Here is a 56,040-nt window from a genome sequence, read left to right on the forward strand (position 1 = left end):
CCCGCCGCGGCGGGATGGGTGGGGGACGGCAGGTCCGGAGCGGACGCGCCGGCCTCCGCGGGGGTGGCCCAGGGGTCCCATCGCTTCACCGGTGCCGGCGGGGTCGGAGCCTCCGCCCAGGTGGGCTCGTGCGGCCCCTCGTGCTCTCGCGGCACCTGGGGCGCCGACTCGAGCTCGATCTCCTGGGTGCGGTCGAGACGGACTTCGCCGGTCGCGTCGCGTTCGTCGCTCATGGGTGTCGATTGTCCCTGTCGTCGGGGGTGGAGGAGCTCAGACCAGTCCGGCCGCGGGCCGCAGGGACGGCCGACGCTTCGGGGTGGTTCGGGTCACCTGGGCGGGGGCGCGGTGGGCCAAGGCCTCACGCAGCTGGGCCCGGCCGCGGTGGATCCGGGACCGCACCGTGCCGAGCTTGATGTCCAGGACGTCGGCCACCTCTTCGTAGGACAGTCCCTCGATGTCGCAGAGGACGACGGCGGCACGGAACTGAGGCGGCAGGGCATCGAGTGCCTTCTGCACGTCGTCACCCAGGTGGTTCTGCTCGAAGGCCTGCTCAGGGGTCGCGCTGCGGCTGGTCAGGCGCGCAGCCGCCTCGTCGGAGAGCGCGTCGAAACGGATCCGCTGCTTGCGGCGCATCTTGTCGAGAAAGACATTGGTCGTGATCCGGTGCAGCCAGCCCTCGAAGGTGCCGGGGGTGTAGGTGCCCAGCGAACGGAAAACCCGGATGAAGACGTCATGCGTGAGGTCCTCGGCGTCGTGCACATTGCCGGTGAGGCGGTAGGCCAAGCGGTAGACCCGTGGCGTGTGCTCGCGGACGATCTCGTCCCAGCTCGGCGGCGTCCACTCCGGCACGGAGGCGTTGGCGGTGAGTGCCTGCTCCTGCGTGGTGACGGGCGGTGTGGTCGTGGTGCTCATCGTCATTGTCCTTCGTGACACGGTGAACCATTGAGACGCGATTTCAGCCTCGATTGTTCCCAGCGAGGCTGGATGTTGCCTGTGAGAGAAGTGCGAACGTCATCGCGATTCGGCCACGATTCCCCGCGACCACGAAACGACTAGGGTTCAACCCCATGAGCACCCTGAAGCCCGCGAGCTGGACCTACGCCGAGGAGTTCGTCGCCGAGCCGGAGGCTGCGGACGCCGCCCGCCGCCGCGGCATCGAGTTCGGGTCGGCGACCCCGGTCGGCACGGGCGCCGGCGCCCTGCTGCGGGTTCTCGCCGCGTCCGTCGGCGCCAGGCACGTCATGGAGATCGGGTCCGGGGCCGGCACCTCGGGCATCTGGCTGCTCGGCGGCATGCCCGAGGACGGCGTGCTCACGACGATCGACATCGACCCGGAGCACGCCAGCGCCGCCAAGGCCTCGTATGCCGCGGCCGGTGTCGCCCCCCAGCGCACCCGGGTCATCACCGGCCGCGCGGCCGAGGTGCTGCCCCGGATGAGTGATGGCGCCTACGACCTGGTGCTCATCGATGCGGACAAGGGCGCCTACCCCGTGTACGTCGAGCACGCCGTGCGGCTGCTGCGCTCCGGCGGAGTCCTGGCCCTGGACAACATGCTGTGGCACGACAAGGTCGCCGATCCGGCAGCGCGCGACGAGGCCACGACCGTGCTGCGCGACCTGGGGAAGACCCTGCGCGACGACGAGCGACTGATCAGCGCCCTCGTGCCGGTCAGTGACGGACTCTTCGTCGCAGTCAGGCGCTGAGCGAAAGACTCAGACCAGCGGGTCGAGGCCGGGCCCGGCCCCGCGCCGGAAGCCCGCAGGGCCCTCGGCGATCGCGACGACCTCGTAGTCCTCGATGCTCACCGGCGAGGACCCGATCAGGCGACTGCCCGGCGAGTCGGCGGCGCCCTCCTCGAACTGGCGCTTGAACACTGACCGCTCATGCTCGGAGTCGAAGACATAGGTGCCCTCGAACCAATCGCCCTCCTTCATGCGCCAGACCTTGAAGGCCAGGCCGTCGAGGAACATGAAGCGGGCGATCGAGGTGCCGACCACATACTCACGCAGGGAGTCCGCGACATTGTCGGGGGCGTCCTTGAGGGACCAGCGCACGGCCAGGCCGTAGCCGGCGTTCATGGCGTTCATCGAAGTCCTTCCAGCCACCGCAGCAGCAGACGGGTGCCGAAGCCGGTGGCCCCCTTGGCGAGGATGCCGGCGTCGACGTCGGAGCGGCCCGGTCCGGCGATGTCGAGGTGCGCCCATGGCGTGCTCCCCACGAACTCCCGCAGGAAGAGCGCCGCCATGATCGATCCGCCACCGTGTGCCGACGAGAACTGCTTCACGTCGGCGACGTCCGAGTCCAATGCTCGACGGTATGCCGCGGTCAGCGGCATCGGCCACAGCGTCTCACCCACCGTCACCGAGGCGTCGACGAGCGCATCACGCAGGGTGTCGTCGGTGGCGTAGACCGGGGCCATGGCCCGCGCCAGCGCCACGCGGGCCGCCCCCGTGAGAGTGGCGATGTCGACGATGACGTCGGGGCGCAACACCTTGTCGGCATAGGCGAGGGCGTCGGCCAGCACGATGCGGCCCTCGGCGTCGGTGTTGCCGATCTCGACCGTCGTGCCGCCGTAGTGCGTGACGACATCGCTGGGTCGGTATGCCGCGCCGCTCACGGCGTTCTCGGCGAGCGCGAGCAGGCCGGTCACCTTCACGGCGACCCCCGCGTCCCGACACGCAGCGAGGACGGCCAGTACTGCTGCCGAGCCCATCATGTCCGTCTTCATTGCGAGCATGCCCTCGGCCGGTTTGACGTTGAGGCCACCGCTGTCGAAGGTGATCCCCTTGCCGACGAGCACCACGTGTGGCGTGCGACCAGCAGCCCGCGGGGGCTCGTAGTCGAGTTGGACCAGTCGCGGCGGCGTCGCCGAGCCCCCACCGACCGCCAGCAGCCCGCCGAAGCCCTCCTTGGCCAGGTCACGCTCCGTCCAGACCTTGACGGCCAGCCCTTGGCGCTGGCCGAGGGTGCGGGCCTGGGCGGCCATCCACGCCGGGTTCTTGATGTTGCTCGGCGTGATCCCGAGTTGGCGGGCCAGCAGTGCCGCTCTGGGTCGCGTGACGGCCGACGCGACCACGGCCCCCGCCTCGGTCAGCGACGGATCGGCCACGATGGTGACCTGCCGGGCCGCCACCGTCGGACTGGTCGGCCCGTCCCCGGTCCACTTCGGCGAGGTCCAGGCTCCCAGCACGGCACCCTCCACGAGCGCTGCCAGGGCATCGACGTCCGAGACGTCGGTTGCGTCGATGACGACCTCGTCACCTCCTCGGGTGGCGCGACCGATCTCGGCGCCGGCGGCGCGCAGGTCCTCGGGCGCCCCTGACCCCTGGCCCACGAGATGGACCATGCGCGCGGCATACCGGCCCGGCGGCAGGGGCAGGGGGGTGCGTTTGCCGGGCTCTGCTGACGGCTCGTGCGCCGAGGCCACCTCGTGGGCGTCCAGGCCGAGGTCATCGAGCACGTCGAGGCCGGTCGCGGGCTCCCCGGGGCCGACGAGCAGCACCAGATGCGCCCCGCCGCGCGCGGCGGCCAGGGTGTCGACGGGCGACCGGTCGGACACGCTCCACTCGGAGACGTTGGGGGTCAGCAGGTCACAGGCGCGTGGCTTCGCGGGCACCCCTCGACCCTAGTCTCCCGGCGATGTTCGCAGATGCCGCGGTTGTTCCGGCCTCCACCGCGTGGGGCCGCAGGCGCTGGACGTCGGACCTCCGGCGCCGGACGTGCCAAGGCCCCGACCGGCATACCGATCGGGGCCTTGGCGGGTGCGACGGGGTCAGGTCACTGGAGTCCGGCGCAGTTCTCGATCGCGCCGCCGAGCGCCTTGACCTCTTCGGCATTCATCTCGATGACGATGCGACCGCCACCGTCCGCCGGCATGCGCAGCACGAAGCAGCGGCCCTCCTTGACGACCTCGAGAGGACCCTCGCCCGTCCTGGGCTTCATTGCCGCCATGGGATTTCCCTTCGTCAACGATCCCCCCGGGGACAACGGACCGACCTGGACCATACGGGGACCTGTTGCCCCCATTATCCCGTGCCGGTCGCGGTGGGCGAAATCGTCGGCTCACGGAGGGCGAGAACCCCACGGCGTGTAGGTGAGCAGGCTCGAGGACCACCACAGCATGCCGATGGGGAGGAGCAGGACGACGATGCCCACTCGTCGCCGCCAATGAGGCACCACCTGCGAGCCGTTGCTCGTCCGCATCGCGACACTCGCCGCGAGCGCGGCGAGCGGGAAGTCGAGGAGCAGGAAGCGCCACATGCTGGTGATCGGCCGCACCACGGCGAAGAGATAGATCGGATACGCGATCGCCCACGCCCGGACCTCGACGGGAATCCACCGACCGTGCCGGCCGGCGATGAGGCTGATGTAGGTCGCGACGAGTCCCACGATGACGATGACCCCGAGAACCCCCTTGGAGTCCCACGCCCATTGCAACCACAGCGTGAAGGGGCCGGCGCTCGGCTGCATGCCCCAGGCCGCCTGGACCTCGAAGAACGCCGAGGGTATGCCGCTCACCCACCCGGCGACCAGGGGCCACGCCACTCCGGACAGCCCGGTCATGACCAGCATGACGACCGCCGCCACACGTGCTCCCCGAAGGGGGTCGAGCCCGGCCCGCCGATCCTCGCGCCACCTCACCACCAGGTGGACCAGGGCGGCCAGTCCGAGGGCCGGAGCCACGCCCCGGGTGAAACCGAGCGGCACCGAGAGCAGGGCGACGAGTAGGTAGCGCCGCCGCAGCAGGGCCCACAAGGACGCAGCGATGAGGACCATCGCCAAGGCCTCGGTGTAGGGCTTGAGCATGACGGGCGTTGCCGGGTAGAAGGACCACAGACACGCGGCGACGAGGGCGAGTCGAGCACGCTGGGGCTGGGGGTCGGCGTGCGTGCCCTGGTGCAGCGTGGCCCAGATCAGCACGGCAGCCAACGTGCTGAGCACGACATTGAGGACGAGGGCGCCGGCGATGAAAGGGACGCCGATCGCGTCGAGCCCGCGCATGAGCAAGGGGAAGAGCGGATAGAACGCCCACGCGCTGTACGTGAACCGACCGGTCTGAGGATCGAGGGGAAGGGGCACGGGATACCCGTGTCGGGCAATGTGTTCGTACCACTTCGAGTCCCACAAGGGGAGCAGATCGACCGCCGTGGGATCCAGGGTGTCGACTCCCGCGGGGTTCTGGAAGCCCCTCGCGGCGACCTCGAGAACCAGCCAGGCCACGATGCGGGAGACGAGGTGCACCAGGATCACCGTGCGCACCGGATGGGCGAGGGCCACTTGGGCCAGGCGGTGTCGCCCGGCACCGGTCAAGGGGTTGGCCCGCGCCCCTGACGAGACACCCATCAGCGCAGGCCCCTGACGTCCCAGAGGAGGACGTCGTCGACCGCTGTCGGCTCGCCCAGCACACTGGCCACCGACGGCTGCAGGATCGCGCGATCGTCACGCGGGGGGAGGACAACGACATCGACCTGCCACACCGCGAGGTCATCTCGGAAGTGGCTGACCTGCTCCGAAGTCGCCTGTCGTGCCACTTCGTGCTGGACGATTTCGGCCAGCCACTGCGAGAAGCCGCGCCGAGGTGCCCCACGCATCCCGGTGCCGCTGCCACTGCCATCGGGCCCGAGGAAGTAGCCCTCGACGAGCGGGAACCTCCACCCCGCGGTCGCCTGCCAGTCGACGGCCCGCATGTCGATGATGTCCGGAGGTGGCACCGCGAAGACGGACCCATCGTCGACGTACTTCTCCCAACTGCCCGACGTGAAGAACACCGGCACGGGTGGACGCTGGTCCACCCACAACCGGGTCGGCACGACCGGAGCCAGAGCGACGGCGACGGCCGTGACCGTCACCACGAGGTGCAGCTGCGGGTGGAGCGAGCGGCCGGCGACGGCATACGCACGGCGTGGTGTGAGCGCGCGGTCGAGCGCGACGACCAACAGCACGGCGAACCCGGGGACCGCGATGAGGGTGAACCGGGTGGCCAGGAGGGAGTCGAAGAGTGGCAGCCTCGAGACGAGCGGCCACAACGGCGGGAGCGGAACCGACTGGTGGTCAAGGGTGATCTCCGACCCCAGCGAGAGCCACGAGGTGACCAGGACCAGCAGCGCCGCGGCACGCACGACGACCGACCGCCACAGCACTGCGGTCGCGCCGATCGCGAAGAGCCACAACGGGATTCCGAAGAAGGCGTTCTCCTCGGTGCGGTTCATCGACAGGCCGGCAGAGACCCACGGGTCGGACCCCCAGGTGCGCGTCGCCCGGCCCCAGAGGGCGGCCAGGTCGTTGTTGGCGATCGGGTTCCACATCGAGGTGTAGCTCTGCGGCCCTGCGAACTGCCACCACAGCGGGAAGCCGAAGAGGACCACGGTCGTGGCCACACCGACGAGCACCCCGGGCAGCATCCGCACGACGTCGAGACGTCCGTGGAAAGTTCCGACAATGCCGACGATCGCAATGCCGACGGCGGCGAGGAGCAGGACCTCCTCCCCCATCCACAACTGCCAGGTGACGAGCAGCCCCAGGACGATGCCGGCCCGCATGGTCGCCCGGCGGCTTCGGCCCGGTCGTTGGAGGTCGAGCAGGCGGTCGATGATGACCGGCACGAGGAACTGGGCGAGGAAATTGGGATGCCCGTTGCCGTGCGACACCATCGCCGGTGAGAAACCCACCAGGGCCCCACCGACGACAGCGGCCGCGCGGTGGACGTGCAGGCGTCGGACGAAGAGGGCATACCAGCAGGACGCCGTCGCGGCGAAACCGAGCCACTCGACGAGGGCGAAGGTCAGGTGCGGACCGGCGAGCAGCGTCAGCGGCGCGAGGGGGACGGACAGCCCGAGAACGCTGGCGTTGGCGAGCAGGTTGACGCCGGCCGGGAAGTTCTGCAGGTCCGAGATCAGCGGGTTGGAGGCCGTCGCCAAGGCGTGGGCGGCCGCCCCGAAGTACCACTCGAAGGCCTGCTGATCCTGCACTCCCTGCGAAAGGTAGCCGCCCCGAAGATCCCCGAAGAGCCTGCTCAACAGCCAGAAGGCCACCAGGCCGTAGCCGATGACGACGAGCAGGTCGAGTCGTCGCCACGGTGCCGGGGGACGGTATGCCGGGCGCTCGGGCCGCGCCCCCGGCAGCGCCCCGGAGTCAGCCGGGTCTGCCGGGTCTGCCGGGTCTGTCGGGTTTGTCGGTCCTGTCGGGTCCGCCGCCACCAGCGCGCCCGAGGACACCGCGGGAGCTTGGTTCGCCGCTGGCGCGGCGGCGTCCTGCGTCGCGACGGCCGAGAGGACCTCGTCGACCTGGTCCATCCGATAGCCCCGCAGAACGACCTCCAGCGCAGGCGTGCCCGGGCGATCCTCGCCGGCCGCCCAAGCGTCACGCACCGCGTCGAGGTGCCGGTCCACCGCCAGCGGGTCGTAGCCGCGCAGTGCCGTGGCGAAGCGGATGGTGTCGAGGTCCGACGGTTGCGGGTGCTCGGGCAGTCCGGTCGCCGGTGTCGACCCGACCGCGTTCGGGAGCGCATCAAGGCTCACCTGCTGCCGGAGCGCGGCGCGCGACACCACCCCGATGGCGATGACCACGAGGGCCGAGACGACCCAGATCACCGCAGTTCGCCGACCTCCGGGCCGGCGTGAGTCGTGGGCTCCTCGCGCTGTGAGCCACGGTCGGCACGCACGATCGTTCGCACAGCGACATCGACGTCATCCGTCATCGTCACCAGGTCGAGGTCGGCCGGTGAGATGGTGCCGTGTTCCAGGGCGCTCGAGCGCAACCAGTCGAGCAGGCCTCCCCAGTAGTCGGTGCCGACGAGCACGATCGGGAAGGAGGTGACCTTCTTGGTCTGCACCAGGGTGATGGCCTCGAAGAGTTCATCGAGGGTGCCGAAACCTCCGGGCAGGACGATGAAGCCGCAGGCGTACTTGACGAACATGGTCTTGCGGGCAAAGAAGTAGCGGAAGTTGACCCCGAGGTCGACGTATTCGTTGAGGCCCTGCTCGAAGGGCACTTCGATGCCCAACCCGACCGAGGTGCCACCGGCGGCCACTGCCCCCTTGTTCGCGGCCTCCATGGCGCCGGGCCCACCGCCGGTGATCACGGCATACCCTGCCTCGACGAGTGACGCGCCCACTCGCACCCCGAGGGCATAGGTCGGGTGATCAGGCTTGGTGCGTGCGGACCCGAAGACGCTGACCGCCGGCCCGATCTCCGCAAGCGCGCCGAAGCCCTCGACGAACTCGGCCTGAATGCGAAGTACCCGCCACGGGTCGGTGTGCACCCAATCAGCGCCACCGTGACTGTCGAGAAGGCGCTGGTCAGTGGTCGACCCCGGAACCTGACCTCTCCGAAGCGTGACCGGACCCTTGTGATAATCGCGCTCGCGATCCCACGCCGAAGCGCTGCTGCCCCCCTTGGCGCTCACGCGCCCTCCCTGGTCAGCCACCGCGTCATGGCCGCCTCGGCTGCGCGCAACTGCTCCACCGGACACTGCTCGTCATCCATGTGGGCCAGGTTGGGGTCGCCGGGCCCGTAGTTGACGGCAGGGATACCCATGGCCGAAAAGCGCGCCACATCGGTCCAGCCCTGCTTACCCGTGACCTCGACACCGAGGGCGGCGACGAACGCCTGCGCCGCCGGGAGCCCCAGACCGGGAAGTGCGCCCCCCGCGTTGTCGACGATGCGCACGTCGAAGCCGTCGAAGACGGTGCGCACATGAGCGTCCGCCTCGCTGGGTGACAGGTCGGGGGCGTAGCGGTAGTTGACGGTGACGACGCACCGGTCCGGGATGACGTTGCCGGCGATGCCGCCCGAGATGAGGACGGCGTTGAGGGCCTCGATGTAGTCGAGGCCGTCGATGACGGCCGTCCTGGGCTGGTATGACGCGAGGCGGCGCAGGATCTCGCCGGCGTCGTGGATCGCGTTGTGTCCCTTCCACGGTCGCGCACTGTGGCTGGCGATGCCCTTCGTGGTGATCTCGGCGCGCAGGGTGCCCTTGCACCCGCCTTCGACGAGTCCGTCGGTCGGCTCGAGGAGGACCGCGAAGGCGGCGTCGTCGATCAGGTCCGGGCGCTGCTGCTGGACGTGGAGGAGACCGTTGAACTCGCTGTCGATCTCCTCTCCCTCGTAGAAGACGAAGGTGAGGTCGACGATCGGCTCCCGGACCTCCTGCGCGACACGCAACTGGGTGGCGACGCCACCCTTCATGTCGACAGTGCCCCGACCCCACAACACGTCGACGCCGCCGGCATCCATCCGCCGCGTGGGCAGGTTGGCCGGATCGGTGGTCAGGGGAACGGTGTCGATGTGTCCGGCGAGAACGACCCGCTCGGCGCGGCCGAGGTCGGTGCGCGCGACGAGGGTGTTGCCGATCCGGGTGACCGTCAGGTGGTTCAGCTCGGCCAGTGCAGCCTCGATCGCGTCGGCGATCGCCGCTTCACCCTTGCTCACCGATTCGATGTCGCAGAGAGCGGCTGTGAGGGTGACCACGTCGTCGGTGAGGTCAAGAGCTGAGTCGGCGCGCGGCATACGGTCACTCTATGGGGAGGTTCGGGCCACGAAAGGTTCGGGCCGTACCCTTGCCGCCATGACTTCGCGCGCGGCCTGGAGCCATGGACTGGCCACCATCACGACCAGCGGGACCGTGCTCGACACCTGGTTCCCGGAGCCTCACCTGGGTGACATGCCCGAGGGTGCCGTTGCACCGGAGGCGCTGACTGCTCTCGTGGGGTCCGACGACGTGCGTCAGGTGCGGCGCGACGTCGTGCTCGCGCAGATCGACCTCGACTCGCCGCCGACCGACGCCATCGACGCCTACCTGCGCCTGCACCTGCTCTCACACCGTCTGGCCGAGCCCAACTCGATCAACCTCGATGGACTCTTCGGTGTGCTGACCAACGTCGTCTGGACCACCCAAGGACCGTGTGCGGTCGAGGGTTTCGAGCTGACACGGGCCGCCCTGCGCAGTCGGGGACCGGTGCAGGTGCTCAGCGTCGACAAGTTCCCCCGCATGGTGGATTACGTCGTGCCCTCCGGCGTGCGGATCGCCGATGCCGACCGGGTGCGCCTGGGGGCCCACCTCGCGTCGGGGACGACGGTCATGCACGAGGGCTTCGTGAACTACAACGCCGGGACCTTGGGAAGCTCGATGGTCGAGGGCCGTATCAGCCAGGGCGTCGTCGTCGGCAACGGCTCGGACATCGGGGGTGGGGCATCGACGATGGGCACCCTCTCCGGGGGTGGCAGCGAGCGGGTGCGCATCGGCGAACGCTGCCTGCTCGGGGCGGAGTCCGGGCTGGGCATCGCCCTCGGTGACGACTGCGTCGTCGAGGCCGGCCTCTATGTCACCGCCGGGACCAAGGTGACGCTGCCGGACGGGACGGTGACCAAGGCACGCGACCTCTCGGGGCAGTCCAACCTGCTCTTCCTCCGGGACTCGGTGACTGGGGCCGTCCTGGCCCGGCCGCGCGACGGCCACGGGATCGTGCTCAACTCCGCCCTGCACAGCAACGACTGACATCTCGTCGATGACCCGAACCGGAGGAGGAGCGCTCACGCTCTCGGAGGACGATCGTGGTCCCGGCGCACGTCGGATCGGCCGGCTCGTGGCGCTCCTGCTCGTCGTTGCCCTCGGGGTCGGTGGCTGGGTGGGTGTGCGTCGGGCGATCGACTCCTTCACACCGGCGCAGTGTGAGGTGCGGGCGTCCGGTCAGTCCTTCACCTGGGCCCCCGACCAAGCCAGCAACACCGCCGTGATCACGGCCATCGCGATTCGTCGCGGCCTACCGCCGCGCGCGGCGACGATCGCCATCGCGACGGCCATCCAGGAGTCCAAGGTCCGCAACATCACCTATGGCGATCGAGACTCGGTCGGTCTGTTCCAACAGCGCCCGTCGCAGGGGTGGGGCACGGTCGAGCAGATCATGAACCCCGAGTACTCCTCCAACGCCTTCTATGACGCCCTCATCAAGGTCCCGGACTGGCAGAACGCCGATATCGCGCACGCCGCCCAGGAGGTGCAACGCAGCGCCGACGGCACGGCATACGCCCAACACGAGGGCAAGGCCCGCGTCACGGCGTCGGTCCTGGCCGGCTACTCCCCCGCCGGGATCGGTTGCCGCCTCGAGGCGCCGACAACGGCCGGCAGCGCATCCGCCGTCGCCGACCTGATCAGCCAGGACCACGGGCTCACGGCCCGGGTGGAGGGTGACACCGTGGTCCTCGACGCGCAGACCTCCGAGCAGGCCTGGGCCGTCGGCGCCTGGGGTGTGGCCCGCGCGATCGACACCGGGGTCGTGCGGGTGAGCGTCGGTGACCAGCAGTGGTCAAGGTCCCGCTCCAGCAGTGCACTGACCTGGCATTCGGCGGATTCCACGGGGCTGTCGACCCGCGTCGTCATCGCCCTGCGCTGACCGCCCTGGCGTCACCGGAGGCTGCGTCCGGGCCAGACCCACCTTCCGCGTGACGCAGAAGTTGGCAAGCCGACCGGCTATTTCCGTCCCCAAACCCAACGTCCGCGTGACGCAGAAGTTGGGTTTGGGCGGGGGTCAGCGGTCGGACAAGGCGACGTAGTCGCGCTCGGTCTCGCCGATGTAGACCTGCCGCGGGCGGCCGATCTTGGTGGCCGGGTCCTCGATCATCTCGCGCCACTGGGCGATCCAGCCCGGGAGGCGGCCGAGGGCAAAGAGCACGGTGAACATCCGGGTCGGGAAGCCCATCGACTTGTAGATCAGGCCGGTGTAGAAGTCGACATTCGGGTAGAGCTTGCGCTCGACGAAGTAGTCGTCGGCCAACGCGATCTCCTCGAGACGCATGGCGATGTCGAGCAACTCGTCGTTGCCGCCCATCCTGTCGAGGAGTTCGTGGGCGGTCTTCTTGATGATCGCCGCGCGCGGGTCGTAGTTCTTGTAGACCCGGTGACCGAAGCCCATGAGACGGACGCCGTCCTCCTTGTTCTTGACCTTGGCCATGAAGGTGTCGACGTCGTAGTCCGCGCTGTTGATGCGTTCGAGCATCTCCAGGACGGCCTGGTTGGCGCCGCCGTGGAGTGGGCCGAAGAGGGCATTGATCCCCGCGGACACCGAGGCGAAGAGGTTGGCGTGCGAGGAACCGACCAAGCGAACGGTCGAGGTCGAGCAGTTCTGCTCGTGGTCGGCGTGCAGGATGAGGAGCAGGTCGAGCGCCTTGACCATCTCTGGGTCGAGGTCGTAGGTCGTGGCCGGCACCCCGAAGGTCATCCGGAGGAAGTTCTCGGCGAGCGAGAGGTTGTTGTCCGGGTAGAGGAAGGGCTGACCGACCGACTTCTTGTAGGCGTATGCCGCGATCGTCGGGAGCTTGGCCAGCAGCCGGATCGTCGAGATCTCGACCTGCTCCTTGTCGAAGGGGTCGAGGCTGTCCTGGTAGAAGGTGGACAGCGCGGAGACGGCCGACGACAGGACCGGCATCGGGTGGGCATCACGGGGAAATCCCTGGAAGAAGCCCTTGAGGTCCTCGTGCAGCATCGTGTGCTGGCGGATCCGCTCGGTGAATTCAGCGAGTTCGCTCGCGCTCGGCAGGTGCCCGTAGATCAGCAGGTACGAGGTCTCGATGAAGGTCGATTGCTCGGCCAGCTGCTCGATCGGGTAGCCGCGGTAACGCAGGATCCCGGCGTCACCGTCGATGTAGGTGATCGCGCTGGTGCAACTCGCGGTGTTGGTGAAGCCGGCATCGAGGGTGACGTTGCCGGTCTCCTTGAGCAGGGCAGAGATGTCGTAGCCACCGTTGCCCTCGGTGGCAGGGGTGAACTTGAGGTCCAGTTCCTTGCCGGCGGCGATGAGCTTGGCGTTGTCAGTCATGGCGCGGTCCTCCACGGGTCACGTTCAGAACAGGGGGCCGACGCGGTCGGCGGCGGCGCCTCTCGGTCCTGACCCTACCGTCGGCGCGCAGCCATCGTGTCCCCCGGTTCAGCGTGCGGTCGTTCCTTCGCGCTCACCGGTATGCCGCGGTGCGCCCAGACCGCCGCCGACAGGGCCGCGATGCCCACCGTCGAGAAGACCATGGTCTTGTATCCGAAAAGCGGCTGGCGACTGAAGCAGGGGATGACCTCGGAGATGATCCCGAAGAAGGGCAACGCGATTGATGTAGACCTCGGGGTCGCCGAAGAACCAGACGACCGATCGCCCCACACCCGTTGGTGTGAAAATTGTGCGGGATCAGGCCGGTGACGCGGCCAACCGGGTGACCGCCGCTGCGATCCGCTCGTCGGTGCCGGTCAGCGCGACCCGCACGTGCTGTGCCCCGGCCGCGCCGTAGAACGCACCCGGCGCGACGAGAATGCCGAGGTCGGCGAGCCTCCCGACCGTCGTCCACGAGTCCTCCCCCGCGCTCGACCACAGGTAGAGCCCGGCCTGCGAGTCGTCGACCCGCAGGCCCCACGCCTCGACGGCAGGTTTCAACAGGGCCCGGCGCGCGGCATACCGGTCCTTGATGGCGGCGACGTGCGCATCCTCGGAGAGCCCGGCGACCAGCGCCCGCTGCACCGGCCAGGGGACCATGAAGCCCGCGTGCTTGCGCACCTCGAGGATGCTCTTGACGAGCGCGGGATCACCCGCGACGAAGGCGGCGCGATAACCGGCGAGATTCGACTGCTTGGACAGGGAGTAGCAGACGAGGAGCCCCTCGTGCGAGCCATCGGTCACGCGAGGGTCGAGCAACGAGGGGGTCGTCGGCGGTTCGGCCGCCCAGTCCGCGATGGAGCCGTCACGCCGGTCGCGCCAGTCGAGCTCGGCGTAGCACTCGTCCGAGGCGACGATCACACCGTGCTGACGGGCCCACTGGACGACCTTGCGAAGGTGCTCGACCCCCAGCACCTTGCCAGTCGGATTGCCAGGAGTATTGAGCCACAACAGCTTCGGCGTCGTGGAGGGGGTCAGCGGCCCGAGCGCGGTGAGCGCGTCAACCGGCAACGGAGTGGCCCCCGCAAGTCGAGCACCCACGTCATAGGTCGGATAGGCGACCCGCGGGAATCCGACGATGTCGCCCGGCCCGAGGTCGAGCAGGGTCGGCAACCAGGCGACGAGCTCCTTCGAGCCGATCGTCGGGATGACACCGGCCGGATCGAGCCCGGGCACGCCGCGCCGTCGCGCAAACCAGTACGCGACCGCGTCACGCAGGTCGGGGGTCCCGTAGGTCTGCGGATAGCCCGGGGCGTCCGCGGCCTCGCGAAGTGCCTCCTGCAGGACAGCGGGAGTCGAGTCGACCGGCGTACCGATCGACAGGTCCACGATGCCTCCCGGAACGGCACTCGCCCGCTCCCGATACGGAGCGAGCGAGTCCCACGGGAAGTCGGGGAGGGTGCGACGCGGCATACCTGCCGGACTCACTCCTCGTGCTGCTGGGGCGGGAGAGCAGCGATGATCGGGTGGTCCTTGTTGATCATCCCCATCTTCGCGGCGCCACCGGGGCTGCCGAGGTCGTCGAAGAACTCGACATTGGCCTTGTAGTAGTCCGCCCACTGCTCGGGGACGTCGTCCTCGTAGTAGATCGCCTCGACCGGGCAGACCGGCTCACACGCACCGCAGTCGACGCACTCGTCGGGGTGGATGTAGAGGCTGCGCTCGCCCTCATAGATGCAGTCGACGGGACACTCCTCGATGCAGGCCTTGTCCTTGAGGTCCACACACGGCTGAGCGATCACGTACGTCATGGCCCACATACTATGCGCCGCATGAAGGCTGACGTGGGCAAGGTCCACCCCGGCGACCGCGTCGTCGTGCGTCACCGGCTCGGCACTCCCGACGACTTCGGCCACACCCTCACCGATGTCGTGGGTGAGTTCGTCGGTCAGGACGACGGTGAGATCACCGTGGCCACGAGAAAGGGAACCGTGGCCGTGCCTCTCGCCGACGTCGTCGTGGTCAAGGTCGTGCCGCCGCGCCCGGTCCGGCGTGGAGCCGCTCACCGCGCCCTGTCGGTCGACGGCATGCAGGAGGTCATGCTCGGCGCGTGGGGCGCCACGGAGCGTGAGTGGCTGGGCCGCTGGCAGTTGCGCGCGGGCGGCGGCTACACGATGCGGGCCAACTCGGTCGCCGTGCTCGGCTCCCCCGGGTTGCCCCTCGCGAACGCCGTGGACCACGCCCTCGACTGGTATGCCGCGCGCAGCCTCCCGCTCAACGTGACCCTCGCCGGGCCGGTCGACTTCGCGGTCGACGATGACCCGCTCGGGGTGGAGTTGCTGTCCAGAGGGGCCCGGGTCGCCGAGCGCTGCCTCACCATGACCGCCGACAGCGCACGCGTCCTGGCGGCGCTGAAGGTTCCGGTCGGGCGGCAAACGAAACCGACCGCGCAGCCTGGCCTGCTCGGCGAGCCGACAAGCGCGGGAAACACTGGTGCTTTGCCGCCCGCGGGGGACACCGGGGAGATCGAGGTGGTCGAATCGGTCGACGATGAGTGGCTGGCGGCACACCGCGGCTATCGACAGTCCGACCGGGCCACGGCGGGCGCAACCGACGGGGACATGTGGTTCGACCTGGCTCGCACCATCCTCATGGGTTCTCCCGCGCAACGCTTCGCGCGCATGCGTGCAACCGGCAGCGGGGACATCGTGGCGCTGGGCCGGGCGGGCATCACGCCCGGCTGGGTCGGGCTGGGCTCGATCTGGGTGGCCCCCGATCGGCGCCGCGAGGGTCTGGGCGCATCGGTGACTCGGGCCCTGCTGGAGTCTGCTCTGGACGTCGGTGCTCGGTCCTCGCACCTGCAGGTCCTGTCCCACAACGGGGCGGCGCGCGCGATGTACGACGCCATCGGCTTCGAACCCCACCACGACTACGTCAACGTCATCCTGGAGCAGCCATGACCGCAGCGGACCCGCCGACGGAGCCCCGCGGCATACCGCAGACGACGGACGACCTCCTCGAGTTCGCCCGCTCCACAAGGGGTTTCATGCCAGAGGACGAGGGGGACCTCCTCTTCGTCGTCGCGCGCGACGCGCTTCGCAAGGGCCCTGGCCTCGAGATCGGCACGTGGTGCGGCAAGTCCGCCGTCATCCTCGGTGCCGCCGCCCGCGAGGCCGGATCAGTGGTGTTCACCGTCGACCACCACCGTGGATCGGAGGAGAACCAGGCCGGCTGGGAGTGGCATGATCCGACTCTCGTCGACCCCGAGTTCGACCTCATCGACACCCTTCCCTTCTTTCGCAAGACGATCGCCCGCGCCGGGCTCGAGGAGGAGGTCGTCGGCGTCGTGGGCCGTGCGCCCACCGTGGCGCGACACTGGCGCACACCGCTGGCCTTCCTCTTCATCGACGGCGGCCACACCGACGAGCACGTGACCAACGACTTCGAGGGCTTCGCCCGGTGGGTCGAGCATGGCGGCATCCTCGTCATCCACGACGTCTTCGAACGTCCGCAGGACGGTGGCCAGCCACCGTGGCGGGTCTATCGCCGGGCGATCGTGGGCGGTGAGTGGGAACTGGTCACCCATCGCGGCTCGATGCGCGTCCTGCGCCGGGTCCGCGGTGAGGCCGGTGACCCGATGCGCTGAGGCCGGATCACGCGAGACGGAAGATCGCGGCCCCTGCCGAATGATCGGTGACGGCGTCGAGGGCGAGCAGCATCGCCGCCGCCGTCCAGGTCGAGCGTTCGACCGGCCAACGCACTCCCTCGGTGTGCACGAAACCGGTCCAGTAGGCACCGTCGCGGTCACGCAGGTGCTGCATGGCGCGCACCTGCTCCAGGGCCGCGTCGCGGTGGCCGATGGCATCGAGCGCCAGGGCCAGCTCACACGTCTCGGCACCCGTCACCCAGGCGTGGTCAGCCACACACTTGATGCCCAGGTCGGGCACCACGAAGTCATCCCACCGCTTCTGCAGCCGGTCCCGCGCCGCATCGCCGCGCAATGCCCCTCCGAGGACTGGGTAGTACCAGTCCATCGAGTACCTCTGGTTGTCGAGAAACAGAGCCTCGTCGTCGCGCACCGCCGCAGCAAGGCGCTGGCGCACTCCGCGCCACTCACTCGTGTCGACCCCGAGCAGGTCACCGAGCAGCACGCCGCAGTCGAGCGAGTGCACGATGCTCGACGATCCGGCGAGAAGCGCTGTGTCCCAGAGCTTTCCGTCGACGGCCTCATTCCAGGCAATACCGCCCCACTCCAACTGGCGGGCCGCGACCCAGTCGAGTGCGCGCACCACGGTGGGCCACATTCGCTCGACGAAGGCACGCTCCCCTCGCACCAGCCAGTGGTGCCAGACACCGACGGCGACATAGGCGACCTGGTTGCTGTCGGCGCTGCCGTCCTGCACCACACCGCGCGTCGAGCGCATCGGCCAGGTGCCGTCGGGCCGCTGGGACACCCGCAACCAGTCGTAGGCCGCATCTGCCGCCTCGGCCTGATCGAAGGCGGTCAGCGCCATTGCCGCCTCGACATGGTTCCACGCATCGACGTGCCGCCGCCGCTCCCAGCCGACCGCACCGTCCTGCTCCTGGCAGCTCGCCAGCCAGGCGGCCGTCCGCCGAGCGTCGGAGAAGGAGGGGAGGCCCAGGCTCATGCTCAGGCCGGCTTGTGGCAGTAGACGACGACCGACTTTGCCACGACGGGGTTGAGCAGGCGGTCGGCGGTGCGGGTCAGCGCGGGTGCTTTCATGATGTCCCACACCAGAACTCGGTGGTATGCCGTGACGAGGGGATGGGTGTCGTTGTCCACTCCCACGGCGCACTTGAGCCACCAGTAGGGCGAATGCAGGGCATGCGCGAAGGAGCGCCCGTCGACGACGAACCCGACGTGCTCGAGCCTGCCCCTCAGCTCGCTCTCCTTGTAGATCCGCACGTGCCCGCCCTCGACCTCGTGGTACGCGTCCGAGAGGGCCCAGTTGACCTTCTCCGCGAACCACCGTGGCACCGTCACGGCCAGCACCCCACCCGGCTTGAGGACCCGGAAGAGTTCCTCCATCGCCGTCCGGTCGTCCGGGATGTGCTCGAGGATCTCCGCCGCGATGATCCGGTCGAACTCACCGTCGTCGAAAGGCAGCGCCAAGGCGTCGCCCTCGACGGTCGCGGCGCTCGACCCCGTCGGCACCTGGCCCTCGGCAGCCATGGCCTCGAACATGACGGCCACCTCGGCAAGGTCGGACGTGTTCTGGTCCAGCGCAACGACATCGGCACCGCGACGGTAGAGCTCGAAGGCGTGGCGGCCGGCGCCGCAGCCCATGTCGAGCACACGCTCGCCGGGCAGCACGCCGAAGCGGTCGAAGTCGACGGTCAACATCGGGGCAGGGTCCTTCGGGTCAGTCGGTGGTCGCCGTGGTGCGGGATTCGTGGACGACGTGCTCATAGATGCGGGCCGTGGCGCGTGCAACGGTCTCCCAGGAGAACTCCGAACGCGCCCGGGCCCTCGCCGCAGCGCCCATGCGGGCCCGCCGATCCGGGTCGTCGAGCAGCGCCCGCAGGGCCGCCGTCAGCGCCTCGGCGTCTCCGGCCGGCACGATGTCCGCACAGACACCGGGCGCGCCGACCACTTCAGGGATCGCTCCCCCGTTCGAGACGACCAACGGTGTGCCACAGGCCATGGCCTCGAGAGTCGGAAGCGAGAATCCCTCGTAGAGCGAGGGGACGCAGACGATCTCGGCCGACCCCATGGTCGCCGCGAGGTCCTCGACGGACAGCCCGTTGACGACGTGCACGATGTCGCCGATCCCGAGCCGCTCGACGAGCCGCTCGGTCACCCCACCGGGGGTGGGACGAGTGACGAGGGTGAGGGTGACGTCCCGGTCGGTGCGCAGTTTGGCCAGGGACTCCAACAGGGTCGAGATCCCCTTGAGTGGCGAGTCCGCCGACGCCATGGCGACGATCCGACCGGGAACCCGTTCCCCGGCATACTCGGTGAAGACCTCGGGCTGGACGCCCAGGGGGACCACGTCGATCCGCCCGGGGTCCACCCCGAACTCCCGGGCGATGTCGATCGCCGAGCTCTGTGAGACGGTCACGATGTGCCGCAGGCGCCGCGCGACCCGACCCTGCATCCGCAGGAAGCCGTACCACCGTCGCAACGAGAGTTTCTTGCGCCAGGTCGGGGCGGCGGCCAGGTCGAGTTTGCGGTCCATCGTGATCGGGTGGTGGATGCTCGTCACGAGCGGCAATCCGAGGTCCTGCAGTTCGAGGATGCCATGGGCGAGCGTCTGGTTGTCGTGGATGACATCGAAGGTGCGCAACGCGTCGAGGTGGTCACGCACCAGGCGCATCCCGAAGGTCCAGGGCTCGGGGAAACCTGCGGTGCACATGGTCGCGAACTCGACGACGTCCACCCGATCGCGGAACTCGCGCAGGTGCGGCACGCGGAAGGGGTCGGGCTCGCGATAGAGATCCAGGCTCGGCACCTCGACCAGATCCACGCCGGGGTCGAGTTCCGGATAGGGCTGCCCGGAGAAGACCGTCACCTCATGGCCCAAGGCCACGAGTTCGCGGGAGAGATGTCGCAGGTAGATCCCCTGCCCACCGCAATGGGGCTTGGATCGATAGGACAGCAACGCGACACGCACGACGCAAGCCTAAGCAGGTGGTGACGGGGCGCAGATCCGGCGGACGGTGAGACCCGTCACGCCGACGACGGGATCAGTTGACGCCCGCGACGCCGAGGTCGATGGCGCCCCCGCCGTAGGGGTGGGCCGCCAGGCCCCGGACGTCACTGCCCGCCAGGTGGACCGCCGACCGGGCCGCGAGCGCGATGTAGGCGACATCCTCACGCAGCACGTCGTCGGCCTCCGCCCAGGCCTTCTCACGGGCCGCCCGGTCGGGCATGCTCGCGATCTGCCCGACCCGGGCATTCCAGTCCACACTGCTCCAGCCGCCGTAGTCGCGGCCGCTCCCCGCCTCCGTGAGGTTGAGCGAGGCATCGAAGAGCGGGGGCAGGATGGTCGAGGCCGATCCCCACGCCGGTGACCAGTTGGACCAGAAGACGTCGTACTGCTCGGTCGCGCCCGGCGCCGAGACGGTGCCGAAGTAGGAGTCCTTGATCGGCACCAGGGTCGGGTCGAAACCGCCTTCGCGCCACCCCGTCACCAAGGCGCTCATGGCTTTGTCGGCCGCGGGCCCCTCGCGATAGGCGACCCGAATCGGCACCGGGACAGCCACCCCGGCCTGCTGCAGGATCTGTCGAGCCTTGGTCGGATCCGGCTCACCGACCGGCACCGCCGTGGTCGCCCGGGCGAGCAGGCCGTCGGGAATGAGCGAGGCCGTGGGAGTGGCGCCGATCGGGCTGGCCAGCCCCACGGCATACCCCGACCGGCGGGTGGAGAGTTCGAGAGCCGTGCGTGCCTCGCGAGACTGGAGCACCGGGGAGGTGACATTGGGCGCGAGGTAGTCGATGACGCCCGTGGGCAGGGCCAGCGAGCGGTCGCGGAGCGCCTCGACGGAGGAGACCTGCTGCTGCAACGCGATCGGGGCGGGGGTCAGCGACACCGAGGCCTTGGCAGTGTCGTCGTCCGCGAGCACGGTGGCGGCGATGACGCCGGGTTCCTGCCCGGTCGTGATGCGGATCCGGTCCGGGTTGGCCTTGCGGACCGGGTCGGACTCGGCGCGCCACTTCTCGTTGCGGACCAACAGACCACCGGTCTCGGCGTTCCAGGTGCCTTCGAGGCGGTAGGGCCCACTGGAGAGGCTGGCGGCGCCCGAGTCCGGCCCGGAATCGCCGTCCTTCTTGACCGGCGCGAAGGCGGCCAGGGTGACCATCTCGTTGAAGTCGGCGACCGGCTCGGCGAGAACGAAACTGATCGTGCGGTCAGCGCAGGACACCGCCTGGTCGAAGGATGCCTGGCCCGCCGCGGCCTGGTCACCCTGCGCCCACGGACCCAGGAAGGTCGAGCGGCCATCGGGGGTCCGCGGGATGGCCAGGGCGGACAGCGCATCGGTCGACCCGCCGGTGATGACGTCGGTGGCGAAGGTCCGCGCGATCCCGTGCTTGACGTCCTCGCAGCCCAGCGGTGAACCGTCCTGCCAGGTCAGATCCGGGCGCAGGGTGAACCGCCAGGTCTTGAGGTCATCACTGGGCTCGCCGGTGTCGGTCGCCAGGTCACCGACGAGGCTGGGCTGGGTCGCCTCACCGGCAATCGGTGCGTATGCCGTGAGCGTCCGGTGCAGGGTCCGGCCCACCATGGCGCCGGTCGTCGGGTCGCCGATCCGTTGCGGATCCAGGGTAGGGATCGCCGCGGCGGACAGCAGGGTGAGAGTCCCGCCGCGCCCGGCCGGCTCGATGACCTTGCTGCCGACGACCGCGTCGGCGGTGCACGCCGCCAGAGCTCCCACCGCGGCCGCTGTCGCGGCCACGAGGGAGATCACCCGACGAGGACCACGCATCAGCTCTTGCGGGCTCGGGCGGCGGCGCGGGCGCGGGTGACCTGGTCGAGGTCGACCTTGCGGATGCGGACGGCCTCCGGGGTCACCTCGCAGCACTCGTCCTCGCGGCAGAACTCCAGGGACTGCTCGAGCGAGAGCTTGCGCGCGGGCACGACCTTCTCGAAATTGTCCGCCGAGGAAGCACGCACGTTGGTGAGCTTCTTCTCCTTGGTGATGTTGACGTCCATGTCGTCTGCCCGGGAGTTCTCGCCGACGATCATGCCCTCGTAGACCTCGGTGCCCGGCTCGACGAAGAGGATGCCGCGCTCCTGCAGGTTGACCATCGCGTAGGCCGTGACCGGCCCGGTGCGGTCGGCGACGAGGGAGCCGCTGATCCGGGTGGTGATGGTGCCGAACCACGGCTCGTAGCCCTCGAAGACATGGTGGGCGATGCCCGTGCCGCGGGTCTCGGTGAGGAACTGGGTGCGGAAGCCGATGAGACCGCGGCTGGGCACGAGGAACTCCATCCGGATCCAGCCGGTGCCGTGGTTGGTCATCTGCTCCATGCGGCCCTTGCGGGCGGCGAGGATCTGGGTGATCGCGCCGAGGTGCTCCTCGGGGGTGTCGATGGTCAGCCGCTCGACGGGCTCGTGGAGCTTGCCGTCGATCGTCTTGGTGACCACCTGCGGCTTGCCCACGGTCAGCTCGTACCCCTCGCGGCGCATCTGCTCGACGAGGATCGCCAGGGCGAGCTCGCCTCGGCCCTGGACCTCCCAGGCATCGGGGCGCTCGGTGGGCAGGATGCGCATCGACACATTGCCGATGAGCTCGCGGTCGAGTCGGTCCTTGACCAGTCGAGCGGTCACCTTGGCGCCGCGCACGCGGCCGGCCATCGGGCTGGTGTTCGTGCCGATCGTCATCGAGATCGCCGGTTCGTCGACGGTGATCAGTGGCAACGGCACTGGATTGTCCGCGTCGGCGAGGGTCTCACCGATGGTGATCTCCGGAATGCCCGCGACCGCGATGATGTCGCCCGGGCCGGCCGACTCGGCGGGCTTGCGCTCCAGCGCTTCGGTCATGAGGAGCTCGGTGATCTTGACCTTGGTGATCGAGCCGTCGTGGCGGCACCAGGCCACTTGCTGGCCCTTGCGGATCTCACCGTTGTGCACGCGCAGCAACGCCAGGCGGCCCAGGAAGTTGGAGGCGTCGAGGTTGGTGACGTGTGCCTGGAGCGGCGCACCCTCCTCGTAGGTCGGTGCGGGGATGTGCTCGATGATCGCCTCGAAGAGTGCCTCGAGGTTGTCGGCGTCGGGCAGACCTCCGTCGGCGGGGCGGTTGACCGAGGCGCGCCCGGCCTTGGCCGAGGCATACACCGTGTGCAGGTCGAGGTAGTGGTCCTTGCCCTCGGAGTCCTCGATGAGGTCCATGAGCAACTCCATGACCTCGTCCTCGACCTCCTCGATGCGGGCGTCCGGTCGGTCCACCTTGTTGATGCAGAGCACGACCGGCAGGTGCGCGGCGAGCGCCTTGCGGAGCACGAAACGGGTCTGCGGGAGCGGGCCCTCGGAAGCGTCCACGAGCAGCACGACACCGTCGACCATGGACAGGCCGCGCTCGACCTCCCCGCCGAAGTCGGCGTGGCCGGGGGTGTCGATGATGTTGATCGTCAGGCCGTCCTCGAGACCGGCCTTGGCCGCGGCGGGACCGGCGTAGTGCACCGCGGTGTTCTTCGCGAGGATCGTGATGCCCTTCTCGCGCTCGAGGTCGCCGGAGTCCATCGCGCGCTCGTCGATGTGGTCGTGCTCCCCGAAGGCACCCGACTGCCAGAGCATCTTGTCGACGAGGGTGGTCTTTCCGTGGTCGACGTGGGCGACGATGGCGACATTGCGGATGTCGGAGCGAGAGGTCTGCGGCATATGCACGATTGTCTCAGGCGCAGTGCCCACCCGCGAAAACGGCGACCCGAGGGTATGCCGCGGAGCCGGCCCCGCGGCATACCGAAGGGGGCGGGAACCGGCGAAGGTGCGGCGAAAGGGTCTCACTCCGATAAACACTTGCGCCGCTCTCTTGGCACGGCGCAGAACCTCGCTAGGTTTACTCCCATGTGTGCCCGGGCGACTCCCCCGCACGCGTGATCCACCTGGCCTCCCAAGGGGGCGGCCGGTTCGCACACCCAAGCGAGGTATTGATGACGTTCAAGCGCAAGGCGGCCCCGGTCGTCGCCCTGACCGCTGCGGCGCTGGCCCTGTCGGCCTGCGCCACGTCGAGCCGCGACAGCGGCTCGTCGGGCGACAGTTCCAGCTCCTCCGGGGGCACGGGCACCTTCACCTTCGGCGCCGCGGGCGCCCCGAAGTTGTTCGACCCCTTCTACGCGACCGACGGTGAGACCTTCCGCGTCAGCCGCCAGATCTTCGACACCCTGGTCGACATCAAGGAGGGTGCCGCCACCCTCGAGCCCGGTCTCGCCGAGAAGTGGGAGCCCAGCGCTGACGGCAAGGATTGGACCTTCACCCTCAAGAAGGGCGTCAAGTTCACCGACGGCACGGACTTCAATGCCGACGCGGTCTGCAAGAACTTCGAGCGGATGTTCGACCAGAACGAAGCCGGCGCGGTCGCGGCCGAGTACTGGGGCGACAACATGGGCTCCTTCAAGAGCGACGCCGCGAACTCGCTCTACAAGGGCTGCGACGCCAAGGACGAGACGACCGCGATCATCCACATCAACCGGGCGACGTCGAAGTTCCCGGCGATGCTCTCGCTGACCTCGTTCTCCATGCAGTCGCCGACCGCGATGGACAAGGGCAAGGCCAACGACGTGCAGAAGGCGGGCGAGGGCTTCACCTACCCGGCCTACTCGCAGGCCCCCGTGGGCACCGGGCCGTTCAAGCTGGACAAGTACGACGAGGCCAACAAGACCGTCACCCTGGTTCGCAACGAGGACTATGCCGGTGACAAGGCCAAGTCGGCCAAGATCGTCTTCAAGATCATCCCGGACGAGGCGACCCGTCGCCAGGAGCTCCAGGCCGGCAGCATCGACGGCTACGACCTCCCGAACCCGGTGGACTGGAAGGGCCTCAAGGACGCCGGCTTCAACGTCGAGGTCCGCCCGGCCTTCAACATCCTCTACTTGGGCCTGAACCCGGCGAACAACCCGAAGCTGAAGGACCTCAAGGTCCGCCAGGCCCTCTACTACGCCCTCAACCGGGACCAGCTGGTCAAGACCCAGCTGCCCGAGGGTGCAGCGGTTGCGACGCAGTTCATGCCGGACACGGTGAGCGGTTACAACAAGGACCTCAAGCCCTACGCCTATGACGTCGACAAGGCCAAGAGCCTGCTCGCCGAGGCCGGGGCGACGGGCATGACGCTCAACTTCGCCTACCCGTCCGAGGTCACCCGCCCGTACATGCCGAACCCGCAGAAGCTGTACGACGCGATGAAGACCGACCTCGAGGCCGCCGGCATAGTCGTCAACACCAGCACCAAGCCGTGGAACGGTGGTTACCTCGATGACGTCTCGGCGTTCAAGTACGACGCCTTCCTGCTCGGCTGGACCGGTGACTACGACTCGGCCGACAACTTCATCGGGACCTTCTTCGGCAACCTGAAGACCAACCGGTTCGACACCAAGGACCAGGATTTCGGGCAGGCCCTCTCCGACGAGCTCAAGGCCGCGGACGGCATCGTTGACGCGGACAAGCGGGCCACGGCATACGAGGACCTGAACAAGAAGATCATGGAGGAGTACCTCCCGGGTCTCGCGATCAGCCACTCGCCGCCTGCCCTGGTGGTCAGCAGCAAGGTCAAGGGCTTGGTCGTGAGCCCGCTGACGGCCGAGAAGTTCGCCGGGACCTACGTCGAGCAGTGATGGAAGCGACTAGGTTCTAGCAAGACCGGATGGCCGCCCCGGCCCAGGCTGGGGCGGCCATTCCCTTCCGCGGTGGCCACCAGCGGCACCCGCGGGTCGCCGACGGAGGAGTGATGCCGACGTGTTGAGGTTCATCATCAGGCGCTTGTTGCAGATGGTGGGGGTGATGATCGCCCTGTCCTTGTTGCTCTTCCTCTGGTTGCGCTCATTGCCCGGCGGCACCGTCTCGGCCATGCTCGGCGAGCGGGCCACCCCGGAGACCAGGGCGCGCCTGTCCAAGGCGCTGGGGCTCGACGAACCCATCTGGGTGCAGTACGTCAAGTTCATGGGCCGCGCGCTCAAGGGACAGTTCGGCGCCTCGACCGGCGTCCTGCCCGGCGCCGACGCCTTCGACATCTTCCTCAAGCGCTTTCCCGCCACCATCGAGCTCAGCGCCTTCGCGATCATCCTGGCCGTGGCGATCGCCATTCCGATGGGCTATGTGGCGGCCAAGCGCCGTGGCAGCGCGGTCGACAATGCCGGAATCGTGACCAGCCTGGTCGGCGTGGCGATCCCCGTCTTCTTCCTCGCCTTCCTGCTGAAGTACTTCTTCGCCATCAAGTGGGGGCTCCTCCCGGCGTCGGGGCGACAGGACAGCATCAACTGCACCCGGGTGACGAACTTCTTCATCCTCGACGGTCTCCTGACGCGCGAGTTCGACTGCACGTGGAGTGCCCTCAAACACCTGATCCTCCCCGCGGTCGCCCTCGCCTCGATCCCCTTCGCCGTGATCTTCCGGATCACCCGGGCGAGCGTCCTGGACGTCCTCGACGAGGACTACGTCCGCACCGCCGAGGCCAAAGGCCTGGCCAACCGGACCATCCGCGGTCGGCACGTCATGCGCAACGCCTTGCTTCCGGTGGTCACGACGATCGGTCTGCAGGTCGGCGCCCTGCTTGCCGGGGCGGTCCTCACCGAGCGGGTCTTCAACTTCGGCGGGATCGGCGACACCCTCGCGGTCTCCTTCTTCACCCGCGACTATGCCGTGCTCCAGGTGCTGATCATCGCAGCGGCCGCCGTCTTCGTCATCGTCAACCTGCTGGTCGACATCTCGTATGCCGTGATCGACCCGCGCGTCCGGACCCGGTGAGGCTGCGATGACCAACCCGCTCAAGAAGTACGGCGACGCGCGCAAGGAACGCATCGATCAGCTCGCCGCCATGTCCGACGGCTCGGTCGCGGTCGCCGACGCCGGCACGATCGAAGAGGCGCCGGGCGTCTCACTCATCGCCAGTGCCTGGCGTCGGTTGCGCCGCAACCCCGTCTTCCTCACCGGCCTGACGATCACGACGCTTTTCATCTTCCTCGCGGTCTTCGCGCGAGTCATCGCCCCCCACGACCCGGCCATCGGCTACCTGCTCGACAAGGTGCGCCCACAGTCCAACCCGATCCCGGGCCCGGAGCCCGGCTTTCCCCTGGGCGCGGACAACGTGGGACGGGACTTCTTCTCCCGCCTGATCGTGGGCTCGCAGCAGACCCTCATCGTCGGGGTCTTCGCGACCCTGTTCGGCCTGACCGGCGGACTGATCCTGGGCATCCTCGCCGGCGCCACCTCTGGCTGGGTGGACTCCCTCGTCATGAGGGCCGTCGACGTCATGCTCTCCATCCCCTCGCTGCTGCTCGCCCTGTCCATCTCGGCCCTGGCCCCTCGGCCCTCGCAGTGGACCCTCATCATCGCCATCGCCACCGTGCAGGTGCCGGTCTTCGCGCGGCTGCTTCGCGGCACGATGCTGCAGCAACGCTCCAGCGACCACGTCCTCGCTGCGCGCGCATTGGGGATCAAGCGCAGTTCGATCGTCTTCCGGCACATGGTGCCCAATGCGCTCGGACCGGTCATCGTCCAGGCCACCATCGTTCTGGCCACCTCCATCATCGATGCTGCGGCCCTGTCCTTCCTCGGCCTGGGCAACCCGGACGACCGCCAACCGGAATGGGGCCAGATGCTCGGGCAGGCCCAACAGTTCATCTATGACGACCCGCACCTGGCCTTCTATCCGGCCGCGTGCATCATCATCGTCGCGCTCGGTTTCACGCTCATGGGTGAGTCCCTGCGCGAGGCCCTCGACCCCAAGAGCCGGAGGTGAGCTCCATGACCAGTCCCGCGAACGATCGTCGGAAAGGCTCCGACACTGCGCCACTGCTGACCGTGGACAACCTGACCGTGACCTTCCAGCGCAGGGGCCAGGAGCCCTTCCGGGCCGTGGACGGGGTGAGTTTCTCGGTGCGCCCCGGACAGACCGTCGGTCTGGTCGGCGAGTCCGGATGCGGCAAGTCGGTGACCTCGCTGGCGATCATGGGGCTGCTCCCCAAGCGCGGCAACCAGGTCACCGGCACCGTCGACTACGAGGGCACCAACCTGCTCACGCTGTCCGACGACGACATGCGGGACCGGCGCGGCAAGGACATCGCGATGGTCTTCCAGGACCCGCTGTCCTCGCTCAACCCGGTCATCCCGGTCGGTCTCCAGGTGACCGAGGTGCTGGAGCGCCACCGCGGCATCAAGCGCAAGGACGCGATGCCCATGGCCGCGGACCTGCTCAAGCGGGTGGGCATCCCGGATCCGAACCGTCGGATCAAGGACTACCCCCACCAGATGTCCGGCGGCATGCGGCAACGGGCACTGATCGCGATCGCGCTGGCCTGCGCGCCACGGCTGCTCATCGCCGACGAGCCGACGACGGCGCTCGACGTGACGATCCAGGCCCAGATCCTCGCCCTCCTCAAGGAGCTCGTCGAGGACACGGGCACTGCGCTCATCATGATCACCCACGACCTGGGCGTCGTCGCTGGCCTCTGTGACGAGGTCAACGTGCTCTACGGCGGCCGGATCGTCGAGCGCGGCGACCGCCACCCGATCTTTCGTGAGCCGCGGCATCCCTATACCAACGGGCTGCTCGGCTCGATCCCCCGCCTCGACACCGTCGGGGAGCGGCTCACGCCGATCCCGGGGTCCGTCGCCGACAACCTGCCGTGGGACCACGCCTGCGCGTTCGCCCCACGATGCAGCCAGCCCGTGGAGGTGTGCACGACGAACACCCCGACGCTCGAGGAGTCCGGTGGGCGCGCCCTGCGCTGCTTCAACCCAGTGGAGGTGGCCCGATGACCACGACCGAGCACGAGGCGCCAGGAGCCGCGGGAACCGAACCCGAGGTGCTCGTCGACGTCCAGGGTGTCAAGGTGCACTTCCCCATCAAGGCGGGCGTGATCCTCGACCGGGTCATCGGCTATGTGTATGCCGTCGACGGGGTCGACCTCACGATCCACAAGGGCGAGACCTATGGCCTGGTCGGCGAGTCCGGGTGTGGCAAGTCCACCCTCGGGCGCGCCATCCTCAACCTCGAGCCCCCCACCGACGGCAAGGTGATCTTCGACGGTGTCGACATCGCCAGCCTCAAGGGTGAGGCGCTGCGCACCAAGCGCCAGGACATCCAGATGGTCTTCCAGGACCCGCTCTCCAGCCTGGACCCGCGCCAGTCGGTGGAGTCCCTGCTCGTCGAGGGCATGCAGGCGCACGGGCTGGCCAAGAACGCCAAGGAGGCGCGGCCGCGGCTGCGGGAGCTCCTCAAGGCGGTCGGCCTCCCGGTGCAGGCACTGTCGAAGTATCCCCACGAGTTCTCCGGAGGCCAACGGCAGCGGATCGGCATCGCCCGTGCCCTGTCGGTCAACCCCAAGCTCATCGTCGCCGACGAGCCGGTCAGCGCCCTCGATGTCTCGGTCCAGGCCCAGGTCATCAACCTCCTGGAGGACCTCCAGGAGGAGTACGGCCTGACCTACCTCGTCGTGGCGCACGACCTCGCCGTCGTGCGGCACATCAGTGACCGCATCGGCGTGATGTACCTCGGCTCACTCGTCGAGGAGGCTGCTGCGGCCGACCTCTACGCCCAACCGCTGCATCCCTACACCCGCGCACTGCTCTCCGCCGTGCCCATCCCGGACCCGGATGTCGAGGACAGTCGCGAGCAGATCCTGCTCACCGGCGACCTGCCCTCGCCCTCCAATCCCCCCTCCGGGTGCCGCTTCCACACGCGCTGCCCGTGGCGGCAGGAGACCAGGTGCGACGACGAGCGCCCGCAACTGCGTGTCGTGGCCATCGACGGTGTGGTCGAAGGGCATCGGGTGGCCTGCCACTGGGCCGAGCAGATCGAGTCCGGTGAGCTCCAGCCGCACGCCGTCAAGGCGATCGCCATCGACCCGTCAGCGTCCGACACCCTTGGCGGCGACCTGATGGGGCCGGCCTCCCTGACCGAGGCCCTGTGATGGTGCGGCAACTGACCGACGAGGAGATCGGGCGCCAACTGGGCGACCTTCCTGACTGGACGCGTGAGGGTGACGCGATCGTCGCCACCCTGACTGCCCCAGACTTCCCCGCCGCCATCGCGCTTGTGCGAGACGCCGCTGACGAAGCCGAGCAGATGAACCACCACCCGGACATCGACATCCGGTGGCGCACCACGCGGTGGCTGCTCACCACCCACGACAAGGGCGGCCTGACCCAGTTGGACATCGAGTTGGCCCACCGGATCAGCGACCTTGCGCGCAACCACGGGATCACCACGTCGTGAGCCAGGTGGGGTCGCATCCGAACGAGCAGCACGACACCGACACCTCGGCACGGCTCAACTGGCTGCGTGCCGGCGTGCTGGGCGCCAACGACGGCATCGTGTCCACGAGCGGCTTGGTCATCGGGGTCGCCGCCGCCGGCGCCGGACAGGGTGCTCTGCTCACCGCTGGGTTGGCCGGCCTGAGCGCCGGAGCCATGTCGATGGCCGTCGGTGAATACGTCTCGGTGAGCACCCAACGCGACACCGAGCAGGCCCTGCTCGCCAAGGAGGCCGACGAACTCGCGACCGACCCCGAGGCCGAGCTCCACGAGCTCGCCGGGATCTACCGCTCCAAGGGACTCGCGCCGGACCTTGCGGTCCAGGTGGCCGAGCAGCTCACCGCCCACGACGCGCTCGCGGCCCATGCCGAGGTCGAGCTCAAGTTGGTTCCCGGGGAACTCACCAGCCCGTGGCAGGCCGCCGCGGCATCAGCGCTCTCGTTCACCCTGGGGGCGCTGGTCCCCCTGCTCGCGATCCTGCTGCTGGCGACCGATCGCAAGATTCCCGGGACGGTCATGCTGGCGGCGGTCGCTCTGGCCGTGACGGGCTGGACCAGTGCTCGGCTCGGTGGCGCGTCGCCCGCCCGAGCAATCCTGCGCAACGTCGGCGGCGGTCTGCTCGCCATGGCCATCACCTTCGCCATCGGTCGCCTCTTCGGAGCCTCGGTGTCATGACCATCCTGGTGATCGAGCACGAGGACGAGGCGCCGATCGGCATCCTCGGTGAGCGATGGCAGGAGGTGGGGCACGTCCTCGACATCCGCCGGCCCTACCTGGGCGACGACCAGCCGGCATACCTGGGACCCGAGCATGACGCCCTCGTCGTCCTCGGGGGCTACATGGGTGCCAACGACGATGCCGAGCATGGCTGGCTGACGCAGACGAAGGCACTACTGGCCGACACCACTCGTCGGGGCGAGCAGCCGGTGCTCGGGATCTGTCTGGGCCACCAGTTGCTCACCGTCGCCATGGGCGGGGTCGTGGGCCGCAACCCATCGGGGCGGGCCATCGGGCTCACTCCCATCGGCCTGACGCCGAGCGGCCACGCCGACCCGCTCCTGACGGGGACTGACGGGCACGACGCGATCCAGTACAACGATGACGTCGCGCTCGAGAACCCCTCTGGGGCAACCATTCTCGCGCGGACGGCCGATGGGCGCACCCAGGCAGCCCGGTTCGGCCCCTTGAGCTGGGGGGTGCAGTTCCACCCCGAGGTCACGGGCGCGATCTTCTCAGCGTGGTCGGGTGCCACGGCCGAGCAGGTGAGCAGCGCGTATGCCGCGGAGCCCACCTTGCGCTCGACGTGGACCGCCTTCGCGGACAGATTCTTGGCCCTGATCCCGAGCGCCAGGTCCTGAACGCAACGTCCTGAACGCTGGGTCCTGACGGGGCAGCCTCGACGCGGATGCCCGCCGACCTCAGGGGCGCATGGCCGCGGCATACCGCTCGACACCAGGGGCGTGCATGATCGCCTCGAGGCTGAGCACCTGTCCGTCGGGTCCGGTGAGGGGGACGCACCAGTTGGGGTACTCGCGGTTGGTGCCCGGTTGGTTGACCGCGTGGCGGTCACCGACCAGGTCAGCCAAGGAGTAAGCAAGCAGCCGGCTGGGGCTCTGCGCCAACCAGGCGTGCATGGCCGCAATCATGTCCGCGTCGTCACTGTCCGCACCGAGCACTCCGCGCTCGATGAGGGCCTGGCGCACGTGCGCGATCGAGCGAGCCTCGGCGGCACGCTCCTCCTCGGCAGACCGGGTGAGCAGACCCAGTCGCTCACGGACCTCGACGTGCTCCAGTGCGAGGTAACCGGCCGTGGGCGGCAGGTCATGCGTCGTCACGCTCGACAGGCACAACTCGCGATAGCCCTCGGGCGGCAGCGGTTCACCGTCGGCCCACTCGAACCACATGATGCTCGTGCCGAGCAGCCCGCGCTCCAAGAGGTAGGTGCGGGTTGCCGGCTCGACAACCCCGAGGTCCTCCCCGATGACGAGGGCACCGGCGCGCTCGGCCTCAAGGGCGAGAATTCCGATGAGGGCCTCATGGTCGTAGCGCACGTAGGTGCCCTCCCCCGGTGACCCGCCCTCGGGGATCCACCACAGCCGGAAGAGCCCGATGATGTGGTCGACGCGGATGCCGCCACTGTCTCGCAGCACCGTTCGCACCATGTCGCGGAAAGGTGCGTAACCGAGCTCGGCGAGGACATCGGGGCGCCAGGGGGGCTGCGACCAGTTCTGCCCGAGTTGGTTGAACTGGTCAGGTGGCGCGCCGACGGTCACGCCTTGGGCGAGGGCATGCCGCAGCGCCCAGGCGTCCGCGCCATGGGGGTGCACCCCGACGGCGAGGTCGTGGATCACCCCGAGGGCCATGCCCGCATCCTTGGCGCGCCGCTGGACCTCACCGAGTTGACGGTCCAACGCCCACTGCATCCAACAGTGGAAGTCGATCCGGTCGGCCTGCTCGACCCGGAAGTCGTCGACGCCGTGCGCGGCCGGTGAGGCCAGGCCCTCCGGCCACCCCTGCGACGGCAGCCCGTACACGTCGACGATCGCGCACCACGTGGCGAAGTCCGCCAGGCCCTGCCCCTCCTCCGCGACATAGCGCTCATAGTCAGCAGCCCGCCGGCCGGTGAGCCCGACAGCATGGATGAGCTCGAGGGCCTCCCGCTTGGCGGTCCAACAGCCGTCGCGGTCGATCAGTGCAGAGTCGTTGAGGGGACGCGCTGCAGCAGCCAGTGCCTGCACGCGGGCAGCCGCATCGTCATCGAGGCGGGCGGTCTCGGGGATGTCCTCCACCTGCAGATAGAGCGGGTTGGCGAAGCGCCGGGTGGTCGGCAGGTAGGGCGACGGCTCCATCGGCGTGATCGGCTCGGCCGCATGCAGCGGGTTGATGAGGACGAAGTCCGCACCGAGTCGCTCGGCACTCCAGGTCGCCAGGGTCGCGAGGTCCCCGAGGTCGCCGACTCCCCAACTGCGCGAGGACCGCACTTGATAGAGCTGGGCCATCAGTCCGGTCGCCCGACGCTGGTCCAGGCCGGCGGGAAGGCTCAGACGCCCGGGTGTGACGATGAGGGTCGCCTCGACGACGGACTGCCCCACTGTCGCGCGCAGCCGGTGCCAACCGGTCGGCAGGTCGCCGGGAAGCTCGAAGGTCGCCTCACCGATGAGGGCACCGTCGATCTCACGTGGCTCCACCCAGTGGTCGACCTGGTCGACGGCGCGGGTCTCCCCGGTCTCCAGTGCGATGTCGAGGCGGACGTCCGAGCCATGAGGCAGGTGGACGGGCACCCAAGGGGTCCACCCTTCACGCATCACCACTGTGGGGGGAAGCACCCGGCGCCAGGGCAACAACCGGCGATCGGCGAGCGCATGGGCGGCCGCCTCGTCGGTCGAGGCATCCACTCCCAGGGCTGCGAGCACCTGACGGATGCTCTGCGCCGACACGATTGTGTGCTGGCCCTGCCAGTCCCAGAAGTCGGTGGCGATCCCGAAGGCCGATGCCAACTCGGTCAACGTTGACGAGGGCTCTGAAGACATGGGGTCATCCTGCCAAAGACGTGTCGTGGCAGGGCTTCACGCCACTCGGAAGGAGAGGTGTGCCGCGGGGCCGGGCCCCGCGGCATACCTCTGCGTGCGTGGGGGTCAGGCGCTGGGCGTCACCTGGTGGACACATCTGCACCATGGCTCACACCCGTCACACCGCAGCGCCGTCTCAGGACGGTCGAGGACTGAGACGACCGCTCGCGCCCGCGGCATACCTTGGCAGGGTGGTGAGCGAGCGCCCGCGGCGGGCGCAGACCGCACACGAAAGGACCACCATGGGACTGCACCTCGGCGACGAAGCCCCGGACTTCACTGCGGACACCACCGAGGGTGAGCTGTCCTTCCACGACTGGGCCGGCGACTCCTGGGTCGTGCTCTTCTCGCACCCGGCCGACTTCACGCCCGTCTGCACGACCGAACTCGGCCGCGTTGGCCAGTTGGCCGCCGCGTGGGCCGACCGCGGAGTCAAGCCCATCGCCCTCTCGGTGGACTCGGTCGAGGACCACCAGCGGTGGAAGCCGGACATCGAGGAGTTCGCCTCGGCCTCGGTCGACTACCCGATCATCGCCGACCCGGACAAGAGGGTCGCCGAGCTCTACGACATGATCCACCCGAACCAGGGCGACACCTCGTCGGTGCGCTCGGTCTTCATCATCGACCCGGCCAAAAAGATCCGGCTGACGATGACCTACCCGAAGTCGGTGGGCCGCAACTTCGAGGAGATCCTGCGCTCGGTCGACGCGCTGCAGACGACCGACCGCGGGGCCTGCTCGACGCCGGTGGACTGGAAGGCCGGGGACAAGATCATCGTCCCGCCGACCCTGTCGACCGACGATGCACGCGAGCGCTTCGACGACGTCGAGGAGTTCCGCCCCTACCTGCGCCGCGCGGCCCTGCGCGACTGAGGCTCCACCTCACCTCCCCTTGCGTCCGGCACGATGGTTGCCATGCCGTCATCGCGCCGGACGCAAGGGTTGAGGGGTCGCTCTTCGTGAGCGGGGGATGGACAGGGCCCATGACAGTGACCGTCATCGGTTGCCCACGTGGTGGCGCCGACGCTCGAGGAGGCCCCTGACGATCGCGAGGAGGGCCAGGACGAGGAGCGCGAACTTGGTGGCAGCCAGCAGTGAACCGACGGGGACGACCAGGCCCGAGGGTCCGACATGCAAGGCTCGCAACAGGGCGACATTTTCAAGCACGTCACAGGCGCCGGCCACCGGCACAGCCACCAGTGCCCCCTGCACCCAGCGACCCGGTCCGACGGCAGCCAGACGGACGGCACTGAACAGGGCCAGGCAGTAGCAGGGGATCCAGACGAAATCCCACCAGGTCTGGTCGATCGCGGCCGACGTGCCGACAGCGCCCCAGTCGGCGATGATCCGCTCGAATCGGCCCCGGCTGAAGGCAAGTTCGAGGCTCACAATTCCGTGCCCACGCGAGGAGAGGACGGCTTCGAGCGGACCCAGGCGCGCGGCATACAGGATGGTCGTGGCGGCCAGGCCGAGCGCGAAGGCGAGCCAGAGGCGGGCGCGTGTCGTCACGCTGCCGACTGTAGGGCCGCAATCCGGTGGCGCACAGGAGGCGCGGGCGTGGACGATGGGCCCGTGGGAAGACCCAGCGACTTCGAGTGGGCGCGGCGTGGCGACGGCAGCGTCGTCATCACGCACCGCGGCCGCGCGGCGACGGTGCTGCGCGGGGCACGGGCGCGGGAGTTCGTCGAGTCCGTCGGCGAGGGTGACGGCCAAGAGCTGATGGCGCGCCTGACCGGCAACTACCGGCGCGGCAACGAGCGCACCGCTCGGCAGCACCCGCGCAACCAGCGCTGACACCACGGCTGTCCTTGAAAGCCGCAGACCACGACGAGTCGGCTCATGCGGTCCGCAGCGGCTGAATGCTGTCGAGCAGTCCCCGAGAGCGTCCCGTCCTTCTCGAACTCAAGGTCGTATCGGGCCTGCAGGTTGATCCAGAACTGCGGGTCGGTCGCAAAGGAGTGGTCCAAGCGCAGTGCAGTATCGGCCGAGATCCGTCGCTTGCCGTGGACGATCTCGTTGCTCCTCCTCGGGGGCACCCGATGGACACGGCCAGCTTGTGCTGAGTGATCCCGAACCCGTCGAGGAAGTCCTCCTGAAGGATCTCGTCAGGATGGATCGGCGGGTAGAGCCTGTCAGTCATCCGGCGTCGGTCCAGACGGAGTCAGACGTACCGCAAGGCGTCAATAACGCTAGACGTTGAAACGGAACTCCACCACGTTACGCGATAGAATTACATGATGCGTGAGGTTGCCGACGCCCCCCTGCGGGCAGCCATCTACCTGCGCATTAGCCAAGACCGCGAACTCGATGGCCTCGCCATCGAGCGACAGCGTGAAGACTGCGAAAACGTTGTGGCACAGCACAAATGGACTGTTGCGCCAGAGCATGTCTACACCGATCAGTCGATCTCCGCCACTGATGCGAGCGTGAACCGACCCGCGTATGACCGGCTTGTCCGCGATTTCGACGCCCGCGAATGGGACGCCCTCGTCTGCTGGGACTTGGACCGTCTCACGCGCCAACCGCGCCAGTTGGAGGACTGGATAGATCGCGCCGAGAGCCGAGGGCTGCGGATCGTCACCGCCAACGGGGAGGCGGACCTCGGCACCGATAGCGGACGGCTTTTCGCGCGAGTGAAGGCCGCGGTCGCGCGGGCTGAGGTGGAGCGAAAATCAGCCCGGCAGAGTCGCGCTCACCGGCAGCGTGCAGCCATGGGTCGCCCTCCGAAGGGGGTGCGCGCGCTGGGCTACTCGCTTGATGGAACGGTGCGTGCGGGCGAAGCGGAGGCCGTGCGCGCGATCTTCACCGCCTTCAATGCGGGTGCCAGCCTCAGGTCCATCGCGCGGGCTCTGTCGGGGGTGACAGGCCCGGACGTGCCCGCTGTCCCCGCCTTGCCGTCTTTTCGGACGACGCTAATGCGGGAGCGGAATGAGGCCCGGGCGAGGGAGGGTTTGCCGGAGCGTCCGGTGCCGCCCGAGCGGCCATGGAACCCGAGCACGGTGCAGGGCATCCTGCGCAATCCGAGGTATGCCGGGTACTCGATCCTCACCCCGAGAGACGCCCGCGACGGGACTATGCGCCGCGACTCCGCGGCGCGGATCGTGCGCGACGCCACCGGCGCTCCCGTGCACCAGGCGCCTGCCGACCGCGGCACTGTCGGCAAGGTGGCGCTGCTCGCATGACACAGCAACGGTCGATGGCGGTGGTCGGAGCCGGTGTGGTCGGGCAGGTCTACGCAGGCCGCCTCGCGGAGGCCGGGCACCGGGTCCACCTCATCGCCCGCGGGGCGACGCTGACGGACCTGACGCGCGAGGGGGTGCGCCTGCATCGGGACGGACGCACCTCGACGCCGGACGTCGACATCGTCGCAGACCCAGCAGACCTGCCCGGCGAGGTGGATGTCGCCTATCTCGCCGTCCGGGCCGACCAGGTCGAGTCCGCACTGCCCCTCCTCGAACGCGTCCCAGCCCGGGTCGTCGTGACGCTCGTCAATCTCGCCGGTGAGGCCCGCCCGGTGGCCGACCGACTCGGCCGGGAGCGCACCATCCTGGGATTCTCCGGCGTGGGCGGCACCCGTGGCCCCGACGGAGTCACCTACCACGAGGTCAAACAGCAACCCACCACGATCGGGCGCGCGGGCGGGCGTGAGCAGGCGGTCGTCGCCGACCTGCGCGGTGCGGGATTCACTGTCGACACGGTCGATGACCCGGTCGCCTGGCTGGCGACCCACGCCGTGTTCATCGCCGGGATCGGGGCCGCGGTCCTGCGATCCGGTGACAGCACGACGCTGGGCCGAGATCGGGCCGCCACGTCCCAGATGGTCCTCGCGGTCCGCGACGGATTCCAGGCCCTGTCCCGGCTCGGCACCCCCGTCATCCCGACCCCGCTGAAAGTCATCTTCACGCAGGTGCCACGCCTGATCTCGGTGCCGTACTGGCAACGACAGTTGCGCGGAGAGTTGGGCACGCTGGCCCTCGAGCCCCACGTGCTCTCGACCAGGGACACCGAGTTCCGGATGCTCGCCGAGGCGGCCCGCGAACTCACCGGATGGAGCCCGATCCTGGACCGACACCTGGCATCCGCCGGCTTCTCCGCGGAGCGACCACGTTGAGCACCGCCCACGCGCCGGAGACGACCCACCCGCATCGGTGGTGGGTGCTCGCCGTCCTGTGCCTCAGCGTTTTGCTCGTGGCCATCGACAACACGATCGTCAACGTTGCGCTGCCGACGATGTCGGCAGAACTCAACGCCACCACCTCCCAGCTCCAGTGGATCGTCGATGCCTATTCGATGGTGTTCGCCGGACTGCTCCTGGTGGCCGGCAACATCGGGGATCGGATCGGGCGGCACCGGGTGCTGCAGGCCGGGCTGGTGCTCTTCGCGGCCGCGTCGCTCGTTGCCGCCTGGGCCGGGAGTGCCCACTCCTTGATCGGTGCCCGTGGGGTCATGGGGGTGGCCGCTGCCATGGTCTATCCATCGACCCTGGCCACCGTCCCCCAGGTCTTCCGCGACCGCCAGGAGCGCGCCATCGCGATCGGGGTCTGGGCGGGAGTGTCCGGGCTGGCGATCGCCCTCGGCCCGGTCGCGGGCGGTGCGCTCTTGCGGCACTTCTGGTGGGGATCGATCTTCCTGGTCAACGTGCCGGTCATCGTGATCGCCCTGATCGCGGGGGCGCTCCTGGTGCCTGAGTCGCGCGATCCGGAGCCGGGCCGGTTCGACCTCGTCGGTGCCGTCACCTCGACCTTGGGAATCGGGCTGCTGGTCTGGACCATCATCGAGGCCCCCGGTCACGGCTGGGCCAGCCGGACCAGCGTCCTCGGCTTCGTCGGGGCCGCGCTCCTGCTGACGCTCTTCGTGGTCTGGGAGGTGCGCAGCCAGTCACCCCTGCTCGAGATCCGGTTCTTCCGAAATCCACGCTTCAGCGCGGCCTCTGCGACGACGGCGATGGCCTTCTTCGGGCTGTTCGGCTTCATCTTCATGATCACGCTGTACTTCCAGATCGTCATCGGCTGGGACGCACTCACGGCCGGGCTGGCGACACTGCCCTATGCGTTGATCATGGGCGCCATGTCCCCGCTGGCCATGGTCCTGACCTCGCGGCTCGGCACCAAACTCCTCGTGGGCGGCGGGATGGCGGTCAGCGCAGCAGGCTTCCTCCTCGCGTCACGGGCCCAGACGGACTCGCCCTACTGGACATTCATCGTGCCGTGCATGGCCTTGATGGCGGCGGGGATGGGCCTGGCCACCGGGCCCGCGACCGATGCCATCCTGGCCGCGCTGCCGGCCGCCAAGTCCGGTGTGGGCTCCGCCGTCAACGACACCACCCGTGAAGTTGGCGGCGCCCTCGGGGTCGCCGTGGTCGGATCGGTGATGAGTTCGTGGTACGCCGACCGGCTGACCGAGCTGTGGACCCCCCTGCAGGTTCCCCGCGATGTCCTCGGGGCTGCCAAGGATTCGGTCGGTGCTGCCATGTCGATCAGCAAGCAGCTCCCGGCCGCGGTCTCCAGCCCGGCGATCAGCGCGGTCGGCGACGCCTTCATGGAGGGCCTGCGCGTCGGCTGCTATGTGGTGGCCGCCGCCTGCCTCCTCGCCTCCATCGCTGCCTTCCTCTTCCTGCCCGCCCACGACCGACCCGATCCCGAGGGCAGGCACACGGGGCATCCGCAGGCTCGGACCCCCCAATCGGATCGTCCGGCGGCCGCAGACGGATGAGTTGCCTGACCCTCTTGGGGCCAGCCGGTGCGCCGACGCGGCTGGTCTGTCTGCCTCATGCGGGGGCGAGCGGTGATGTGTATGCCGCGTGGTCGGGTGACCTCGCCGGTGCGCTCGAGGTCTGGGGGGCCACTCCCGCGGGTCGCCGCCACCGCTCGGGCGAACCGCTCAACGTCGACCCCGGACGGCTGGTGGACGAGGTGGTCGCCGAAGTCACGACGGATAGCCGCCCCCTCGTGGTGTTCGGTCACAGCATGGGCGCACTCATCGGCTACGAACTGTCGCTGGCCCTGTCCACGCAGGGTCGACCACCCACCGCCCTGGTCGTCTCGGGCTGCCCACCGCCACACGTGCGCACTGCTCGGGCCTCTCGGGACTACTCCGACGACGAACTGGCCGCCACCCTGGTCGACTGGGGTGGCACCGAGCAGCAGCTCATCGAGGACGCGGACCTGCGCAGGCTGACCTTCCCGCCCCTGCGGGCCGACCTCACGCTGTGCGACCGCTATCGCCGGGACCACCCGGTTGCCCTCGACCTCCCACTGTCGGTCTTGGCCGGCCGCAGTGACCCGGTCGCGCCCGCGGATCAGATGGCGGGCTGGGCGGCATACTCCAATGACTTTCGGGGCGTCACCCAGTTCCGGGGCGGGCACTTCTTCGTGACCGAGCAGCGACGTCGCGTGGTGGACCACGTGGCCGACCTGGCCATGCACGCGCTGACCGCCGGTCGCCGTCGCCACGAGAGGTGACGAGGGTGGCGCCCTCCCCACCGATCGCCTCCGCGGACGCCCTGCGTCGACCGGGCATCCACCTGGTCCTGTCCACCGGCGACCGCTGGCCCGGCGCGGCTCACCTGCTGACCACTGCGGAGCGGGCCCGAGCCGACGCCTTCCGTCATGAGCAGTCCCGCGGCGAATTCGTCGTCGGGCGGGCGCTCGTGCGCCGGCTCGTCGCTGCCGCCACCGGGTTGCCGGCGCGCGAGATCCCGATCGTGCAGGACTGCCTCCGGTGCGGGTCGGATCGGCACGGCAAGCCCCGGGTCGGCGTGGTCGGCGCTCCCCAGTTCTCGGTCAGCCACAGCGGCGGATGGGTGCTCGTTGGCGTCAGTCAGGACGGTGCGCTCGGCGTCGACATCGAGACGGTCAGCGATCGACCCAGCCTGCTCGACCTGGCCCCGAGCGTTTTGTCGGCCACGGAGTCCGAGGTGCTGGCCTCGTTGCCCCGCACTGAGGCGGGGTCCGAGGCCACGCGCCTGCGCTGGTTCACGACCCGATGGTGCCTGAAGGAGGCTGTCGTCAAGCGGGACGGCGACGGCCTGGCTCGAGAAATGAGGGACGTCGAGGTCAGCGCCGAGACCGTCGTCCCCCTCGATGCCCCGGAGCTGCCGATCGCTGTCGTCGGGGCCGTCGCCGGGCACCCACCGCTCGGCCCGCTGTCCTGGTGGAGCGTTCCGGCCGACTGACCGGACACCGGCTCCGCACGCGTCTGTGCCGCTCTCCGTCCACGTCAGGCCTCCGCCCGTGCGGCAGCGCGGGCTGCGTGCGGCAACGCCGCCAGGACGGCACCGACCGCGTCGTCGTAGTCACGCACCTCCCCCTCGCGGAAGAAGATCGAGAACATCGAGCCCGCCCACGGCACCCGGTGCGGCACGCCTTCGGCGGACAGCGCCGACGACGCGGCCGAGGCGTTGGTGGTCGCGGTCCGGGACAACCCGGCATACACCTCGTCGGTGCACCCGCGCAGGGTGGCGGTGCCGCCGACTCGTTGGGTGAGGTGGTCTCCGACGTGGAGGTTGCCGGAGAGGACCCAGCCTTCCCCTTAAGCCATGAACGGGTGTTCCTGGGTGACCACGACCGTGCCGCCGGTGGCGAGGGTGATCGTCATGAGCGTGGCGGCGGTCTTGTGGAACAAGCCGGTCACGGGCCGGGGCTCGTTCTCACTCGTGGTCAGGTTCTTGGCCCACACCTGGTCGCCAGGTCGTACCTTCTCGATCAGTGTTGCGCCCTTGCTCGTCTGGACGGCCGTTCCGGCGACGAAGCAGTTGCAGGGGAGGTGTTCGACGTTCTTCAGGACGCGTGACTCAGTTTTGCGGCAACACCGACGGAAGAACGCGCTGGAGAGGCCGCGGTGCCCCGATACACCCAGCCCTGAGTCACATCGGTGATCCCGACGGGGTGTCGACGGCACGTGAAAACTGACCCCTTGGCGGCACAGGGCGGGGTCAAGATGCGCTTGCCGTTGACATGCAGGATCCGGTTGTCCTCCTCGAGCCGGCGGATCTTCGCCTTGAGGGCCTTGATCTCGGCCTGCTCGGCGGTCGTGGTTCCCGGCCGGGTCCCAGGCATCAACCTCGGCGTCCACGACCCAACGACGCACCGTTTCTGGGCCCAGGCCGAGTTGCTTGGCCACTGCCTGCGCGGCCGCCCTCACCGACGGATAGTCGTCCCGATGCTCCAGGACCATCCGCACCGCCCGAGCCTTCATCTCGGGGCTGATCTTCTTGGGCATGCTCCATCCTCTCGAACTCACAAAGAGGCGGCATCAAACCCGGGACGCTTCAACTTGCCGTCCACCGCGAGAGCGTGCAGGGCCTCACCTGAGAACCCGGTGATCGCGGTCATCGCGTCGAGGCCGCGGCAGGGGACGGACATAAGGGCCACGTTAGCGGCGTGCGCCGCCGAGCGCTCATGGCCTATCAGGCATCATGAGCCAGTGACAAGTCCCAATCAGGCCAGCCCAGAGGCTGTCACTTCTTGCCGCCTGATGTTAATCCGCTTCGGAACTCGACCACGTCGCCGTCCTGCATCACGTAGTCCTTGCCCTCGAGGCGCGCCTTGCCGCCGGCCTTGACCGCAGCCATCGATCCGGCCGCGTCGAGGTCGTCGAAGGACACCACCTCGGCCTTGATGAAGCCCTTCTGGAAGTCGGTGTGGATCACCCCCGCCGCCTGCGGCGCCGTCCAGCCCTGACGGATCGTCCAGGCCCGCGACTCCTTGGGCCCGGCCGTCAGGTAGGTCTGCAACCCCAGGGTGTGAAAACCGGTGCGCGCCAACTGATCCAGCCCCGACTCGCTGGCCCCGAAGCCCTCCAGCATCTCCAGTTGGTCCTCGGGCGACATGTCCATGAGGTCCATCTCGAGCTTGGCGTTGAGGAAGACCGCATCGGCCGGCGCGACCGATGCCGCCAGCCGCTCGTGCAGGGCCGTGTCCGCGAGCTGGTCCTCGTCGAGGTTGAACACATAGATGAAGGGTTTGGTCGTGAGCAGCCCCAGCCCCGACGCCAACTCCATGTCGACCCCGGCAGCCGACCCCGCGGCATACAAGGTCTTGCCTTCCTCCAAAACCTTCTGTGCCGCAACGGCATTGTCGTAGGCCGGCTTGCTCTCCTTCTTGATCCGGCTCTCCTTCTCGAGGCGCGCGACGGCCTTCTCGAGGGTCTGCAGGTCGGCGAGGATGAGCTCGGTGTGGATGGTCTCGATGTCGCTCTCGGGCGAGACCCGGCCGTCGACGTGGACGACGTCACCGTCCTCGAAGGCCCGCACCACCTGACAGATCGCGTCGGCCTCACGGATGTTGGCGAGGAACTTGTTGCCCAACCCCTCCCCCTCGGACGCGCCCTTGACGATGCCGGCGATGTCGACGAAGGACACCGTGGCGGGGAGGATCTTCTCCGAGCCGAAGATCTCCGCGAGCCGGGTCAGGCGTGCGTCCGGCAGCGGGACGACACCGACATTGGGCTCGATCGTCGCGAACGGGTAGTTCGCGGCCAGGACGTTGTTCTTGGTGAGGGCGTTGAACATCGTCGACTTGCCGACGTTGGGGAGCCCGACGATTCCGATGGTGAGTGCCACGAGAGCAAGAGTTTAGTCGCGTGGGCGCGAGCGCCGGACCAGCCACCCGATGACACCGGACAGCACCATGGCCACGCCGGCGAAGGCCGCCCCCGTGGTGGCCAGCCGCCCGTTGCCGGTGCCCAACCCGTTGACGACCGCAAGCAGCCCGACGAAGAACGACGGCAGCAGGAAGAGCGCCGCGAAGGCCAGGCCGAGGGCAATCCAGAAGGTGCGCTTGCTCACCGGGCCACCCCGTCCTCGAGGTATGCCGTGTGCTCGGCTTCCGCGGCCGAGGCCAGCATCCGCGCGGCATACGGCGCGAGGTGAGAATCCACGTCGGTCATGGCGACCCAGTGGGCATCCTTGATCTCGCGGCGGAGAAAGAGCGAGGGGTCGAGGTCGTCCCGGAGGGTGCCGAGGTCGTAGAGGAACAGAACGGCGTCGTCCCAGCCACGGTAGGGCGGCAGCCAGTTGACGGCCAGGAGTGCGCCGGCAGTGAGGGTGAGGCCGAGTTCCTCACGAACCTCACGCTCGACGCAGGTGGCAGGTGACTCGCCCGGGTCGACGACGCCGCCGGGAAGGTCCCATTCCTTCTTGTAGGTGAGTTCGCACAGGAGCAGTTCACCAGCGGCATTGCGGAGCACGCCCTGGGCGATGGCGCGCTTGCGGGGCAGCCGATCGTTGAGGTAGCCGATGAAGGAGCGGCGGCCCTCTTCGGTGGACAGGTCCGGGCGCTCGCTCATGGGGCGAGATTACCCAGCGGCCTGCGCTGACACCCCGGGCGGCCAGATCGGCGGCCTGCAGGTCGTCCTTGACGTTGAACCGCACCACCGGCAGTGTCGCCCACTGCACGCCGCGGCCGTCGCGGTGGCGCTCGGCAAAGGCGCGCGACCGGGTGACTCGTCGAGATCTGCGCGCGCCTCGGCCAGGAGGACCTGCTGGTGGCGCGCCAGCCGCAGCAGGGTTTCGCCGGCCACGGTCGCCTTCTCCTTACCGTTGGCGACGTGCTCACCGCCCACCTGCTCCCCGGCCTGCTGACCGGCTTCGGCCTGATCGTCGCCATCGGCGCCCAGAACGCCTGGGTCCTCCGTCAGGGCCTGGCCCGCGATCACGTCGCAGTGATCGTCACGATCTGTGCCCTTGCCGACCTGCTCCTCGTCGTCATCGGCACCGCAGGCCTCGGTGCTCTGATCGGCGACCATCCGGCGATCCTGACGGGCATGAAATGGCTCGGCGCGGCATACCTCGCGTGGTTCGGGATCCGCTCGCTGTGGTCGGCACGTCACGCGGGCGCGCTCGGCAGCGGGCAGTCCCCGAGCCGCTCCCGGGGATCGGTCATCACCACCACGCTCGCGCTCACCTTCCTCAACCCGCACGTCTACCTCGACACCGTGCTCATGCTCGGCAACATCGCCAACCAGCACGGGGTCACCGGTCGCTGGTGGTTTGCCGCCGGTGCCGGGGTCGCGTCGATCGCGTGGTTCACCACGCTCGGGTTCGGCGCGCGCGCTCTCTCGGGACCGCTCTCCCGCCCCCGGACCTGGCAGGTTCTCGACACCCTCATCGGCTTGGTGATGCTCACCCTGGCCGTTGTGCTGCTGCGCTCCTGACCAGGACTGTCGGTGGGTGGTGCCAGAGTCGGGGGCATGGAGATTCCGATCGTCGCGGTCCTCACCGCCTGCGCGGGGCTCGTCGGCTTTCTCATCGCGCGGGTGGGGTATGCCGCGCGCCTCGCCGCCGCGACCACCGAGGCAGCACTGCTGCGGGAGCGGGTCGATGACCTGGAGGCCGCGTTGGCGCAGGACCAGGAGGCCGCCGCCCTGCTGGCACCGCTGCGCGACACGTTGGGGCGGGTGGAGGCCCAAGTGAGCGGGCTGGAGCGGGAGCGGGCGGAGCAGTTCGGGTCGATCCACCAGGCACTGCGGCGGGTCGAGAGCGGCACGGGCGAGTTGTCGCGGACCACGGCCAATCTGGTCGGGTCGCTGCGCTCCTCGACCGTGCGCGGAGCGTGGGGTGAGGTGCAGTTGCGCAGGGTGCTCGAGTTGGCCGGCATGCTCGCGCGCTGCGACTTCGAGGAGCAGGTGAGCACGACCACCATCCACGGGGCGGTGGTGCGCCCCGACGTCGTGGTCCGACTTCCCGGCCACCGCCAACTCGTGGTCGACGCGAAGGCACCGATGATGGCCTTCCTCGACGCCCAGGCGGACGGGCTCGACGAGGAGGCTCGCGACGACCTGCTCGCCGATCACGCGCGGGCGCTCCGGGCCCACGTGGCCGGGCTGGCGCGCAAGGAGTACTGGTCGGCCTTCGAGGCCACCCCCGAGCTCGTCGTGTGTTTCGTGCCGAGCGATGCCGTGCTCGCCGCGGCCCTGGCCCGCGATCCGGCCCTCCACGAATGGGCCCTCGACAGCAAAGTCGCCCTCGTGGGACCGGCCACCCTCCTGGCGCTCCTGCGGACAGCCGCACTGGCCTGGCAACAGGATGCCGTGACGGCCAGTGCTGCCGAGGTGTCGCGGCTGGGACGCGACCTCTACGCCCGGCTCTCCACCCTCGGCGAGCACACCGCCAGGCTCGGCCGGTCGCTCACGAGCAGCGTCGAGGCGTACAACGCCTTCGTCGGGACGATGGAATCACGGGTCCTGGTCTCGGCCCGACGGATGAACGACCTCGGCATCGTGTCGACCCGGCTGCCCGACACGGCCCCACTGGACGCCACACCCCGCGTGCTCACCGCGGCCGAGCTGATCGACGCCGCCGTCGCCCAGGACGCACGACCCGAGTTGGACCTCGGACTGACGCCGGACTCGGGGAGTGCGGCTCAGGAAGTCGGCTGACGCAGCGGGGCCAGGACCTCGGTCATCTGGACCACCTGGTCCAGGACGGTGGTCAGTTCCTTGACTCGCCTCTGGTCCGGAGTGAAGACCCCGTCGGTCCAGTCGTGGAAGGACGACAGGGACACCTGGGCGCGCACGACAACGCCGCGCGCATTGGCGATGATCTGGCGCCAGTGCTCGGTCGCTCGCACGCCACAGTCCGCCCCGTATCCCACGATGCCGAAGGCCTTGTGGTTCCACTCCGGGTAGAGCACGTCAAAGGCATTCTTCAAGGCGGCGGGCACGCCGTGGTTGTACTCGGGCGACACCCAGATGAAGCCGTCGAAGCGGTCGACCGCCTCGCTCCAGGCGCGCGTCTCGGCGCGTTCGTAGTGACGGTTGGCCGCTCCCGGGACGGTCTCCTCTTCGAGAAGAACGAGCCCGAAGGGCTTGAGGTCGAGAAGTTCGAAGTCGGCATCCGAGCGCTTGGCGGCGTGCTCGTGCACCCATTCGGCGACGGACAGGCCGACCCGGCCCGGGCGCGTGCTGCCGACGACGACGGCGATCTTCATATGGGGTCCTTCGGGATGGGGGCAGGGGCGCAGGCGATGGGGTCAGGAGTCGGGATCGACCAGGTCAGGGAAAGGCGATCGACCGGGTCAGTGCAGCGACCCTGAATCGGCGAGCGAGGCGGCGTCGTGGATCATCTTGTCGCTCATCCCGGCAGCCTTGAGATCACGACGGATCTCGTTGGGCAGCGCGAACATCAGCGACTCCTCGGCGGCAACGACCGGCCGGACGTCACCGAAGCCACGGTCGGAGAGGAACTCCAGAACCTCGCGCACGAGGATCTCCGGCACCGAGGCCCCCGACGTCACACCAACGGTGCTCACGCCATCGAGCCAACCCTCGTCGATCTCGGCGGCATAGTCGACCAAGTGCCCGGCCCGCGACCCGTGCTCGAGGGCGACCTCGACCAGACGCACGGAATTGGAGGAGTTGCGCGAGCCGACGACGATCATCAGGTCGCACTCCCGGGCCATCTGCTTGACGGCCAGTTGACGGTTCTGGGTGGCGTAGCAGATGTCGTCGGACGGCGGATCCTGGAGCGAGGGGAACTTCTCCCGAAGCAACCGCACGGTCTCCATCGTCTCGTCGACCGACAGGGTGGTCTGGGACAGCCAGACGACCTTCTCCGGGTCGCGGACCCCGACATTGGCGACATCGGCCGGTCCGTCGACGATCGTGATGTGGTCGGGCGCCTCACCGGAGGTGCCGACGACCTCCTCGTGGCCCTCGTGACCGATGAGCAGGATGTCGTAGTCGGCATCGGCGAAGCGGACGGCCTCGCGATGCACCTTGGTCACCAGGGGGCAGGTGGCGTCGACCGTCTTCAGCGAACGGGCGGCTGCCTCCTCGTGGACGATGGGCGCCACGCCATGCGCGGAGAAGATGACGGTGGCACCCTCGGGCACCTCGTCGGTCTCGTCGACGAAGATCGCGCCACGCTTCTCCAGGGTCGTGACGACGTGCTTGTTGTGGACGATCTCCTTGCGGACGTAGACCGGCGGACCATAGAGCTCCAAGGCCTTCTCGACCGTGACGACCGCCCGGTCGACGCCGGCGCAGTACCCACGTGGGGCCGCCAGCAGGACGCGTCTGGTGTTCTCAGCCATTGCTCAATCCTACGTGTGGCGCGCCCCGCCATTTCCCGTCACACCCGTCACACTGGGCGCCATGGAGACACCTACCCTCGCCCAACGCCTCGGCGCCGAGTTCCTCGGCACCTTCTGGCTCGTCTTCGGCGGCTGCGGCTCGGCCATGTTCGCCGCGGGCTTCGTCGCGCCCAACGTCGTCGCCGGCCAGAGCATCCACCTCGGCATCGGCTTCGTCGGCGTGGCCCTCGCCTTCGGTCTCACCGTCCTGACGATGGCGTATGCCGTCGGCCACATCTCGGGGGCTCATTTCAACCCCGCGGTGACGATCGGCCTGACGGTGGCGAAGCGCTTCGAGTGGAAGGACGTGCCCGGCTACGTCATCACCCAGGTGATCGCGGGTCTGGCAGCCGGCGCTGCCCTCTACGGCATCGCCCGCGGCAAGGCGGGCTTCGACCCGGTGGGCAACATGGCCGCCAACGGCTACGGCGAGCACTCCCCCGGCGGCTACTCGCTGATGGCCGTGCTCTGCGCCGAGGCTCTCCTCACCGCGTTCTTCCTCTACATCATCCTGGGCGCCACGCACGATCGGGCGCCCTCCGGCTTCGCGCCGCTCGCGATCGGCCTGGGCCTGACCCTGATCCACCTGATCGCCATCCCGATCAGCAACACCTCGGTCAACCCGGCCCGCTCGACCGCCGTCGCGTTCTTCAATGGCAACGGTGCCCCCGGCCAGTTGTGGCTCTTCTGGCTCGCCCCGATCATCGGTGCCGCGATCGCTGGCGCAACCTTCCACCTGGTGACCGGCGTCGACCGTCGCGACCGCGACATCTCGGGCTCGATCTCCGAGCGCGACGCGGCCGACCACAGCAACGCCTGACGGTCAACTTCTGCGATACGCGGACATCGTCTGGTCGACCGGAAATCGCCGCACGCAAACCAACCGTCCGCGTCACGCAGAAGTTGTCGGGGGCGGATGAGAGGCTGTGCCGCATGGCCGCTGCCCCCACCAAGACCCTCCCTGCCGACCTGCACGACACGATTCGCGTGCAGGGCTCGCGCGTCAACAACCTCAAGGACGTCAGCGTCGAGATCCCCAAGCGGCGGCTGACCGTCTTCACGGGTGTCTCCGGCTCCGGCAAGTCCAGCCTGGTCTTCGGCACGATCGCCGCCGAGAGCCAGCGAATGATCAATGAGACCTACTCGACCTTCGTTCAGGGCTTCATGCCGAGCCTGGCCCGGCCCGACGTCGACCTCCTCGAGGGCCTGACGACGGCGATCATCGTCGACCAGGAGCGGATGGGCGCCAACATCCGCAGCACGGTCGGCACCGTCACCGATGTCAACGCCATGCTGCGCATCCTCTTCAGCCGGCTCGGCGAGCCGCACATCGGCACCTCGAAGGCGTTCTCCTTCAACGTCGCCTCGATCTCCGGCGCCGGCGCGGTGACAGTCACCAAGGGCGGCATGGAGGTCAAGGAGCGGCGCGAGTTCGCCGTCCAGGGCGGCATGTGTGCGCGGTGCGAGGGCGTCGGCAAGGTCTCCGACTTCGACCTGGGCGCTCTCTACGACGACACCTTGTCCCTGCGCGAGGGTGCCCTCACGATCCCGGGCTATTCGATGGACGGGTGGTATGGCCGAATCTACATGGGCAGCGGCTTCGTCGACCCCGACAAGGCGATCAAGGACTACACCAAGCGCGAGTTGGCCGCGCTCCTCTACAAGGAGCCGACCAAGATCAAGGTCGACAACATCAATGTCACCTACGAGGGCCTCATCCCCCGCATCCAGAAGTCGATGCTGTCCAAGGACCGCGAAGCCATGCAGCCCCACATCCGGGCCTTCGTCGACCGCGCTGTCGTCTTCCAGACCTGCCCCGAGTGCGAGGGCACCCGCCTCAACGACGCCGCGCGCTCCAGCAAGATCAAGGGCATCAACATCGCTCAGGCCTGCCAGATGCAGATCAGCGACCTGACGCAATGGGTCCGCGACCTCGACGACCCGAGCGTCGCACCGCTGCTCAAGGGCCTGCAGGAGACACTCGACTCCTTCGTCGCGATCGGCCTGGGTTACCTCTCCCTCGACCGCTCGTCCGGCACCCTCTCCGGCGGTGAGGCCCAACGCACCAAGATGATCCGCCACCTCGGCTCGGCCCTGACCGATGTCACCTATGTCTTCGACGAGCCGACGATCGGGCTGCACCCGCACGACATCGACCGGATGAACACCCTGCTGGTCCAGCTGCGCGACAAGGGCAACACGGTGCTCGTCGTCGAGCACAAGCCCGAGGCGATCGCCATCGCCGATCACATCGTCGACCTCGGCCCCCTCGCCGGGACCGGCGGCGGCGAAATCGTCTTCGAGGGTGACATCGCCGGCCTGCGCGCCTCCGGGACGCTCACGGGTCGCCACCTCGACGACCGCGCCAGTCTCAAACCCTCCGTCCGTATGCCGCGGGGTCACCTCGAGGTGCGCGGCGCCACCGAGAACAACCTCAAGGACGTCGACGTCGACATCCCGCTCGGCGTCCTCACCGTGCTGACCGGGGTCGCCGGATCCGGCAAGTCCTCCCTCATCAATGGTTCGGTCGCCCCGCGCGACGAGGTCGTCGTCATCGACCAGGGCGCGATCAAAGGGTCCCGACGATCCAACCCGGCGACCTACACCGGCCTCCTCGAGCCGATCCGCAAGGCCTTCGCCAAAGAGAACTCGGTCAAGCCAGCGCTCTTCAGCGCCAACTCCGAGGGCGCCTGCCCGGTCTGCAATGGCGCCGGCGTCATCTACACCGACCTGGCGATGATGGCCGGCGTGGCCACGACCTGCGACGAGTGCGAGGGCAAAAGGTTCGCGGCCTCCGTGCTCACCTACACCTTCGGCGGCAAGAACATTGCCGAGGTCCTCGACCTCCCGGTCGCCGAGGCGCTGGCCTTCTTCGCCGACGGCCCGGCCAGGACTCCCGCTGCGGCCAAGATCCTCGAACGCATGCAGGACGTGGGCCTGGGCTACCTGCGGCTGGGCCAACCCCTCACCACGCTCTCCGGCGGCGAGCGCCAACGCCTCAAGCTGGCCGCCCAGATGGGTGACAAGGGAGATGTCTACGTCCTCGACGAGCCCACGACCGGCCTGCACCTGGCAGATGTGGAGAACCTTCTGGCCATGCTCGATCGGCTCGTGGACAGCGGCAGGTCGGTCATCGTCATCGAGCACCACCAGGCCGTCATGGCGCACGCCGACTGGATCATCGACATGGGTCCCGGCGCTGGTCACGACGGCGGCACGGTCGTCTTCGAGGGCACCCCCGCGGACCTGGTGGCCGCCGCGACCAAGACCCTCACCGGCACGCACCTGGCGGCCTACGTCGGTGGCGATTCGTAGCATGAGCGCGTGACCCCGCTGCCCGAGCGCGCTGCCGACACCTCGGCCGAGCAGCCGTGGCCGGTGCGGCTGTTGTCGGCCAAGATCGGCGAGTATGTCGACAAGATGTCGACCTGTTGGATCGAGGGGCAGGTCGTCCAGCTCAACCGCCGACCGGGCGCGGGCACGGCATACCTCACCCTGCGGGACACCGACGTCGACATGTCCTTCTCGGTGTCGGTGCGCACGACCACCCTCGACGCGATGCCGCCGCTCTCCCCCGGCGCCCGGGTCGTCACCCAGGTCAAACCGGTGTTCTGGGAGCGCAGCGGCAGCCTGCAGCTCGATGCCCGGCAGATCCGCCCGGTCGGTGTCGGTGACCTCCTCGCCCGCCTCGACCAACTGGGTCGGACTCTCGCCGCCGAGGGCCTCTTCGATCGCGACCGCAAACGGGCGCTGCCCTTCCTTCCGCGACGGATCGGCGTGGTCACCGGGAGAGCGGGCGCCGCCGAGAATGACGTCGTCGAGAACGCCCGCCGACGGTGGCCCGCTGTTGTCTTCGAGATTCGCCAGGTCGCCGTCCAAGGACCGACCGCGGTCACCGAGGTGATGGCGGCGCTCGCCGAGCTCGATCGCCTCGCCGAGGTCGACGTCATCGTCATCGCGCGCGGTGGCGGGAGCCTCGAGGACCTCCTGCCCTTCAGCAACGAGGCCCTCCTGCGCGCCGTCGCCGCCGCCACCACCCCGGTGGTGTCCGCGATCGGCCACGACATCGACCGCCCCCTGCTCGACCTGGTCGCCGACCGCCGCGCGTCCACCCCGACCGACGCCGCGGCTCTCGTCGTCCCCGACGCGCAGGCCGAGTATGCCGCGGTGCTGGCCGCCAAGGACCGACTGCGTCGCACGCTGGGGGCACGGCTGCAACGCGAGCGCGAGCGCCTCGTCCAACTCAGGACGCGGCCGGTGCTCGCCGACCCTGCGGCCTACGTGCGCGGACAACGAGAGGTCGTGGGCGCCCTGCGGCAGCGGGCCCACCGGCGCCTCGAGGCCCGCGTGCACCGCGAACACGACGCGATCGCCGGGCTCTGTCGCCATGGCCGGGCCCTGTCCCCCCTCGCCACACTCGATCGGGGCTATGCGCTCGTCCAGCAGGTCGACGGCACGATCGTGCGTGACCCCGAGCAACTCGACGGCGGTGAACTCCTGCGCGTGAGCGTGGCCCACGGCGACTTCGGGGTTCGCACCGTCGGGGGTGCGTCATAGGGTGGTCGACGTGGCCAAGGACAAGAGCGCACCCCCGGCGGAGGTCGAGGACCCCAATGCCGATGTCGCCGACCTCTCCTATGAAGCGGCGCGTGACGAGTTGACCTCGATCGTCGCCACCCTGGAGTCCGGCCAGGTCGGTCTGGAGGAGTCGATGACCCTCTGGGCACGTGGCGAGGTGCTCGCCGCCCACTGCGAGGGCTGGCTCGACGCGGCCGAGGCCAAGCTCAAGGCGTGACGACGGTGAGGTGCTCGATGAGCACCTCCAACTCCTCGAAGGTGCCCGTGCCGGTGACCAGGGTGGTCAGTTCGCCGGTCGTCTCGGGCGTGTGCACCAGGGAGTTCTGCACCTTGGAGGGTCGCTCGTACTTCGCCCACGTGCGGCCCGCCACGTCGACGGTGCCCTTGGCGACGGCCCGGTTGATCTCGGTCTCGATCCACAGCGAGGTCGCGTCCTTGGTCTGCTCGACCGACACGTAGTTGCCTGACGGCGCCTGGTAGCCCGCGAGCCAGGTCATCGCCCCGTCCCCCGTGCGCACGTAGCGCGCGCTGGTGGGCTGCCAGCCGGTGGGGAGCCCGGCAGCGATCGAGATGGGCCAGCCGCTCTGGGTGGCCACCTCGGCCGCTCGCGCGGGGATGTCGACCGGCGGGCCCGACAGGGAGTTGACCCGGGGCACCATGAAGATGATCACGGCCATGAAGCCGAGGATCACGATCAGCGAGCGCACCAGGTTGGAGGCCGATCCCATCGAGTATCGGCTGCGCGGCGCCGTCGGTGGCGTCGACTCAGTGGTCTGCGGGGTGCTCACTCCCCCATCGTCGCCGACAATGGCGCTGGTCACCCAATCGGCCCCCGACCACCCACCACTAGAGTCGGGAGTGCCAGCGGTGCAACCTCGGAGGCGAAACAGATGGACACGCGTGTGCTCGTGGTCGGTGAGGTGCTCATCGACGTGGTCCGGACCGCGGACGGATCGGTGACCGAGCACGTGGGTGGTTCCCCCGCCAATGTGGCGACCGGGCTTGCGCGCCTGGGGCATCCCACCGACTTCGCGACGACCGTCGGCACGGACGACCACGGCAACGCCTGCCTGGATCATATGCAGACCCGCGGCGTGGTCACCCTCCCGTCGAGCCGAACGGCCGAGCCGACGTCGGTCGCCGACGCCACCATCGACGACAGCGGCGCCGCGACCTACCGCTTCGACCTCCACTGGAACCTGGCGCCCGTGCCGATCCGCAGCGACGTCGGCCACGTGCACACCGGCTCGATCGCAGCGACCCAGGCACCCGGAGCCGCGCGGGTCCTCACCACGCTGCGGGAGGCGCGCGATCGCGCCACCATCTCCTACGACCCCAACGCCCGTCCCTCGATCATGGGCGAGCCGGAGTCGGTCAAACCCGTCATGGAGGGGATCATCGCGCTCTCCGATGTCGTCAAGGCGAGCGAGGACGACATCGCGTGGCTCTACCCCGGCCGCCGGCTCGACGACGTGCTCGACGACTGGCATGCACTCGGCGCCGCCTTGGTGCTCGTGACCCTGGGACCCGAGGGCGTTGCCTTCCGCGTGCCCGCCACCGGCGAGGTGATCAGGTATGCCGCGCAGGTCACCGACAACGCCGCCGTTGTCGACACGGTCGGTGCTGGTGACTCGTTCATGGCCGGCCTGGTCTCGGGACTGCTCGACGCCGGCCTGCTCGGTTCACCCGACACACGCGAGGCACTGGCTGCCGCCGGCGTGGACCAGGTCACTGACGCCGTGGACCGCGCCCTGGCCACCAGCGGCGTCACGGTCACCAGGGCCGGGGCCTACTCCCCGACCCGCGAGGAACTGCACACCGAAAGAGGTTGAGCTCGATGCCAGACTTTGCCTACGAGGATCTTCTCCCCGGCGCCGGCAGCAATGGGGCCGACGAGACGCCGTGGCGGCTGCTCACCACCGAGGGGGTCGCGACCGTCGAGGGACCGGACGGGCGGACCTTCCTGTCCGTCGCCCCCGAGGCACTGCGGCTGCTCGCGGAGACCGCCATGCACGACATCGCCCACTACCTGCGTCCGGGTCACCTCGCGCAGTTGCGCACGATCCTTGAGGACCCCGAGGCCAGCAACAACGACAAGTTCGTCGCCCTGGACCTGCTCAAGAACGTCAACATCTCCGCCGGCGGCATCCTGCCGATGTGTCAGGACACCGGCACGGCCATCGTCATGGGCAAACGCGGTCAGCACGTGCTGACCGAGGGCGACGACGAGGCCGCCCTGTCCCGGGGTGTCCACGACGCCTACACCAGGCTCAACCTGCGCTACAGCCAGATGGCGCCGGTGACCATGTGGGAGGAGAAGAACACCGGCAACAACCTCCCCGCCCAGGTCGAGCTCTACGCCGACACCGCGCCAGGCCATGAGACCGCCTACAAGTTCCTCTTCATGGCCAAGGGTGGCGGGAGCGCCAACAAGAGTTACCTCTACCAGGAGACCAAGGCGATCCTGAACCCCGATGCCATGATCCGCTTCCTCGACGAGAAGTTGCGCAGCCTCGGCACGGCGGCCTGCCCGCCCTACCACCTGGCCATCGTGATAGGTGGAACGAGTGCCGAATTCGCGCTCAAGACAGCCAAATACGCGAGCACGAAGTATCTCGATGCCCTCCCCGACCACGGTGACCCGGCCACCGGGCACGGCTTCCGCGACCGTGAGATGGAGGAGAAGGTCCTGGAGTTGACGCGCCAGTTCGGCATCGGCGCACAGTTCGGCGGCAAGTACTTCTGCCACGACGTGCGCGTCATCCGGCTCCCACGTCACGGCGCATCCCTGCCGGTCGCCATCGCCGTCTCGTGCAGCGCCGACCGCCAGTGCCTGGCCAAGATCACTCCCGAGGGCGTCTTCATCGAGCAGCTCGAGTTCGAGCCCGGTCACTTCCTGCCCGAGCAGACCGATGCCACTCTCGTGGAGGGCCACGAGGAGGCGGTCGGGGCCTCGTCGACCGGTCAGGGGGCCGTCGTGCCGATCGACCTCAACCGACCGATGGCCGAGATCCTCGCCGAGCTCAGCAAGCACCCGGTCAAGACCCGCCTGTCGCTGACCGGTCCGCTCGTCGTGGCCCGCGACATCGCCCACGCCAAGATCAAGGAGCGCCTCGACGCGGGTGAGGAGATGCCGGCATACCTCAAGGACCATCCGGTCTACTACGCCGGGCCGGCCAAGACCCCTGAGGGGATGCCGTCCGGCTCGTTCGGGCCGACGACGGCCGGTCGGATGGACTCCTATGTCGACCAGTTCCAGGCCGCCGGTGGCTCGATGGTCATGCTGGCCAAGGGCAATCGAAGCAAGGCGGTGACGGACGCGTGCAAGGCGCACGGAGGGTTCTACCTCGGCTCGATCGGCGGGCCGGCCGCACGCCTGGCGCAGGACTGCATCAAGGCAGTCGACGTCCTGGAGTACCCCGAGCTCGGCATGGAGGCGATCTGGCGGATCGAGGTCGAGGACTTCCCCGCCTTCATCGTCGTCGACGACAAGGGCGAGGATTTCTTTGCCTCCGTGACCCAACCGATGGCGATGACCATCTCGACCAGACCAGGACTGAAATCATGACGACGATGACCCCCTTTGACGACCTGCTCGCGGCCAACCGCGAGTACGCAGCGACCAACGACATCCTCGGGTTCGACGGCATTGCCCACGCCGGCGTCGCGGTCGTGACCTGCATGGACAGCCGGATCGACCCCTTGGGGATGCTCGGCCTCAAGCCGGGCGACGCCAAGATCTTCCGCAACCCCGGGGGGCGCGTCACCGGCAATGCGCTCGAGGCGCTCGTCCTGGCCGTGCACCTGCTCAACGTCGACCGGATCCTCATCGTCCCGCACACCCGGTGTGCCATGGCGTCGAGCACTGAGCAGGAGCTCCGCGACCGGATCTCGGCCTCGGCCGGCACCAGCGCGGCGTGGCAGGGCTTCCACGTCGTGCGGGACCAGCACCAAGCCCTGCGTCAGGACGTCGCCGCGGTCCGGTCACACCCCCTCATCAGCGGTCGCGCCGACGTCGGGGGCTTCGTCTACGACGTCGA

At 68.9% G+C, this 56,040-nt stretch carries 56 protein-coding genes and 2 pseudogenes (1 of these 58 cut by a window edge); 29 read left to right on the forward strand and 29 right to left on the reverse strand.

Annotated elements, in window-relative coordinates; translation table 11 throughout:
• Both BN10_RS17070 and sigE read right to left on the reverse strand, forming a co-directional pair.
• Positions 1-233, reverse strand: a 233-nt coding sequence (locus tag BN10_RS17070) for a hypothetical protein (protein WP_040750523.1), incomplete at its 3' end; no start/stop codon positions are given.
• A 37-nt stretch (positions 234-270) separates the two neighbouring features.
• Positions 271-918, reverse strand: a complete 648-nt coding sequence (gene sigE, locus BN10_RS00890; RefSeq protein ID WP_010849245.1) for an RNA polymerase sigma factor SigE — start codon at positions 916-918, stop codon at positions 271-273.
• Positions 919-1,067: 149 nt separating this feature from the next.
• On the opposite strand from sigE, the gene BN10_RS00895 reads away from it, so the two are divergent.
• Complete coding sequence (locus BN10_RS00895; protein ID WP_010849246.1) at positions 1,068-1,703, forward strand: O-methyltransferase; 636 nt, start codon at positions 1,068-1,070, stop codon at positions 1,701-1,703.
• Positions 1,704-1,712: 9 nt separating this feature from the next.
• Here the strand turns inward: BN10_RS00895 and BN10_RS00900 are convergent, their stop codons facing one another.
• From BN10_RS00900 to dapE, 7 genes are all read right to left on the reverse strand, one after another.
• Positions 1,713-2,087: a hypothetical protein gene (locus BN10_RS00900; protein WP_010849247.1), complete on the reverse strand. Its 375-nt coding sequence runs from the start codon at positions 2,085-2,087 to the stop codon at positions 1,713-1,715.
• Positions 2,084-3,616, reverse strand: a complete 1,533-nt coding sequence (locus tag BN10_RS00905; protein WP_010849248.1) for a leucyl aminopeptidase family protein — start codon at positions 3,614-3,616, stop codon at positions 2,084-2,086. Before BN10_RS00905 ends, BN10_RS00900 begins: the two co-directional genes overlap by 4 nt.
• A gap of 161 nt (positions 3,617-3,777) precedes the next feature.
• On the reverse strand, positions 3,778-3,951 hold the full coding sequence (locus tag BN10_RS16030) for a DUF3117 domain-containing protein (protein ID WP_084310851.1): 174 nt from the start codon (positions 3,949-3,951) through the stop codon (positions 3,778-3,780).
• A gap of 111 nt (positions 3,952-4,062) precedes the next feature.
• The gene (locus BN10_RS00910; RefSeq protein ID WP_010849250.1) at positions 4,063-5,343 is read right to left on the reverse strand and encodes a hypothetical protein; all 1,281 of its coding nucleotides are present in this window, start codon (positions 5,341-5,343) and stop codon (positions 4,063-4,065) included.
• Positions 5,343-7,589 carry a DivIVA domain-containing protein gene (locus BN10_RS00915; protein WP_010849251.1) on the reverse strand — a complete coding sequence of 749 codons (2,247 nt, stop codon included), beginning with the start codon at positions 7,587-7,589 and terminating at the stop codon, positions 5,343-5,345. Before BN10_RS00915 ends, BN10_RS00910 begins: the two co-directional genes overlap by 1 nt.
• On the reverse strand, positions 7,586-8,404 hold the full coding sequence (locus BN10_RS00920) for an LOG family protein (protein WP_010849252.1): 819 nt from the start codon (positions 8,402-8,404) through the stop codon (positions 7,586-7,588). The genes BN10_RS00915 and BN10_RS00920 overlap by 4 nt, the downstream gene beginning before the upstream one ends.
• Positions 8,401-9,507: a succinyl-diaminopimelate desuccinylase gene (dapE, locus tag BN10_RS00925; protein WP_010849253.1), complete on the reverse strand. Its 1,107-nt coding sequence runs from the start codon at positions 9,505-9,507 to the stop codon at positions 8,401-8,403. Before dapE ends, BN10_RS00920 begins: the two co-directional genes overlap by 4 nt.
• Before the next feature lie 58 nt (positions 9,508-9,565).
• Between dapE and dapD the strand changes: the two genes are divergently transcribed.
• Both dapD and BN10_RS00935 read left to right on the forward strand, forming a co-directional pair.
• Positions 9,566-10,495: a 2,3,4,5-tetrahydropyridine-2,6-dicarboxylate N-succinyltransferase gene (gene dapD / locus BN10_RS00930; protein ID WP_010849254.1), complete on the forward strand. Its 930-nt coding sequence runs from the start codon at positions 9,566-9,568 to the stop codon at positions 10,493-10,495.
• A 10-nt stretch (positions 10,496-10,505) separates the two neighbouring features.
• Positions 10,506-11,390 carry a hypothetical protein gene (locus BN10_RS00935; RefSeq protein ID WP_010849255.1) on the forward strand — a complete coding sequence of 295 codons (885 nt, stop codon included), beginning with the start codon at positions 10,506-10,508 and terminating at the stop codon, positions 11,388-11,390.
• Positions 11,391-11,525: 135 nt separating this feature from the next.
• Here BN10_RS00935 and BN10_RS00940 read toward each other — a convergent pair whose 3' ends face one another.
• The 4 genes and pseudogenes from BN10_RS00940 to fdxA all read right to left on the reverse strand — a co-directional run bounded on the left by BN10_RS00940 (position 11,526) and on the right by fdxA (position 14,662).
• Positions 11,526-12,812: a citrate synthase gene (locus BN10_RS00940; protein ID WP_010849256.1), complete on the reverse strand. Its 1,287-nt coding sequence runs from the start codon at positions 12,810-12,812 to the stop codon at positions 11,526-11,528.
• Positions 12,813-12,961: 149 nt separating this feature from the next.
• Positions 12,962-13,127 (reverse strand): annotated as a pseudogene (locus BN10_RS16570) (cbb3-type cytochrome c oxidase subunit I); the annotation flags it as partial.
• A 42-nt stretch (positions 13,128-13,169) separates the two neighbouring features.
• Positions 13,170-14,324: a succinyldiaminopimelate transaminase gene (gene dapC, locus BN10_RS00950; protein ID WP_010849258.1), complete on the reverse strand. Its 1,155-nt coding sequence runs from the start codon at positions 14,322-14,324 to the stop codon at positions 13,170-13,172.
• Positions 14,325-14,335: 11 nt separating this feature from the next.
• Entirely contained in the window at positions 14,336-14,662 is a 327-nt protein-coding gene (gene fdxA / locus BN10_RS00955) for a ferredoxin (RefSeq protein WP_040752142.1), read from the reverse strand.
• Positions 14,663-14,683: 21 nt separating this feature from the next.
• Here fdxA and BN10_RS00960 point away from each other — a divergent pair, with 21 nt between their 5' ends.
• Together BN10_RS00960 and BN10_RS00965 are read left to right on the forward strand one after the other, a co-directional pair.
• Positions 14,684-15,811 (forward strand): GNAT family N-acetyltransferase, encoded by a 1,128-nt coding sequence (locus BN10_RS00960; RefSeq protein ID WP_040750532.1) that lies wholly within the window; start codon positions 14,684-14,686, stop codon positions 15,809-15,811.
• Positions 15,808-16,497 carry a class I SAM-dependent methyltransferase gene (locus BN10_RS00965; RefSeq protein ID WP_010849261.1) on the forward strand — a complete coding sequence of 230 codons (690 nt, stop codon included), beginning with the start codon at positions 15,808-15,810 and terminating at the stop codon, positions 16,495-16,497. The genes BN10_RS00960 and BN10_RS00965 overlap by 4 nt, the downstream gene beginning before the upstream one ends.
• A 7-nt stretch (positions 16,498-16,504) precedes the next feature.
• On the opposite strand, the gene BN10_RS00970 is transcribed toward BN10_RS00965, so the two are convergent.
• From BN10_RS00970 to typA, 5 genes are all read right to left on the reverse strand, one after another.
• Positions 16,505-17,500, reverse strand: a complete 996-nt coding sequence (locus tag BN10_RS00970; protein ID WP_010849262.1) for a prenyltransferase/squalene oxidase repeat-containing protein — start codon at positions 17,498-17,500, stop codon at positions 16,505-16,507.
• A gap of 2 nt (positions 17,501-17,502) precedes the next feature.
• Positions 17,503-18,216, reverse strand: coding sequence for a class I SAM-dependent methyltransferase (locus BN10_RS00975; RefSeq protein WP_010849263.1), 714 nt, complete (start codon positions 18,214-18,216; stop codon positions 17,503-17,505).
• A 19-nt stretch (positions 18,217-18,235) separates the two neighbouring features.
• Positions 18,236-19,486, reverse strand: coding sequence for a glycosyltransferase family 4 protein (locus BN10_RS00980; protein ID WP_010849264.1), 1,251 nt, complete (start codon positions 19,484-19,486; stop codon positions 18,236-18,238).
• Between the two features lie 73 nt (positions 19,487-19,559).
• Positions 19,560-21,281, reverse strand: a complete 1,722-nt coding sequence (locus BN10_RS00985) for an ABC transporter substrate-binding protein (protein ID WP_198013977.1) — start codon at positions 21,279-21,281, stop codon at positions 19,560-19,562.
• 17 nt (positions 21,282-21,298) lie between these two features.
• Complete coding sequence (gene typA, locus BN10_RS00990) at positions 21,299-23,194, reverse strand: translational GTPase TypA (protein ID WP_010849266.1); 1,896 nt, start codon at positions 23,192-23,194, stop codon at positions 21,299-21,301.
• A 272-nt stretch (positions 23,195-23,466) separates the two neighbouring features.
• On the opposite strand from typA, the gene BN10_RS00995 reads away from it, so the two are divergent.
• From BN10_RS00995 to BN10_RS01030, 8 genes are all read left to right on the forward strand, one after another.
• The gene (locus BN10_RS00995) at positions 23,467-25,143 is read left to right on the forward strand and encodes an ABC transporter substrate-binding protein (RefSeq protein ID WP_010849267.1); all 1,677 of its coding nucleotides are present in this window, start codon (positions 23,467-23,469) and stop codon (positions 25,141-25,143) included.
• A gap of 121 nt (positions 25,144-25,264) precedes the next feature.
• Entirely contained in the window at positions 25,265-26,272 is a 1,008-nt protein-coding gene (locus BN10_RS01000) for an ABC transporter permease (protein ID WP_010849268.1), read from the forward strand.
• Between the two features lie 7 nt (positions 26,273-26,279).
• Positions 26,280-27,266, forward strand: a complete 987-nt coding sequence (locus BN10_RS01005) for an ABC transporter permease (protein WP_010849269.1) — start codon at positions 26,280-26,282, stop codon at positions 27,264-27,266.
• Positions 27,267-27,271: 5 nt separating this feature from the next.
• On the forward strand, positions 27,272-28,285 hold the full coding sequence (locus BN10_RS01010) for an ABC transporter ATP-binding protein (protein WP_040750537.1): 1,014 nt from the start codon (positions 27,272-27,274) through the stop codon (positions 28,283-28,285).
• On the forward strand, positions 28,282-29,439 hold the full coding sequence (locus BN10_RS01015) for an ABC transporter ATP-binding protein (RefSeq protein WP_010849271.1): 1,158 nt from the start codon (positions 28,282-28,284) through the stop codon (positions 29,437-29,439). Before BN10_RS01010 ends, BN10_RS01015 begins: the two co-directional genes overlap by 4 nt.
• The gene (locus BN10_RS01020) at positions 29,439-29,744 is read left to right on the forward strand and encodes a 4a-hydroxytetrahydrobiopterin dehydratase (RefSeq protein WP_010849272.1); all 306 of its coding nucleotides are present in this window, start codon (positions 29,439-29,441) and stop codon (positions 29,742-29,744) included. The genes BN10_RS01015 and BN10_RS01020 overlap by 1 nt, the downstream gene beginning before the upstream one ends.
• A complete protein-coding gene (locus BN10_RS01025; protein WP_010849273.1) occupies positions 29,741-30,457 on the forward strand; it encodes a VIT1/CCC1 transporter family protein in 717 nt (238 codons plus the stop codon). Before BN10_RS01020 ends, BN10_RS01025 begins: the two co-directional genes overlap by 4 nt.
• Positions 30,454-31,140, forward strand: coding sequence for a type 1 glutamine amidotransferase (locus tag BN10_RS01030; RefSeq protein ID WP_010849274.1), 687 nt, complete (start codon positions 30,454-30,456; stop codon positions 31,138-31,140). Before BN10_RS01025 ends, BN10_RS01030 begins: the two co-directional genes overlap by 4 nt.
• Before the next feature lie 60 nt (positions 31,141-31,200).
• Here BN10_RS01030 and malQ read toward each other — a convergent pair whose 3' ends face one another.
• Complete coding sequence (gene malQ, locus BN10_RS01035; protein WP_010849275.1) at positions 31,201-33,312, reverse strand: 4-alpha-glucanotransferase; 2,112 nt, start codon at positions 33,310-33,312, stop codon at positions 31,201-31,203.
• A gap of 281 nt (positions 33,313-33,593) precedes the next feature.
• On the opposite strand from malQ, the gene BN10_RS01040 reads away from it, so the two are divergent.
• Positions 33,594-34,223, forward strand: coding sequence for a peroxiredoxin (locus tag BN10_RS01040; protein ID WP_010849276.1), 630 nt, complete (start codon positions 33,594-33,596; stop codon positions 34,221-34,223).
• 123 nt (positions 34,224-34,346) lie between these two features.
• Here BN10_RS01040 and BN10_RS01045 read toward each other — a convergent pair whose 3' ends face one another.
• Positions 34,347-34,859, reverse strand: coding sequence for a hypothetical protein (locus BN10_RS01045; protein ID WP_010849277.1), 513 nt, complete (start codon positions 34,857-34,859; stop codon positions 34,347-34,349).
• Positions 34,860-34,922: 63 nt separating this feature from the next.
• On the opposite strand from BN10_RS01045, the gene BN10_RS01050 reads away from it, so the two are divergent.
• A complete protein-coding gene (locus BN10_RS01050) occupies positions 34,923-35,144 on the forward strand; it encodes a hypothetical protein (RefSeq protein ID WP_040752154.1) in 222 nt (73 codons plus the stop codon).
• A gap of 95 nt (positions 35,145-35,239) precedes the next feature.
• Here the strand turns inward: BN10_RS01050 and BN10_RS17620 are convergent.
• A pseudogene (locus BN10_RS17620) lies at positions 35,240-35,490 on the reverse strand (HigA family addiction module antitoxin); the annotation flags it as partial.
• A gap of 97 nt (positions 35,491-35,587) precedes the next feature.
• Between BN10_RS17620 and BN10_RS01055 the strand changes: the two are divergent.
• Genes BN10_RS01055 through BN10_RS15430 form a run of 5 tightly spaced genes read left to right on the forward strand, consistent with a single transcriptional unit; the run spans position 35,588 to position 40,524 of the window.
• A complete protein-coding gene (locus BN10_RS01055; protein ID WP_084311138.1) occupies positions 35,588-36,532 on the forward strand; it encodes a recombinase family protein in 945 nt (314 codons plus the stop codon).
• A complete protein-coding gene (locus tag BN10_RS01060; RefSeq protein WP_010849282.1) occupies positions 36,529-37,461 on the forward strand; it encodes a ketopantoate reductase family protein in 933 nt (310 codons plus the stop codon). The genes BN10_RS01055 and BN10_RS01060 overlap by 4 nt, the downstream gene beginning before the upstream one ends.
• Positions 37,458-39,062 carry a DHA2 family efflux MFS transporter permease subunit gene (locus BN10_RS01065; RefSeq protein ID WP_010849283.1) on the forward strand — a complete coding sequence of 535 codons (1,605 nt, stop codon included), beginning with the start codon at positions 37,458-37,460 and terminating at the stop codon, positions 39,060-39,062. Before BN10_RS01060 ends, BN10_RS01065 begins: the two co-directional genes overlap by 4 nt.
• 14 nt (positions 39,063-39,076) lie before the next feature.
• The gene (locus BN10_RS01070) at positions 39,077-39,811 is read left to right on the forward strand and encodes a thioesterase II family protein (protein WP_233354228.1); all 735 of its coding nucleotides are present in this window, start codon (positions 39,077-39,079) and stop codon (positions 39,809-39,811) included.
• A gap of 5 nt (positions 39,812-39,816) precedes the next feature.
• Positions 39,817-40,524 (forward strand): 4'-phosphopantetheinyl transferase family protein, encoded by a 708-nt coding sequence (locus tag BN10_RS15430; RefSeq protein WP_051369591.1) that lies wholly within the window; start codon positions 39,817-39,819, stop codon positions 40,522-40,524.
• Between the two features lie 44 nt (positions 40,525-40,568).
• On the opposite strand, the gene BN10_RS01080 is transcribed toward BN10_RS15430, so the two are convergent.
• The 5 genes from BN10_RS01080 to BN10_RS01100 all read right to left on the reverse strand — a co-directional run bounded on the left by BN10_RS01080 (position 40,569) and on the right by BN10_RS01100 (position 43,637).
• Entirely contained in the window at positions 40,569-40,772 is a 204-nt protein-coding gene (locus BN10_RS01080; protein ID WP_198013978.1) for a hypothetical protein, read from the reverse strand.
• Positions 40,773-41,128: 356 nt separating this feature from the next.
• A complete protein-coding gene (locus BN10_RS17075) occupies positions 41,129-41,407 on the reverse strand; it encodes a hypothetical protein (protein ID WP_084310856.1) in 279 nt (92 codons plus the stop codon).
• A 401-nt stretch (positions 41,408-41,808) separates the two neighbouring features.
• Positions 41,809-42,912 carry a redox-regulated ATPase YchF gene (gene ychF, locus BN10_RS01090; RefSeq protein WP_010849289.1) on the reverse strand — a complete coding sequence of 368 codons (1,104 nt, stop codon included), beginning with the start codon at positions 42,910-42,912 and terminating at the stop codon, positions 41,809-41,811.
• Between the two features lie 12 nt (positions 42,913-42,924).
• Positions 42,925-43,137, reverse strand: a complete 213-nt coding sequence (locus tag BN10_RS01095) for a hypothetical protein (protein ID WP_010849290.1) — start codon at positions 43,135-43,137, stop codon at positions 42,925-42,927.
• Positions 43,134-43,637, reverse strand: coding sequence for an NUDIX domain-containing protein (locus BN10_RS01100; RefSeq protein WP_010849291.1), 504 nt, complete (start codon positions 43,635-43,637; stop codon positions 43,134-43,136). Before BN10_RS01100 ends, BN10_RS01095 begins: the two co-directional genes overlap by 4 nt.
• 198 nt (positions 43,638-43,835) lie before the next feature.
• Here BN10_RS01100 and BN10_RS01105 point away from each other — a divergent pair, with 198 nt between their 5' ends.
• Both BN10_RS01105 and BN10_RS01110 read left to right on the forward strand, forming a co-directional pair.
• On the forward strand, positions 43,836-44,504 hold the full coding sequence (locus BN10_RS01105) for a LysE/ArgO family amino acid transporter (RefSeq protein ID WP_010849294.1): 669 nt from the start codon (positions 43,836-43,838) through the stop codon (positions 44,502-44,504).
• Positions 44,505-44,540: 36 nt separating this feature from the next.
• Positions 44,541-45,728, forward strand: a complete 1,188-nt coding sequence (locus BN10_RS01110) for a DNA recombination protein RmuC (RefSeq protein ID WP_040750544.1) — start codon at positions 44,541-44,543, stop codon at positions 45,726-45,728.
• Here BN10_RS01110 and BN10_RS01115 read toward each other — a convergent pair.
• Together BN10_RS01115 and BN10_RS01120 are read right to left on the reverse strand one after the other, a co-directional pair.
• A complete protein-coding gene (locus tag BN10_RS01115) occupies positions 45,713-46,279 on the reverse strand; it encodes an NADPH-dependent FMN reductase (RefSeq protein WP_010849296.1) in 567 nt (188 codons plus the stop codon). The genes BN10_RS01110 and BN10_RS01115 overlap by 16 nt on opposite strands.
• Positions 46,280-46,366: 87 nt before the next feature.
• The gene (locus tag BN10_RS01120; RefSeq protein WP_010849297.1) at positions 46,367-47,383 is read right to left on the reverse strand and encodes a 4-hydroxy-3-methylbut-2-enyl diphosphate reductase; all 1,017 of its coding nucleotides are present in this window, start codon (positions 47,381-47,383) and stop codon (positions 46,367-46,369) included.
• Positions 47,384-47,444: 61 nt separating this feature from the next.
• Here BN10_RS01120 and aqpZ point away from each other — a divergent pair, with 61 nt between their 5' ends.
• The 4 genes from aqpZ (at position 47,445) to BN10_RS01140 (ending at position 52,217) form a co-directional block, all read left to right on the forward strand.
• On the forward strand, positions 47,445-48,242 hold the full coding sequence (aqpZ, locus tag BN10_RS01125; protein WP_010849298.1) for an aquaporin Z: 798 nt from the start codon (positions 47,445-47,447) through the stop codon (positions 48,240-48,242).
• Between the two features lie 113 nt (positions 48,243-48,355).
• On the forward strand, positions 48,356-50,737 hold the full coding sequence (locus BN10_RS01130; RefSeq protein WP_010849299.1) for an ATP-binding cassette domain-containing protein: 2,382 nt from the start codon (positions 48,356-48,358) through the stop codon (positions 50,735-50,737).
• Positions 50,738-50,746: 9 nt separating this feature from the next.
• The gene (gene xseA / locus BN10_RS01135) at positions 50,747-51,979 is read left to right on the forward strand and encodes an exodeoxyribonuclease VII large subunit (protein ID WP_010849300.1); all 1,233 of its coding nucleotides are present in this window, start codon (positions 50,747-50,749) and stop codon (positions 51,977-51,979) included.
• Between the two features lie 10 nt (positions 51,980-51,989).
• A complete protein-coding gene (locus BN10_RS01140; RefSeq protein WP_010849301.1) occupies positions 51,990-52,217 on the forward strand; it encodes an exodeoxyribonuclease VII small subunit in 228 nt (75 codons plus the stop codon).
• Here BN10_RS01140 and BN10_RS01145 read toward each other — a convergent pair.
• Positions 52,207-52,788 carry a DUF4245 domain-containing protein gene (locus BN10_RS01145; protein WP_010849302.1) on the reverse strand — a complete coding sequence of 194 codons (582 nt, stop codon included), beginning with the start codon at positions 52,786-52,788 and terminating at the stop codon, positions 52,207-52,209. The two genes, BN10_RS01140 and BN10_RS01145, sit on opposite strands and share 11 nt — an antisense overlap.
• Positions 52,789-52,890: 102 nt before the next feature.
• On the opposite strand from BN10_RS01145, the gene BN10_RS01150 reads away from it, so the two are divergent.
• The 3 genes in view from BN10_RS01150 to BN10_RS01160 are tightly spaced (at most 5 nt apart) and all read left to right on the forward strand, a layout consistent with a single transcriptional unit that may run on beyond the window.
• Complete coding sequence (locus tag BN10_RS01150) at positions 52,891-53,832, forward strand: carbohydrate kinase family protein (RefSeq protein ID WP_010849304.1); 942 nt, start codon at positions 52,891-52,893, stop codon at positions 53,830-53,832.
• 5 nt (positions 53,833-53,837) lie between these two features.
• A complete protein-coding gene (locus BN10_RS01155) occupies positions 53,838-55,568 on the forward strand; it encodes a fumarate hydratase (RefSeq protein WP_010849305.1) in 1,731 nt (576 codons plus the stop codon).
• Positions 55,565-56,040: the 5' portion of a beta-class carbonic anhydrase gene (locus BN10_RS01160; RefSeq protein ID WP_010849306.1), read on the forward strand. It continues 28 nt past the right edge of the window; only the first 476 of its 504 coding nucleotides appear in the window; its start codon is at positions 55,565-55,567; the stop codon falls past the right edge of the window. Before BN10_RS01155 ends, BN10_RS01160 begins: the two co-directional genes overlap by 4 nt.

The sequence above is a fragment of the Phycicoccus elongatus Lp2 genome (genome assembly GCF_000367525.1).
GTDB lineage: Bacteria > Actinomycetota > Actinomycetes > Actinomycetales > Dermatophilaceae > Phycicoccus_A > Phycicoccus_A elongatus.

Excerpts from the sequence above, each read along its gene's own strand:
- BN10_RS16030 (WP_084310851.1), bottom strand. The coding sequence starts at position 3,951 with ATGGCGGCAATGAAGCCCAGGACGGGCGAGGGTCCTCTCGAGGTCGTC.
- BN10_RS00940 (WP_010849256.1), bottom strand. The coding sequence starts at position 12,812 with ATGACTGACAACGCCAAGCTCATCGCCGCCGGCAAGGAACTGGACCTC.
- dapC (WP_010849258.1), bottom strand. The coding sequence starts at position 14,324 with ATGCCGCGTCGCACCCTCCCCGACTTCCCGTGGGACTCGCTCGCTCCG.
- BN10_RS00975 (WP_010849263.1), bottom strand. The coding sequence starts at position 18,216 with ATGTTGACCGTCGACTTCGACCGCTTCGGCGTGCTGCCCGGCGAGCGT.
- BN10_RS01100 (WP_010849291.1), bottom strand. The coding sequence starts at position 43,637 with ATGAGCGAGCGCCCGGACCTGTCCACCGAAGAGGGCCGCCGCTCCTTC.
- BN10_RS00970 (WP_010849262.1), bottom strand. The coding sequence starts at position 17,500 with ATGAGCCTGGGCCTCCCCTCCTTCTCCGACGCTCGGCGGACGGCCGCC.
- BN10_RS01030 (WP_010849274.1), top strand. The coding sequence starts at position 30,454 with ATGACCATCCTGGTGATCGAGCACGAGGACGAGGCGCCGATCGGCATC.
- BN10_RS00935 (WP_010849255.1), top strand. The coding sequence starts at position 10,506 with ATGACCCGAACCGGAGGAGGAGCGCTCACGCTCTCGGAGGACGATCGT.
- BN10_RS00900 (WP_010849247.1), bottom strand. The coding sequence starts at position 2,087 with ATGAACGCCATGAACGCCGGCTACGGCCTGGCCGTGCGCTGGTCCCTC.
- BN10_RS01060 (WP_010849282.1), top strand. The coding sequence starts at position 36,529 with ATGACACAGCAACGGTCGATGGCGGTGGTCGGAGCCGGTGTGGTCGGG.
- BN10_RS17075 (WP_084310856.1), bottom strand. The coding sequence starts at position 41,407 with ATGCCTGGGACCCGGCCGGGAACCACGACCGCCGAGCAGGCCGAGATC.
- BN10_RS01005 (WP_010849269.1), top strand. The coding sequence starts at position 26,280 with ATGACCAACCCGCTCAAGAAGTACGGCGACGCGCGCAAGGAACGCATC.
- BN10_RS01055 (WP_084311138.1), top strand. The coding sequence starts at position 35,588 with ATGCGTGAGGTTGCCGACGCCCCCCTGCGGGCAGCCATCTACCTGCGC.
- BN10_RS00910 (WP_010849250.1), bottom strand. The coding sequence starts at position 5,343 with ATGGGTGTCTCGTCAGGGGCGCGGGCCAACCCCTTGACCGGTGCCGGG.
- BN10_RS01040 (WP_010849276.1), top strand. The coding sequence starts at position 33,594 with ATGGGACTGCACCTCGGCGACGAAGCCCCGGACTTCACTGCGGACACC.
- BN10_RS01150 (WP_010849304.1), top strand. The coding sequence starts at position 52,891 with ATGGACACGCGTGTGCTCGTGGTCGGTGAGGTGCTCATCGACGTGGTC.
- dapD (WP_010849254.1), top strand. The coding sequence starts at position 9,566 with ATGACTTCGCGCGCGGCCTGGAGCCATGGACTGGCCACCATCACGACC.
- BN10_RS01115 (WP_010849296.1), bottom strand. The coding sequence starts at position 46,279 with ATGAAGATCGCCGTCGTCGTCGGCAGCACGCGCCCGGGCCGGGTCGGC.
- aqpZ (WP_010849298.1), top strand. The coding sequence starts at position 47,445 with ATGGAGACACCTACCCTCGCCCAACGCCTCGGCGCCGAGTTCCTCGGC.
- BN10_RS01130 (WP_010849299.1), top strand. The coding sequence starts at position 48,356 with ATGGCCGCTGCCCCCACCAAGACCCTCCCTGCCGACCTGCACGACACG.
- typA (WP_010849266.1), bottom strand. The coding sequence starts at position 23,194 with ATGCCGCAGACCTCTCGCTCCGACATCCGCAATGTCGCCATCGTCGCC.
- BN10_RS01015 (WP_010849271.1), top strand. The coding sequence starts at position 28,282 with ATGACCACGACCGAGCACGAGGCGCCAGGAGCCGCGGGAACCGAACCC.
- BN10_RS01010 (WP_040750537.1), top strand. The coding sequence starts at position 27,272 with ATGACCAGTCCCGCGAACGATCGTCGGAAAGGCTCCGACACTGCGCCA.
- BN10_RS00960 (WP_040750532.1), top strand. The coding sequence starts at position 14,684 with ATGAAGGCTGACGTGGGCAAGGTCCACCCCGGCGACCGCGTCGTCGTG.
- fdxA (WP_040752142.1), bottom strand. The coding sequence starts at position 14,662 with ATGACGTACGTGATCGCTCAGCCGTGTGTGGACCTCAAGGACAAGGCC.
- BN10_RS00995 (WP_010849267.1), top strand. The coding sequence starts at position 23,467 with ATGACGTTCAAGCGCAAGGCGGCCCCGGTCGTCGCCCTGACCGCTGCG.
- malQ (WP_010849275.1), bottom strand. The coding sequence starts at position 33,312 with ATGTCTTCAGAGCCCTCGTCAACGTTGACCGAGTTGGCATCGGCCTTC.
- BN10_RS01020 (WP_010849272.1), top strand. The coding sequence starts at position 29,439 with ATGGTGCGGCAACTGACCGACGAGGAGATCGGGCGCCAACTGGGCGAC.
- dapE (WP_010849253.1), bottom strand. The coding sequence starts at position 9,507 with ATGCCGCGCGCCGACTCAGCTCTTGACCTCACCGACGACGTGGTCACC.
- BN10_RS00895 (WP_010849246.1), top strand. The coding sequence starts at position 1,068 with ATGAGCACCCTGAAGCCCGCGAGCTGGACCTACGCCGAGGAGTTCGTC.
- BN10_RS01120 (WP_010849297.1), bottom strand. The coding sequence starts at position 47,383 with ATGGCTGAGAACACCAGACGCGTCCTGCTGGCGGCCCCACGTGGGTAC.
- sigE (WP_010849245.1), bottom strand. The coding sequence starts at position 918 with ATGACGATGAGCACCACGACCACACCGCCCGTCACCACGCAGGAGCAG.
- BN10_RS00965 (WP_010849261.1), top strand. The coding sequence starts at position 15,808 with ATGACCGCAGCGGACCCGCCGACGGAGCCCCGCGGCATACCGCAGACG.
- BN10_RS01155 (WP_010849305.1), top strand. The coding sequence starts at position 53,838 with ATGCCAGACTTTGCCTACGAGGATCTTCTCCCCGGCGCCGGCAGCAAT.
- BN10_RS01110 (WP_040750544.1), top strand. The coding sequence starts at position 44,541 with ATGGAGATTCCGATCGTCGCGGTCCTCACCGCCTGCGCGGGGCTCGTC.